The following is a 54,935-nucleotide window of genomic DNA, read 5'->3' as shown; positions in this document are numbered from 1 at the left end:
CTGGGGTCGGGCCGTCAGGTCAACCTCGCCGCGCTCCGCGGCAAGCCGATGGTCATCAACTTCTGGGCGCAGTGGTGTGCCCCGTGCCGGCTCGAGGCGCCGCACCTCAAGGAGTTCGCCGAGCGCGCGGGCGACAGGGTCCTCGTGCTGGGCGTCGACTTCGCCGACCCCGAACCGGGGCTCGCGCTCGAGTTCGCCCAGATGGCCGGATGGACCCATCCGCACCTCACCGACCCCCTGAAGCAGACGGCCGGGCCGCTCCGGTTCCAGGGGATCCCCGTCACGATCTACGTCGACGCCGAGGGTCGCATCCAGTACCGCTCGATCGGGGCCATCGCGTCGGCCGACCAGATGGTCCGGGACGCCGAGACGTTCCTGGGGGTGCGCGTGTGATCGCCCTCCCGCCGGTCCTGCAGGCCCTGGCCGCCCAACTGGCGGAGCCGGGCGGTGGCGCGCGTGTCGTGCGCGGCCGTCCCGGACGCGGTGGGCGCAAGGCCGCGGTCCTGATCCTGTTCGCGGGCCCTGAGGAGGCGACCGCGTCCGACCTCGAGCTCGTCATCATCGAGAAGTCCGCGCACCTGCGCAAGCACGCCGGCCAGTGCGCCTTCCCGGGGGGCGGCGTGGAGGCGTCCGACGCCTCGAGCGAGGAGGCCGCCCTGCGCGAGGCGCGCGAGGAGGTCGGTGTCGAATCCGACACGGTCGAGTTGCTGGGCGTCCTGCCCCCGGCACGCGTCGCCGTCACCGGTTACGACGTGACGCCCGTGATCGCCTGGTGGCGCGAACCCCACCCACTCCAGGTCGTGGACACGGTCGAGATCGGCGCGGTCCACACCGTGCGGGTCGGCGACCTCATCAACCCGGCCAACCGCGCCACGTGGCGCCTGCCCATGGGGTACGAGGGGCCTGCGTTCATCGTGGACGACCTGTTCATCTGGGGCTTCACCGGTCACCTCATCGACGGTCTGCTCGACCTGGCCGGGTGGGCCGAGCCGTGGGACGTCCGCGACAAGCGGTTGGTCCCCGAGCGGTTCCTGCACCGGGCCGGCCGGGACACGGGCCAGTAGGCTCTCACCGCGCGATGCGCCGGTAGGCCTCCGGACGCCGGTGGCTGGTGCCCCACACCTCGCGCTCGCGCCAGTCGCGGATGGCCTCCATGTCGAAGCGGAACGCGACCAGCTGCGGCAGCGCGCCGGCTTGGGCGATGAGCGGGTCCAGGGGGCGTCCGTCCGGGTCGAACACCACCGGGGTGTAAGCGGAGGACTGGCCCCACCCGTCACCGGGGTAGTTGGCGGACGCGATGGCCAGCATGTTCTCGAAGGCCCGGGCCTCCAGCTGGTGGGCCCGGACGGGGTTCCAGGCGGTGGCGTTCGGCACGAGGACCACCTCGGCCCCGGCGAGCATGAGCTCGCGGGCGCTCTCGGGGAACTCGCGGTCGAAGCACGTCATCACGCCCAGGCTGATCCCGTCGAAGACGCAGGTGTCGAAGCCCGTCCCGGGGGTCAGGTCGCGTTCGGCGTCGAACTTGAGCGTGTGCACCTTGTCGTGCCGCAACAGCACCTCGCCGCGACGTCCGATGACGAGGGTCGTGTTGGTGGGACCGCCGGGGTGCTCGGCCAGCAGCGTGATCGCGACGCCCACGCCCAGCTCGGCGGCGACCTCGCGGAACCCCTCCACCCAGGGCCCGTCCACCGGCGTCGCGTGCCTGACGTCGATGGGCAGGGCGTAGCCCGTGGACCACATCTCCGGGAACAGGACGAGGTCGGCCCCGGCGGCGGCCGCCTCGCGCACGATCCCTCGACCCAGCTTGAGGGTGGCGTCGAGGTCGTTGAGGGGCGCGAAGTACTGGGCTGCGGTCACCCGGAGGGTCGTGCGGGCACGCGGACGCGACCTGGACGTGGCGGCTCCCCTCACGAGCGGCGGACGGCTGAGCCGCCATTCTCCCACGGGAGAAGGCGGCCGTGACGGTAGTTCTTTCAGTCACGGAACGACAGAATGTCCGCATGACCGAATCACCGTGGTGGTCCCGTTCCGTCGTCTACCAGATCTACCCGCGCTCGTTCGCCGACACGAACGGCGATGGTCTCGGTGACCTTCGTGGCATCATCGACCACCTCGACCACGTGGGCGACCTGGGCGCCGACGTGCTGTGGTTGTCGCCGGTCTACGCCTCGCCGCAGGACGACAACGGGTACGACATCGCCGACTACCGCGCGATCGATCCGATGTTCGGCACCCTGGACGACTTCGACGCGCTGGTCACCGCGGTGCACGACCGCGGCATGAAGCTCGTCATGGACCTCGTCGTCAACCACACCTCGGACGAGCACGCGTGGTTCACCGAATCGCGGCGTCCGGGGTCGGACAAGCGCGACTGGTACATCTGGCGTCCGGCCCGCGACGGCTTCGAGCCGGGCGCGCCCGGCGCCGAGCCCACCAACTGGGGCTCCTTCTTCGGCGGCTCGGGCTGGCAGTGGGACGAGGAGTCCGGCGAGTACTACCTGCACCTGTTCAGCCGCAAGCAACCCGACCTCAACTGGGAGAACCCGGCGGTCCGTGAGGCCGTGTACGACATGATGAACTGGTGGGTCGACCGGGGCGTCGACGGCTTCCGGATGGACGTCATCAACCTCATCTCGAAGACCTACCCGCTGGCCGACGGCATCGTCGTGCCGGGCGACCCCTACAGCTTCGAGATCAACAAGGTGGCCAACGGGCCGCGCCTGGTGGAGTTCCTCGAGGAGATGAACCAGGCCGTCGGCATCTCCGCCCGGCAGTTGTTCACCGTGGGTGAGATGGTGGCCTGCGGCGTCGACCACGCCCGCGAGTACACGTCCCGGCACCACGACCGACTCGGCATGGTGTTCACGTTCGAGCACGTGACGGTCGACCAGTCCGGCTCGAAGCTCTCACCCAAGCCCCTGCACCTGCCGGACCTCAAGAAGAACCTCGCCCGCTGGCAGGCCGGTCTCGCCGACGAGGGGTGGAACTCCCTGTACTTCGAGAACCACGACCAGCCGCGGTCGGTGAGCCGTTGGGGCGACGACAGCCCCGAGTTCCGGGTGGCCTCGGCGAAGGCGCTGGCGACGATCCTCCACCTGCACCAGGGGACGCCGTACGTCTACCAGGGGCAGGAGATCGGCATGACGAACGCCGGCTTCACCCGTATCGAGCAGTACGCCGACGTCGAGGCGCTGGGGCAGTACGCGCAGGCGACCGCGGCGGGCATGCCGGCCGAGGTCGTCCTGGCCGGGCTCGGCCTGATGGGCCGTGACAACGCCCGGACGCCCATGCCGTGGACGCCCGACGGCGGCTTCACGACCGGGACGCCCTGGCTGCCCATGAACGCCAACACGGCCCAGGTCAACGTGGCGGACGCCGCGGCCGACCCGGACGGCGTCCTGGCCCACTACAAGGCCCTCATCGCCCTGCGCAAGGGGGACGCCGTCGTGCGCGACGGCGCGTTCGAACTGCTGCTGCCCGAGGACGAGCACCTGTGGGCCTTCACCCGGACCCTCGGTGAGGAGCGCCTGCTCGTCGTGGCGAACATGGCCTCACGGGCCAGCGGGGTGCCGGTCTCGGACCTGCCCTCGCTCGAGGACGCGGAACTCGTGTTGGCGTCGGTCCACCCGGGGACCGACGTGCACACCCTCGCCCCGTGGGAGGCGCGGGTCTACCGGCTCAGGGCCTGACGGCGGGAGTGGCTTCGCCGCGCACCGGACGCGGTGCGCCGGCGACGATCGCCTGGACGTTCGCGTTGCCCTGGTCGATCGCGCCCGTGACGGACTCGATCGTCCGGTTGGCCTCGTCCATGGTCCGCTCAGCGCCCTTCAGGGCGAACTTCCCCTTGCCGATCAGCACCAGGACGCCCGCGATGACCAGCAGCAACACCGCCATGGTCAGGAACCCCAGCACGAACGCCCAGATGATGGGCACGACGCCCTGGTAGAGCGCGCTGAGGGCGAGCCCCCCGCAGATGAAGAGCAACGTCGCGGCCTGCACGGCGAGGTAGCCCGCGGCTCCGAAAAGGCCGGCGCCGATGCCCGCGCTCTTCACCTGGGGCATCAGCTCGGCCTTCGCCAGCTCGATCTCACCCCGGACGATGGTCTGGACGTCGGCGGTGATGTCCTTGATGACCTCACCGATCCCCGGCTCTGCCATGGCCTGCTCCCCTTCGTCGATTACTGGTCATGCTAGCGGGCACGAGTGACCCGTCACAGGCGGATGCGCACCGCGTCCTCGGGGGGCTCGAGTCGCGAGGTGAACTCGGTGTGGTCCACGGAGGCGCGCCAGCACACGACTCGGTAGGGCAGCAGCAGGGGCTCGGGCACCCGGGCGGAGGACTCGTACAACCCACCCACGTCGGCCATCAGGCGGCTCAGTCGATCGCCCTCCAGGTCGGGGAACCGCTTGGCGACCATGCCGAGCAGGTCGACGCGGCTGATGGGCACCCAGAGGCGGTGGGCCCGCTCGACGACGTCGGTGAAGTGGGGGCAGGCGGTGAGGCGGTCGATGCTCTCGGTGCCGTACGCACCGGCCATGGCCTGAGGGTCCACGTCGCGGAGGAGGGCGGTCAACCGGCGCACCCACGGCACCGAGTCGTCGCGGACGGTGTAGCTCACGGCCAGGTGCCCGCCGGGGGCCAGGACGCGGGCGATGGAGGTCAGGGCGCCCGCCGACAGGGTGTGGAGGGACTGGTGCACGTGGACCGCCGCGAACACCATCGGGCTGAAGGGCAGGCGTTCGGGGGCGGCCACGGTCGGGAGCGCGCGCGGGGCGCGGTTGAGCAGGGTCCGGACGCCGGCGCGGCTGGTGTCGCAGGCGACCAGGGTGGCGCCCGAGCGGTCCAGGGCGGTGGCCAGCGGGGCGACGGAGCGCCCGAGCATCAGGATGCGCGGGGCTGACAGGGGCCGGCCGTCCGCACCGACCGGGGCCAGCCAGTCGAGGGCTGCCTGCGGGAACGCGGGCTGGCTGGTCGAGGTCATGCGCCGATGGTAGGCGAGCACCCCACAGCCCGCGCGTCAAGGGGGTGGGCGCGTTGTGGATGACGGTCCGGGGTTCTCCACACGGGGAGCCCCTCCCGACGGGATCGGCCGTCCACCGCCGACTGTCCCCGCATGGAGTCTGACGGTGATGTGGTGCTCGTGACCGCGGATGCCCGGGTGCGGGACGCGGTCGAATCGACAGCGGCCGCCCTGGCCCTGCGACCGGTGACCGTGGCGACGGCCGAGGCCGTGCTGCCCCGCTGGGTCGGTGCCCGGGTGGTGCTGGTCGGTGGAGACCTGGCCGCGGCGGTGGCGTCCGTGGCACCTCCCCCACGGTCCCGGGTCCACCTCGTGGGCTTCGACACGGCCGAGCTGGGGACCTGGTCGATGCCCTTGGGGGCCGAGGTGATCCCCCTCCCCCAGGGAGTCGCCTGGCTGGCCGGCGCCCTGGCGGCCGACGAACCGGACTCCCGGTGCGTGGCCGTGGTGGGGGGCTCCGGCGGAGCGGGGGCGTCCACGCTCGCGGCCGGCCTGGCGCTGGCGGCCGCCCGGCGGGGTCAGGGATGCGCGCTGGTCGACCTCGACCCCCTCGGCGGCGGGATCGACCTGCTGCTGGGTGCCGAACGGGTTCCCGGGTGGCGGTGGCCCCGGCTGCTCGGGGCCCGCGGCGAGGTGGGTGACGTCCGGGGCGTGTTGCCGGTCGTCGAGGGCGTGACGGTGCTGTCCATGGCGCGGGGCGAGGACACCGGCCTGAGCGCCGAGTCCGTGCACGCGGTCCTCGGGTCGTTGACACGCCACCACGACCTGGTCGTGGTCGACGGGGGCCGGGCGCCCGTGCCGGCCGCGCGCCAGGCCCTCCGCTCCGCCGACGCGACGCTCCTCGCCATCGGGTGCGGCGTCCGGGCCGTGGCGGCAGCCGCCCGCGTCCGGGCCGGGCTGGAGCCGACCGGGGTCGGCGTCGCGGCCCAGGTGGCTCGGGGTGGTCCGCCCGGTGCCGTCGTGGCGGACGCGCTGGGCCTGCCCCTGTGGGGCGAGGTGCCCCTCGACCGTCGTCTCGCGGCGGACGCCGAGGCGGGGGAGCCGCCGGGGCGTCCCGGATCGCGCTGGAACCGCTCGGTCGAGCGCCTGCTCGAATGCGTGTGGGCGGAGGCCGGACATGCCGATTGACCTGGACGAGGTACGGGCACGCCTCAGCGCACAGGGCCAGGCGCCGCGGCCTGCCGACGTCGCCGACGCCCTCACCTGGCTGGGCCACGTGGTCAGCGACGCGGCCGTGCTGGAGACCGTCGCGGCCCTGCGCAGGGATTCCCAGGGCGCGGGCCCGCTGGACGACCTGCTCAGGGTGCCGGGCGTGACCGACGTGCTCGTCAACGGGCCGGACGAGGTGTGGGTGGACCGGGGGGCCGGGCTGGAGCGCGCCGACGTCCACTTCGAGTCGGACGAGGCGGTGCGCAGGCTGGCCGTGCGGCTGGCCGCGTTGGTCGGACGACGCCTCGACGACGCCTCGCCGTTCGTCGACGCGCGCCTGCCGGACGGCACGCGCGTCCACGCGGTCCTGTCGTGCATCGCGGAACGCACGTGCATCTCGCTCCGCGTGCCGGCCCGCGTTCGCTTCACCTTGGACGAGTGGGTCGAGCGCGGGTCGCTCACGCCCGGCGGGGCGGACGTGTTGCGGGCGCTGGTCGCGGGGCGGGCGGCCCTGCTCGTCTCGGGCGGGACCGGCTCCGGGAAGACCACGCTGCTGGCCTCGCTCCTCGGCGAGGCGGGCCGGGAGGAGCGGCTCGTGATCGTGGAGGACTCCCGCGAGTTGAACCCCGACCACCCCCACGTCGTGCACCTCGAGGGGCGCACGGCCAACACCGAGCGCACGGGATCGGTGACCCTCACCGACCTCGTGCGCAACGCCCTGCGGATGCGGCCCGACCGGCTGGTCGTGGGGGAGGTGCGCGGGGCCGAACTCGCCGACCTGCTCGCGGCCCTCAACACCGGGCACGAGGGTGGGTGCGGCACGGTGCACGCCAACAGTGCGGCGTCCGTGCCAGCACGGCTCGAGGCGTTGGGGGCACTCGGTGGGCTCACGCGACCGGTGCTGCACGCGCAGGCGGCGGCCGGCCTGGACGCTGTTGTGCACGTGCGCCGGGATCGAGCGGGTCGCCGCTTCGTCGAGCAGGTGGCGGTCCTCACCGCCGGGGCGGAGGGTCTCGTCCAGGCCGTTCCGGCGGTGTCCTGGACGACCGCCGGGGTCGAGACCCGCGGCTCCGGGTGGGCCGCGTTGGGGAGATGGCTGTGATGGCGTGGGTGGCGGCGATCGCGCTGGCCTGTGCGGTGTGGTGGCTCGTGCCGGGGGGACGTGGCCTCGACCGCCTCGCGGCGGCACCCGCCGGGTCGCAGGACGCCTCACGGGTCGGCCACGAGGGGGTTGGGCACGAGGCGGCCGGGCACGAGGGTGCGGCGCGGCGCCGGTGGGGCTGGGTGGGGTTGGCGGCCGTCACGGGGCTGGTGTCGACCGCGGTGCTCGCCGGCCCCGGTGCGGCGGCGGTGGTCCTGGCGTGCCTGCAGGTGGCGGCCTGCGGCGTCGGATTGACGGCCCGCCGGGCGGGACGCCGCTCCCGGACCCGTGGGCGGACGGAGGTGGTCCACGCCGGTGAGTTGGTGGCCGGGCTGTTGCGGGTGGGGCGAGTCCCCACCGCCGCCTTGGTCGAGGCGGCCGAGGACGCCCCGGTCCTGCGGGAGGCCGCGGCCGAGCTGAGGGCGGGTGGCGAACCGGCCGCAGCGCTGCGTCGCTCGGCCCGGGCCGCGGGACGGGAGGGACTGCGCGACCTGGCCGCGGCGTGGGAGGTCTCGGTCCGGACGGGGGGCTCGCTCGTCGGTGCCGTGGACGCCGCGGCCTCCCGGTTGGCGGCCGAGGAGGACGTGGCGCGCGTCGTGGAGGCCGAGTTGGCGGCGGCACGACTGGGGGGACGGTTCATGGCGGTGCTCCCGTTGGTCGGACTGGGGCTCGGTTACGGGCTGGGCGGCGACCCGATCGTCTTCCTGACCGCCTCGGTCCTGGGCTGGGCGTGCCTGAACGTCGGGGTCGGCCTGGCCTGCGCCGGGGTGTGGTGGATCGACACCGTCGCCGAGCGCGCCGGTGGCCGCTGATGACCGGGGGCGGGTGGGGCCTCGTGGCCGCCGGGTGCGCGGCCCTGGCCGTGTGGTGGGGAGTCGCACCGCCGGGCCTGTCGCGTCTGGCGCCCGACAGGCTCGGCGAACGCCTCTTCCGGTGGTGGTACACCGTCGTCGAGCGGGTGCGCGTTGCCTGGGGGGCGCGCGGGCGGGAGGCCCGGAACCAGGCGCTGAGGGCGTCCGTCCCCCAGGTGTGCGACCTCCTCGCCGTCTGCCTCGACGCGGGCCGGCCGCCCCGGACGGCCCTGCGCGTCGTCTCGACCGTCGTCGAGGGGCCGGTGGCCGAGGAATTGGCCGGCGTGCTGGCCCGGATCGACCTCGGCGTCGACGAGGCCGAGGCGTGGGGTTCGCTCACGACGGTGGCCGGCTACCGGGAGGTGGGGCGCGACCTGGCGCGGTCCGTGCGCTCGGGGCTCGGTTTGTCCGCACTCCTGCGGCAGCACGCGGCCGACGCGCGGGCCGACCGAGCCGCCCGGGCTCTGGCGCGTGCGCGGGCCTCGGGCGTGCAGAGTGTGGTGCCGCTCATGGTGTGCTTCCTCCCCGCGTTCGTGCTGCTCGGCGTCGTGCCCCTCTTCGGCGCCCTCGTGGGCAGCCTGCTCGGCTGAGCCGGGCGCAGGGTTCATCCACAGGCCCGTGGCCGGTCCGGGAGTTCTCCACAGGCGGCTGAAGTCGTTGACCGGCACGTCGCCTCTCCGCCGATCGTCTGGGTGCCGCAGCTGGGCGGCAGAGAAATGAAAGGGAAACCATGTCCGACACCTCCACCGCCACCCTCGAGCCCACCTCCTTGCGCGAGCGCGGCATGACGACCGTCGAGTACGCCCTCGGCGTGGTCGTGGTCATCGTCCTGATCGGCGTCATCGTCGCCGCTCTCCAGACCGGCACCTTCACCGACCTGCTCAACGAGCTGATCAAGGCGATCATGAACTGGATCACCAAGGGGTTCGACGTGCCGATCCCGAGCTTCTTCGCCAAGCCGTGACGGGAGGGGAGAGGGGTCGTGGGGTCGGGCGCAGCGCGTCCGGCCCCACGGGCCCGCGCGGGCAGCGGGGCATGGTCACGGTGGAGACGGCCTTCACGACCCTCTTCCTCGCGGCGGCGCTGGCCGTCGTGCTGCTCCTCGGCGCCGCCGTCCTCGTGCTGGGGCAGTGCCAGGTCACGGCCAACGAGGTGGCCCGGCAGGCGGCTCGGGGGGACGCCGAGGCGTCCGCCCGCGCACGGGCCGACGCCCCGCCGGGGGCGCTGGTGACCAGCCGCCGCGAAGCCGGCGCGATGGTGGTCGAGGTGCGCTGGGAGGCACCGCTGGGATTCGCCACCTGGCCGCTCGTCGCCCGGGCCACCGTGCTGGAGGAGGGGTGAGGCGCCGGCGGGGCGAGCGCGGGGCGTCCCTGCTGCTGTCCTCGGTGGTCGTGCTCGGGCTGGTGGTGGTCGCGGCGCTCCTGCTGCTGGCGGGGGCCGTGCGCGCCGAGGGCGAGCGCGTCCGGGGCGCGGCCGACCTCGCGGCGCTGGCGGGTGCCCGGGCCCAGGACCGCGCCGCCGACGCCTGCGCCGCGGCGCGCTCCGCGGCCGAGCTCAACGACGTGGACGTGGTCGGCTGCCGCGTCGCCGGCGACGAGGTCGAGTTCGTGGTCTCGGTCGAGGTGCGCTCGACGTTCCGGGTCGGGCCCGTGCTTCAGTGGCTGTCCTCCCGCGCGCACGCCGGCATGGTGACGGGAGCCCCCGAGTGAGCCCCCTCCGCCCGGTCCTGTCCCACCAGGAGCGCGAGCAGGCCCGCGGCGCCGCGCTTGTCGAGCGGCTGGTTGCCGTTGCCGCACTTCGGCGACACGACGCAGGCGGGGCAGCCCTCCTCGCAGGGGCAGGTCAGCAGCCGGGCGAGCGTCGCCGTCCACCACGGCTCGGCCAGATCGAAGCCGCGGTCGGCGATGCCCGAGCCACCGGGCAGTCCGTCGTGCACGAACACCGTGAGCCGGCCGGTGTCGGGGTGCAGGACGGTGGACAGGCCGCCGATGTCCCACCGGTCCGACGGCACGAAGGCGGGCAGCAGGCCGATGGCGCAGTGCTCCGCCGCGTGCACCGCGCCGGCCAGGTCGAGGGCCGTGATCGGTCCCGGGACGAGTTCGTCCAGTGCCGCGAGCACCCGGTCCGGGAGCGTCCACCACGTCGCGCGGGTGACCATGCGGCGCTCGGGGAAGTCCAGCGGCGTGCAGTCCCACACGTCGCCCGTCTCGGAGTCGCGCCGCAGGTACGAGACGACCTGGTTCGACAGCTCGATGGTGCCGACGTGCACCTCGCCGAGGCCGAGCGGTCGCGAGGCCGAGGTGGCCACGATCCGGACGCCAGCCGTGGACTGCGCCTGGGTGAACCACAGCGGGTCGGCCCGGTGGACGACGGCCACCCGGTCGTCGAGGTCGAGCTCGTCGACGAACCACGTCTCGCCCTGGTGGACGTACACGGACTCGGGGTGCAGGGTCCGGTCGGCAGCGGACGGATCCACCTGCCCGATCACGCGTCCGGTCGCGCCGTCGACCACCTCGACGGCCTTGCCCTGCAGCGACCGCAGGTCGATCGAGTCGACCGCCCGGGCGGCGTGCGTCCAGAACCACCCCATCGGACGCCTACGCAGGGCTCCCTGCGCCGTGAGCCGCTCGGCGAGGCTCACGGTCGTGGGCCCGAACCAGCGGGCGTCGTCCTCGGTCAGGGGGCGTTCCTGGGCGGCGGCGCACAGGTGGGGCCCCAACACGAAGGCGTTGTCGACCGGCACGACCGTCCGCTCGACCGGCCGGTCGAACACCAGTTCGGGGTGCTCGACGAGGTAGGCGTCGAGGGGATCCTCCCGCGCTGCGAGGACGGCGATCGCGTCGCGCCCGGCGCGTCCGGCCCGGCCGACCTGCTGCCAGAAGGCCGCCAGGGTGCCGGGGAACCCGGCCGTCACCACGGCGTCCATGCCGGCGATGTCGATGCCCAGCTCGAGCGCGTTGGTGGAGGCCACCCCGCGCAGCCGCCCGTTCGACAGGGCGGCCTCGAGCTCGCGGCGGTCCTCGGCGAGGTAGCCCCCGCGGTAGGCGGCGATCGCTCCGGTGGACAGCTCGCGGGCCCGGAGGGCCACGAGCTCGGCCTGGATGCGGGACGTCGTGAAGGCGATGGCCTGCCCGTCGCGGGTGAAGGCCGCGAGCAGCTTGGCGGTGGTCTCGGTGAGGGTCGGGGTGGGTTGCAGGAGGACGACGTCGAGGGCCGGTGCGGGGGAGGCGTCGTCGGTCACGGGCACCACGTGGTCGGCGCCGATCAGGGCGGCGGCCACGGCGTCCGGTTCGCTGATGGTGGCCGACGCGCAGACGAACACGGGGTCGGCCCCGTAGTGGTGCGCGAGCCGTCGCAGGCGGCGCAGGACCGCCGACACGTGCGCCCCGAACACGCCCTTGTAGCGGTGGGCCTCGTCCACGACCACGTGGGTCAGCCCGCCGAGCAGCCGGGCGTACCGGGTGTGGTTGGGCAGGATCGAGCGGTGCAGCATGTCGGGGTTCGTGAGCACGAAGGAGGCGAACTCCCGGGCGAACCGGCGCTCGTCGGGGTCGGAGTCGCCGTCCAGGGCACTCACGCGCCACCCCGGCAGGTCGAGCCCGGCGGCCGAACGCACCTGGTCGTGCGCCAACGCCTTCGTCGGGGCGAGGTAGAGGGCCGTCGGACGGGCCGCGAGGCGCAACCCGGACGCCGTGCCCCGGGCCCGCGCCGGGCGGGTGCCCGGGGGGACGTGGCCGTCCAGGCCCGCCGCGAGCACCGGGAGCAGGAAGGCGAGCGACTTGCCGGACGCCGTCCCCGTCGCGATCGCGACATGGTGACCGTCGAAAGCAGCCTGGGCGGCGGCCACCTGGTGCGCCCAGGGCCGGTCGATGCCGCGCGCGGCGAAGGCGGCCCGCACCGGGGCCGACACCCAGGCGGGCCAGTCGACCACCCGGCCCGGACGCGCCGGTCGGTGGTGGACGTGGGCGACCTTCTCCTCGGTCGCGAGCCAGTCGGGGAGGGCCACTCAGACCTCCTCGCGGGTGACCCCGCCCGCGCAGACCGTGGCGCGGACGGGCATCGCGCGCAGGTGGGCTGCGGTCGCGGCGGGATCGTCGGATTCCCACACCGGGTCGGCACCGAGCACGACCAGGTCGCCCGGACCCCCGGGGACGATCCGCCTGCCGTCGACCGAGGCCGCCAGCGCCTCGCGAGGGGTGAGCGACTCCTCGGGGTGCCAGCCCGGACGCCCGTCGCCGGAGCGGTGCACGGCCGTGGCGATCGCCAGCCAGGGGTCGGGTGGGGACACCGGGGCGTCCGACCCGAGCGCGAGGGTGGCGCCCGACCGCAGCAGGGACCGGGTCAGGAACAGCCGGTCGGTGCGGTCGGCCCACAGCACGCCGGCCGGGTCGCGGTCGGCGACGAGGTGGTGCGGTTGCATGCTCGCGGTGAGCCGGAGTCGTGCGAAGCCGGGGACGTCCTCGCGGCGCAGGAGCTGCGCGTGCTCCACCGAGCCGGACGCCCCCGTCGCGGCGAAGGCCTCCAGGACCTCCTGGTTCGCCCGGTCGCCGATCGCGTGGGCGGCGACCGACAGCCCGGCGGCCACGGCGCGGGAGAAGAGGGCGTGGAGTTGCCCGGTCGTCTGGTTGGGGGTGCCATACGGGTGCGGGTCGCCGGGGGTGGCGTCGCAGTAGGGGGCGCAGCACCACGCGGTGCGGGTGCCCATCGAGCCGTCCGCGATGACCTTCAGGGGGCCCATGGTCACGAGCCCCTCCCCACCGGGCAGGGGGTCGCCCGTGCGCCAGCCCCGGGCGACCACGTCGTCCAGTTGGTGCGGGTAGACGCCCGCCCGGACGCGCAGGGACCGCACTCCACGCCCGACCCGGACCGGCCACGCCCGGAACGGCGCGTCGAACTCCAGGTCGACGATCCCCACCAGGCCGCGGGCGGCGAACCCGGCGGCGACCGCGTCCTCCTGCTCAGGGGTCGGCGCCACGCCGGGCAGGTCGTCGAGGCGTCCGAACACGGCGAACCACTCGTTCTCCACCAGCGGACCCTCGCGCGGCGGCAGCCCGAAGGCGTCCAGCGCCGCGGAGTTCAACCAGCCGTTGTGGGCGTCCCCCGCGATCACCACGACGGGCCGACTGCCGCCCACGGCGTCCAGCTCGGCGACGGTGCCGACGCGCGACCACGGCGCGGAGCGGTACCCGAACCCGACCACCGCGCGGCCGTCGTCGGGGCGTCCGGCCAAGGCGTCGGCCATGCGCGCGCAGACCTCCTCGGGACCGCGCGAACCGGCGACATCGACCCAGGTCGAGGCGCGCACGTACTGGGCGAAGTGCACGTGGGCGTCCCACAGCCCGGGGATGAGCCACGCACCCGCGGCGTCCACCACCCGTTCGCCCCGGGCCACGAGGCCGGGCCCGACCTCGGCGATCACGCCGTCGCGAACGCGGACGTCCGCAAGCGTCGCCTCGCCCTCGCCCAACGCGACGACCCGGCCACCCCGGACCAGCACCGACTCACCCATTCCTCGCCACCTCCTCCCGGCTCTCCAGCCTACGGCGGCGCCCTGACAGTCCGGCATGACGGTCCGGCATGACAGTCCGGCATGACAGGCTGGGACCCATGCTCAGCCGTACCGATGCCGCAGCCCTCGCCGACCGCCTGCGCGAAGCCGCCTACACCTTCGCCGACACCACCGACCGGCTCGGCCCCGAGGCGACGGACGCGCTGGCCCGCAACACCACCTTCGCCGCGCGCGACGCCCTCGGCGACGCGGACGACGCGCAGGCGTCGCTGGTCCGGCTGTTCCTGCTGCACGACACCCTCACACCGGACGCCGCGGGCGCGGCCCTCGGCGACCTCGCGCCGCTCGAGGACGCCGGGATCGTGACCTCCACGGCGGACGGGGTGCGTGCCGCCCTGGAGATCCGCCCCTACGCGGCGGCGGGCGCGGGCGTGGACTTCGACGGCTGGATCACCGGTGACCTCATCCCGATCCTGGACGGGCGCCTCGGGCGGTCCCGGCCCGACTTCGTGCTGGGGGCCTCCCCGGCCTCGACGACGTTGGCACAGATGACGATCCGCCGACCCGTCGCACGAGCGCTCGACCTCGGGACGGGTTGTGGGGTCCAGAGCCTGCTGCTCGCCGGGCACGCCGACCACGTGGTCGCGACGGACCTCAACCCCCGCGCGGTCGCGATGGCGCGCCTCACCGCCGGGTTGAACGGGCTCGAGCTCGACGTCCGCGAGGGATCGCTCTACGAGCCGGTGGCCGACGAGTCGTTCGACCTGATCGTGACCAACCCCCCGTACGTGATGAGCCCGCCCATCGGGGAACGCCTGGTCTACCGCGAGGGGCTGTTCAGCGCCGATGACCTCGTCCGGAGGGTCGTCGTCGAGGGCGCCGACCGACTCGCACCCGGCGGAACCCTGCAGGTGCTGGGCAACTGGGCGAGCACCGCCGAGGAGCCGTGGGAGGAGCGGGTGCGCGGCTGGATCGAGCCGACCGGTTGCGACGCCCTCGTGCTCCAACGCGAATTCCTGGACCCGTACGAGTACATCGAGCTGTGGCTCAACGACGCCGGATGGATCGGCACCGACGAGTACGCACCGCGCTACCGGCAGTGGCTCGAGTACTTCGACTCCCTCGGCATCACGGGCGTCGGCATGGGGTGGATGATGCTGCACAAGGCGGGACGCCCCACCCCCGACGTCGTGGTGGAGGAGTGGCCGCACGCGGTCCATCAGCCACTGGGGGAGGCCTTCGCCGCCCACCAGTCCGGCGTGGCCGCCGCCGACGTCCCGGACGAGGCCCTGCTCGCCACGGCCTGGCGCCTCGACGACCGCATCGACGTCGAGACGCTCGGCCGCCCCGGTGCGGAGGATCCCGAGCACATCGTGTACCGCCAGCGGTACGGCTTCGGTCGGGCGGTCGAGGTCGACACCGCGCTCGGTGCCGTCCTGGGTGCCTGCGACGGTGACCTCACCGCGGGTCAGCTCATCGCCGCCGTCGCCAACATCCTGGAGGTCGGGGAGTCATCTTTGGCCGAGGACCTCACCCCGCGACTCCGCGAGCTGGTCCGCCAGGGTTACCTGCTCAGTTGAGCGGGCTGCTGCCCAGCGTGACCGCCTCCGTGTGCCGGACGCCCCGGGCGTCGGTCCACGCCAGGTCGACCGACTGGCCGGGCTCCAGGCTCGCCAGCACCGACGCGAGTTCGTCGTGCGTGGTCACGGCCCTGCCGTCGATGCCGGTGATGAGCGATCCCTCGGTGACGCCCGCGGCTGCCGCCGGTCCGTCCACCACGACGGATCCGACGACGAGACCCGAGGCACCCACCACACCCACCCCGAGGTGGGCGCGCGGGCCGACCTGGACCGAGCCGTCCTCCTGCCCCGACCGGATCCGCTCGACCACCGCGAGGGCGTCCTCGATCGGGACCGCGTAGCTCGCGGTGGTCACCGGAGCCCCCGCGGCACCGCCCCGGACGCCGCCCGGCGTGCGGGTCACCCGCTGCGAGCCGGCGGTGGTCATGCCGAGCACCTCGCCCTCGGCGTCCACCATCGCACCGCCCGAGTCGCCAGGGACTGCGGCGGCCGTCGTCTCGATGACGCCCTGCAGCGTCTCGGACCCTCCGGTCTCCTTGCCCACCGTGACGTCCTGGGACAGCGCGGTCACCCGACCCTCGGCCTTCACCAGTTCCCCGCCGCCCGACGCGTTGCCGATCGCGGTGACGGCGTCCCCCACGGACACCGGGTCCCGGTCGGGGGTGATCGTGGCCAGGGCCGAGGCGTCCGCCAACTGCAGCAGCGCGACGTCGGCGCTCGCGTCGTGGCCGACGACGGTCCCGGTGTAGGTGCGCCCGGTCGACGGGACCTCGACCAGGACCTCGGTGGAGCCCTCCACCACGTGGTAGTTCGTCAGGACCTGGCCGTCCGCCGTGAGCACCATGCCCGACCCCGCCGCCTCGCCGCCCGGCGTGGACGTCGTGATCAGCACGACCCCGGTGGTGGGGTCGAGCGGGGCGCGGAAGTCCTCCACCACGGTGGGGACGGTGGCGATGAGGGCCACGTTCGCGGCCAGCGTGGTGGCGATGAGGAGCGGCTTGTTCATGACCCCAGTCGAGCCCGCGATCCTGTGGGTCCGCTGTGGGTTGCCCCAAGCCCGGGTGTGAGTCAGTTCAGCGGGTTCGCGGCGACCGTGATGTCGGCCGACCGCTCGCGCCCGGCCGTCGTCTCCCACGTGATGGTGGTCGTCGAGCCCGGCTCGATCGTGTCGAGCACGTCGGACAGTTCGGAGCGCGTCGCGACGCGCTCGCCGTCCAGGGAGAGGATGAGGTCACCGGCCTTGAGGCCCGTGCGGATGGCGGGGGAGTCCTCGAGCACGCTGCGAACGCGCACCCCGGACGAGTCGTCCTGCTCGGCGATGATGCCCAGGTACGCCTTCGGGCCGATCACGACCGTGCCCGACTCGTCGCCCCGATTGATCTTGTCGACGACGGCCATCGCCTCCTCGATCGGGACGGCGTAGACCTGCTTCTCCTCGTCGGTGTTGCCCTCCGAGGGACTGCTGCCGGCCGTGGTCATGCCGAGCACCTCGCCCTCCGCGTCGAACATGGGGCCACCGGAGTCGCCGGGCCACGCGGGCGCGTTGGTCTCGATCAGGCCGTTCAGGCGCTGGGGCGGGTCGTTCTCGTTGGCGCCGCGGACGTTGATGGAGCGCCCCAGGGCGAGGATGTTGCCACGGTGCGCCGTGACGAACCCCTGGCCGTTGGCGTTGCCGGCGGCCACCACAATGTCGCCGACCCGCACGTCGTCGGCGTCGAGGGTGACCGGTTCCACGTTGCTGGCGGCGTCGAGCTGGAGCAGGGCGACATCCTTCGTGGCGTCGCGTCCGACCATCGTCGCGGTGTAGCGGCGCCCGCTGCTGGCGATGGTCACCGTGATCGACTCCGTCGAGCGGACCACGTGATAGTTCGTCAGGATCTGGCCGTCCTCGCTCAACACCATGCCCGTGCCTGCCACACCCTCGTTGGGTGTCTGCCCCGAGATGAGCACGACGCCGCGCCTCACGTCCTCGGTCACCACGACCGGGCCCACCGACTGCTCCGGGAGGGGGCGAGCGGATGCTGGGGGCGTCGCGGACGGGGAGGCGTCCTCACCGGGCGTGGCCTGGGGGACCGGCGCGAGGGTGGACTGCGGGGGTGCCGGCTCCAGGCGTTCCGCCCAGGTGGTGGTGGCCCCGACCACGGCGAAGGCCGTGCCGAACTGCGACACCATGGCGAGCACCACTCCGAGCATCACCAGCACCAGTGAGGGCGGACGCGACACCGGACGGGGGCGCGGAGGAGGCCAGGGGGCAGTCACGGATGCAGTCTAGGAGACGGTCAAGGCAACCCGGCAGCGTCCATGTTGTCGGGAGGCGCTACCATCCCGACTAGTCCAAGGGCGTACCCTCGGGCATTCCAGCAATCCCAGAGAGCAGATCGTGGCCACAGACACCAAGCGCCGACTCGTGATCGTCGAGTCCCCCGGCAAGGTGCGCAGCATTGCCCAGTACCTCGGCGAGGGGTACGTCGTCGAGGCGTCGATCGGCCACGTCCGCGACCTGCCCACCGGTGCCGCCGAGGTGCCGGCGAAGTACAAGGGTGAGAAGTGGGCGCGCACCGGCGTCAACATCGACAACGACTTCGAGCCGCTGTACGTGGTGCAGGCCGACAAGAAGGCCACGATCCGCAAGCTGAAGGATGCGCTGAAGGGCGTCGACGAGCTCTACCTCGCAACCGATGGTGATCGCGAGGGCGAGGCCATCGCATGGCACCTGTTGCAGGAGCTCAAGCCCACGGTGCCGGTCAAGCGCATGGAGTTCCACGAGATCACTCCGGAGGCCATCCGGGCCGCGGTCGCCGAGCCGCGGGCGCTCGACACCGACCTGGTCGACGCGCAGGAGACCCGACGGATCCTCGACCGCCTCTACGGCTACGAGGTCAGCCCCGTGCTGTGGAAGAAGGTCATGCCACGCCTGTCCGCGGGCCGCGTGCAGTCGGTCGCGACGCGCCTGGTCGTCGACAAGGAGCGCGAGCGCATGGCCTTCCGCTCGGCGAGCTACGCCGATCTCGAGGTCACCCTGGACGCCCAGGGCCACGAGCCCGACGCCTTCACCGCGCGTGTCGCGACCGCGGCCGGGCTCAAGGTCGCGTCGGGTCGCGACTTCGATTCCGGCGGCAAGCTGACCGCCAGGAACACCCTCCACCTCGACCTCGTCGGCGCCCGGGCGCTGGCGGACGCCCTCACCGGCGGTTCGGTCGTCGTCGATGCCGTGGAGGCCAAGCCGTACACGCGGCGTCCGTACCCGCCGTTCCGCACCACGACGCTGCAGCAGGACGCGGGACGCAAGCTCGGCTTCACGGCCCAGCGCACCATGTCGGTCGCCCAGTCGCTGTACGAGGGCGGATTCATCACCTACATGCGTACGGACTCGGTGACCCTGTCGGCCTCCGCGATCGCGTCGGCCCGTCACCAGGTCAAGGAGCTGTACGGCGCCAATTACGTGCCCGACAAGCCGCGCACCTACTCGTCCAAGGTGAAGAACGCCCAGGAGGCGCACGAGGCGATCCGGCCGGCGGGCGACCACTTCCGGACGCCGCAGGCGACGGGCCTGCGCGGCGACGAGTTCCGTCTGTACGACCTCATCTGGAAGCGCACCGTCGCCTCGCAGATGAAGGACGCCGAGGGCCAGACCGTCACCATCAGCATGACCGCCACGCCGGCGTCCGCCGTCGAGGTCGCGGACGCCACCACCGGTGAGCTGCGGCAGCTCGACCGCGCCGGGCTCACGGCGTCCGGCCGGACGATCACGTTCCCCGGGTTCCTCAAGGCGTACGTCGAGGCCCACGACGAGGGTGAGGCGGACGACGCGACCGCGAACCTGCCCGCCGTGAAGGCCGGCGAGACCCTGGCCGTCGCCGGGGTCGAGGCCGAGGAGCACGCCACGCGTCCGCCGGCCCGCTACACGGAGCCGTCGCTCGTCGCCAAGCTCGAGGAGCTCGAGATCGGCCGGCCGTCGACGTACGCGTCCATCATCCGGACGATCACCGCGCGCGACTACGTGTTCAAGAAGGGGTCGGCGCTCGTGCCGACCTGGCTCGCGTTCGCCGTCACGCGCCTGTTGGAGGAGCACTTCGGCGACCTCGTGGACTACCAGTTCACCGCCGGCATGGAGGACATCCTCGACGAGATCGCCAAGGGCAACGCCGATCGGGTCCAGACGCTGAAGAACTTCTACTTCGGCGGCGACGGCCGCGAGGGGCTCGAGTCGCTGGTCAACGACCTGGGCGAGATCGACGCCCGCGCCCTGTCGACCTTCTACCCCGTCGGCGGGGACGACTCGGACGTCGTCGTCCGCGTGGGCCGCTACGGCACCTATGTTGAGGACGCCGAGGGCAACCGCGCGAACGTCGAGGAGGACCTGCCCCCGGACGAGCTGACGCTGGACAAGGCCCGGGAGCTGCTCGCCACGCCCGCCGGCATGGAGCGCGAGCTCGGCGTGGACGAGGCGACCGGCAACCCGGTCGTCGCCAAGAACGGACGGTTCGGGCCCTACGTCACCGAGGTGCTGCCCGAGGGGTCGCCGAAGTCGGCGAAGCCGCGGACGGCGTCCCTGTTCAAGGAGATGTCGCTGGAGACCGTGACCCTGGAGCAGGCGCTGCAGCTCATGAGCCTGCCGCGCGTCGTGGGCCAGATCGACGGCGAGGACGTCACCGCCCAGAACGGCCGCTACGGGCCCTACCTCAAGAAGGGCACCGACTCGCGCTCCCTGGAGAACGAGGACCAGCTCTTCACGGTCACGCTGGAGGAGGCCACCGCGATCTTCGCGCAGCCGAAGACCCGCGGGCGCGGTCGTGCCGCCGCTGCACCGTTGAAGGAACTCGGCGCGGACCCGGTGTCCGGCAAGCCGATCGTCGTGAAGGACGGTCGGTTCGGGCCGTACGTCACCGACGGCGAGACCAACGCGACCCTGCGCAAGGGGGATTCGATCGAGGAGGTCACCCCCGAGCGGGCCGCCGAACTGCTCGCCGAGAAGCGCGCCAAGGGGCCCGCCCCGAAGAAGACCGCCACGCGTCGGACGACCACGACCACGCGCAAGGCGCCCGCGAAGAAGGCAGCAGCACCCAAGAAGTGAGCGGAGGGGTGCTGTGATCGACTTCATCGTCACGGTGGTCGAGGAGAACTTCGCGCTCATCCACGACTACTTCAAGAAGGACGAGCCGGCCGTCGAGTCGGACCTCGGCGAGCGCGCGGTCGTGAACGCCTGATCCTTTCAACACGCCACAGCCGAGGGGCGCCCTGCCAGCCGCGGGGCACCCCTTGCGTTGTGCGGGACGCCTCGCGCGCACCGCCGGCCCTCTCGGCGGCGTGCCGGAGGGCTGGGGTGTGATGGTTGGGGATCTCGACTGGGAGGCGCCCCTCAGGCCATGAGGGCGTACGCCAGCGCCAGCGGTGGCTGTGCAGGTCCTGGATCGGGGCGAGCAGCATCGGGCGGCGTGCCCGGTGCCATGTCCGGTTCCGCCCAGTCAGGTGGTTCTCGCCGCCACCAAGCGTGCTCGCTGGGTTCGGGCCGGCCGATCCGGATGGTTCCGGCTGGGGTGACCGCGAAGGTCCACCCGTGTGGTGAGGTCCATATGAGCAGGCCCGGCACGGGTTGCTCGCAGCCCCACCCGCCGTGGGTCTTCATGCGGTGCGTGAAGCTCGACAGCGGCGCCATGGCGTCCGGGTGCGTTTGCCCGGCACCGGGCCCAAGCTCGTGGTCGAACGGGATCGTGTGATCGGACTGGCACGAGGCCGCGCTGCGGCTGCCGTGGGGGAAGGCGTCCACGCCCCACCGCTCGTTCAGCACGCGTCGCATGCTGTCGTGCATCTGGTACGAATCACGGGCCGACAACCGACGCGCGTCCAGGACGGGGCGGACCACCACGCGGCAGCCGGCCAGCACATCGCCGAGCCGCTCGGTCAGGATGGCTCCCCAGCCGGCGACCGTGGCCGCGTCATCCAGCACCAGGTCGCCATCGGCGGCGGTCGCGTCCACGCGCACGACCAGCTCGGCCGGCCGCGGCAACTCCGACTGCCCCAAGGCGTTGCGGGCGAGGATGCCGACCGCGGCGGCCCGCCGTGCGTCCATGCTCACATCGGAGTCGAGGGTCTTCGCGATGGCGGACAGGGCGTGGTCGAACGCGACACCGTCGCCGGCGTCCAAACGGCCCCACAGGTCAACGTGACCATCGCGGATCTCCCCGACCCCGACACGCACGTCTCTCGCGGCGCTGGCGGCACGTTCAGCCGCCAGGGCCGGGTCGGCGAGCAGGATCCAGCGGTCGATCTGTCCGCGCACCCGCGACCACGGCTGCAGCCGCAGCGCGACGGCACAATGACCATCCACGAGCAGGCACGCGGCGGCGTCCAGGCCGGCCGTCACGCAGGCGTCGGCGACGCGGGCGGCCTCGTGGAAACGGATGTCGCCAGCGCACACGGCAGCCCACAAGGTGGGATGGCGGTGGCGCACGTTCAACACCGCGGCGATCCTGCCCATCGCGCTCGCCCGCGACACGCCCAGGACCGCGCCCAACTCGCCCGCCAGAAACTCGCCGAGGTGCGGGGTGCCATCGGCACCGCCGGAGACCCATCGTTCCGCCCCGGCCACGACGACCGACTCGTCGACCCGGTGGAGATCACAGGCGGCAGCGATGCCGAGCACCTGGGCGACCTCGCCGGCGATCACCATGCGCAGGCCCTCGTCGATCACCCCCAAGGCGTCGGCCACGCCGTCCAGCTGCAATGAATTATTCATACAAGCACTCTATTGACCCGCCCCGACAATTCATGAACGTAGGGACGCCTCACTGTTTGTGTCAGGAGATCGGTGACAGTTCTGTGTCAGGACATCGGTGACAATTCTGCGCCAGGACACCACCGACAATGTCTCCACGAACGCGCGCGCAGTACCGTGCCGACAACGCCACGAGAAGGGACTGCCATGAACGAGCCGTGCGACCACGTCGAGGGAGCGGATCCGGCACCGACGCCGTCCGCCAACGGCTGCGAGGACTGCCTGAGGACCGGCGACAGCTGGGTGCACCTGCGCCTCTGCCTCGAGTGCGGGCACGTCGGGTGTTGCGACAACTCGCCGAACAGGCACGCCACGGCGCACTTCCACGCGACGTCGCACCCGCTCATCCGCTCCTTCGAACCGGGCGAGGACTGGTGGTGGTGCTACGTCGACGAGGCCGCCTTCCAGGTTCCCGGCGCCCCGGCGGCGCCGTCCTACACCTGACGGACCAGCAGGGCCGGGATGACGTGCTCGGTCAGCATCGGTGAGAGTGAGGCGTCCGAGTCGTAGTCGAACCCGTCGTCGATGGGTAGCCACCGCAACTCCTCGATCTCAGCGGACGCCTCCGGTCGCCCCGGCAGCGGCGCGGTGAACACATCGGACGCGATGACCAGCCCGGGCTCGTTGGCGGCACCGGCCGTCCAGTGCCCCAGCAACGACACCGACGTGGCCTCGAGGGTGAGCGACACCTCCTCGGCCACCTCGCGCACGATCGCGGCCAGGTGGGTCTCACCCGGCTCCACCTTGCCCCCGGGCAGCATGAACCGCTCCGTGCCCTGCTTCCGTACCAGCAAGAGGTCCCCGCGCGTGTTGCGCAGGGTGATCGACACCACGAAGAAGTCGGGCTGGGGGCTGGGACGCACGCTCACGGCGTCCATCCAATCACTCCCTCGCACGCGGCCGGCTCGAGCGGGTTGAGGGATGGCCATCGTGATGAGGCGCCAGCCGTGCCCCAGCACGCACGGCCCACGCTGCGCGCCTCAGGAACAAGCAAGAAGGGGCCGGCCCCGTCGGGCCGGCCCCTCAGCTGGAGAAGATCAGGCGTTCTCGGCGCCCATCCCGGGGGCGACGAGGTCGTCCCGGCCGGCCAGGACGGCCTGCTCGACGCGGGAGCCGATGCCCTCGTCGACCGACTTCCAGTACCAGAACGCCCGCTCGAGGACCTCGCGGCGCCGGATGCCCGACAGCGCACCGGTCAGGGTCTCGACGAGGCGGTCACGGGCCGCATCGTCGAACACCTCGCGGACCATCGTGCCGGCCTGGCCGAAGTCGTCGTCCTCGGCGTGCAGCGCGTACGCCTGGCGGACCATCTCGCCGTCGGCCTCCCAGCCCTCGGCGATGGTGCCCTGCCAGTCGCTGTACCCACGGCCCAACGAGTTCGGGGCGTACACGGGGGCGCCGCCGGAGTGGTGGTACGCCTGGTTGCCGTCGAACATCCACTGGTTCACGGCCTCGAATCCGCCCTCGACGCCCTGGGGCTGGTTCACCGGGAGCTGGTGGAAGTTCGGGCCGATGCGGTAGCGCTGGGCGTCCGCGTAGGCGAACACGCGACCGAGGAGCATCTTGTCGGGGGAGACCCCCATGCCCGGAACCATGTTCGACGGCGCGAAGGCCGCCTGCTCGATCTGGGCGAAGAAGTTGTCCGGGTTCTTGTTGAGTTCCAGGACGCCGACCTCGTGCAGCGGGTAGTCGGCGTGCGGCCAGACCTTGGTGAGGTCGAACGGGTTGAACCGGTAGGTCTTGGCCTCCTCGTACGGCATGACCTGGACCGACAGCGTCCACTTCGGGAAATCGCCGCGCTCGATGGCGTCCCAGAGGTCGCGACGGTGGAACTCGGCGTCCTCACCGGCCAGGCGCGTGGCCTCCTCGCTGGAGAGGAACTCCATGCCCTGCTGCGTGTGGTAATGGAACTTCACCCAGAAGCGCTCGCCGGACGCGTTGACCCACTGGTAGGTGTGGGAGCCGTAGCCGTTCATGTTGCGCCACGTCCTGGGCAGGCCGCGATCACCCATGAGATAGGTGACCTGGTGGGCCGACTCGGGGGACAGGGTCCAGAAGTCCCACTGCATGTCGGCGTCGCGGAGGCCGTTGCTGGCGAGGCGCTTCTGCGAACGGATGAAGTGGGGGAACTTCATCGGGTCGCGGAGGAAGAAGATCGGCGTGTTGTTGCCGACGATGTCGAGGTTGCCCTCGGTCGTGTAGTGGCGCAGCGAGAAGCCGCGGACGTCGCGCCAGGTGTCGGGCGAGCCCAGCTCGCCGGCGACGGTGGAGAAGCGCAGGAGGGTCTTGGTCCGGGTGCCGGGCTGGAAGACGGCGGCCTTCGTCCACTGCGACACGTCCTGCGTCACCGTGAACGTGCCGAAGGCGCCGGCGCCCTTGGCGTGGGGGCGCCGCTCGACGACGTTCTCGCGGTTGAAGTGCGCGAGCGTCTCGACGAGGTGGACGTCGTGGAGGAGCAGGGGGCCGTCGGATCCGATGCTCAGGGAGTGGGCGTCGCTCTCAACCGGCGCGCCGCCGCTGGTGCGGGAGTGGTTCATCGTTGATTCCTTCCGTTCACAGTCGTCGTGGTCTGTCCCCGACAAGGTTCTCAGAGGAGAACACTTTTGGCAGCCCCTCCATTCCAGCCCCCCTCACCTGCCTCCACCTAGGATGAGCACCGTGCAGGGGATCTTCGTGGTGTTCGAGGGCGGCGACGGCGTCGGCAAGTCGACCCAGGCGGCCCTGCTGGCCGACTGGCTCACCGAGCAGGGGCGCGAGGTGGTCCGCACCTTCGAGCCCGGTGACGGCCCGGTCAACGCCCAGATCCGCCAGATCCTGCTGAGCCGTACCACCGAGAACCTCGCCCCCCGCGCGGAGGCCCTGCTGTTCGCGGCGGACAAGGCCCAACACGTCCACTCCATCGTCCGGCCCGCCCTCGAGCGGGGCGCGGTCGTCGTGTGCGACCGCTACGTCGACTCCACGCTCGCCTACCAGGGCGCCGGCCGCGTCCTCGACGTGCACGAGGTGGAGCGCATCAACTGGTGGGGCACGGACGACCTGCGTCCCGACCTCACGGTGCTCCTCGATCTCGCTCCCGAGACCGGGCTGGGAGCCATCGACGAGCACGACCGGATGGAGTCTGCCGGCGCGGCGTTCCACGAACGGGTCCGCGCGGGCTTCCTCGAACTCGCCGAACGACAGCCCGAGCGCTACCTCGTGCTGCCGGCCCGTCAGTCCGTCCAGACCATCGCCGCGCACGTGCGCGAGCGGGTGGCCGCGCTGCTCGACCGGGGCGAGGGCGAGGCCGAGGTCGGACGCCGCGGGCTCCTCTCCGCCCTCTTCGACCCCGAGCGGGAGCCCGGGACCGACGAAGTGTCAGCCGGACGCGACAGGCTGGGGGAGTGACCACCTCACCACCCGTCGGCTCCGGAGTCTGGGCCGACCTCGTCGGACAGGACCGCGCCGTCGAGGTGCTGCGCCGAGCGGTCACGGGGGAGCGGCACGCGATGACGCACGCCTGGCTCATCACCGGCCCGCCCGGTTCCGGCCGCTCGAACGCAGCGCGCGCCTTCGCCGCCGCCCTCCAGTGCAAGCAAGGGGGCTGTGGGGAGTGCAACGCCTGCCGGACGGCGCTGTCGGGGGCCCACCCCGACGTCACCCTCGTCCGCACCGAGCAGTTGTCCATCGGCGTCGACGAGGTGCGCGACCTGGTCCGGCGTGCCGCGATGTCGCCCACGCTCGGCGGTCGCCAAGTATTGGTGGTGGAGGACGCCGACCGCGTCACCGAGCGCGGGGCGGATGCCCTGCTCAAGGCGATCGAGGAGCCCGCGCCGCGCACCGTCTGGCTGCTCTGCGCCCCCACGCCCGAGGACGTGATCATCACCATCCGGTCCCGCAGCCGCCGGGTCGAACTCGCCACGCCCAGCGAGTCGGCGATCACCCAGTTGCTCGAGCAGCGCGACGGCGTCCCGAGCGAGATGGCGGCGCACGCCGCCCGGGTGGCCCAAGGGCACATCGGGCGGGCCCGTGCGATCGCCCGCAACGAGGACGCGCGTCGCCGGCGCAGCGAGATCCTGCACATCCCGGCCCAGTTGACCACGCTCGGCGCCTGCCTCCAGGCGGCCGCCAACCTGGTCGCCGCGGCGTCCGAGGAGGCGACCTCGGCGACCGAGGTGCTGGATGCGAAGGAGCGCACCGAACTCTCCGAGGCGCTCGGCATGACCACCAAGGGCGCGCGCCCGCGGTATGCCCAGGCGGCCCTCCGTGACCTGGAGGAGCAGCAGAAGGCGCGGGCCAAGCGCCTTCAGCGAGACGCGCTGGACCGCGTCCTGACCGAATTGACCGGCTACTACCGCGACGTCTTCGCCCTGCAGACGAAGGCGACCCAGCGGCTCATCAACGCCGACCTCGCCGTCGACCTCACCACCGTCGCGCGCCGGACCCACCCCGAGCAGACGATCGCGAAGCTCGACGCGATCCTGGCGTGCCGCGAGGCCCTCGAGACCAATGTGGCCCCCCTGCTGGCCATGGAGTCACTGATGATCAGCCTCCACGCGGCGTGAGTGTCGCTCCCGGGCTTCGGGGAGCGCCTTTGGGAGCATGGACATGGACGTACGCCCCTGCAGCAAAGGACTTCCCATGGCCGAGAACCGCAACAACGGAGTCGACGACCAGTCGTCGCGCACGGACCGGGATGCCGAACCCAAGCGTGCCCGCGCCGAGCAGCGCGCGGACGCCACCGCCCCCGTGACCGAGGGGGAGCGCGTCAGCGACCAGCCGCTGTTCCGCGAGGAGCATGACGAGCGGGCGGACGCGGCCCGCGCGCAGGCGGACGCCGAGCGCGAGCGTCTCATCGCCGAGCGCGCGGCCCGTCGCGAGGCCCGCCTGGCGGCGCTTGCCCCGACTCCCGAACCCGCGCCGCAGCCGCACGGCGTCCCGTCGCGCGCGGTGACCAACGCCGCCCAGCCGACCACCACCCCGGGCGGGGCCGTCGCTGCCGCCGAGGTGCCGACGCGTACCGAGACCGTGACCGTCGTCCAGCGCATCACCGACAAGTTCGCCGGTGCCCTGGGCCTGTTCCTGCTCCGCCTCGCGGTGGCTGCGATCGTGGGCATCCGGGGGCTGTACCACCTGCTCAACCTGCCGGCCACGACCGAGCAGATCCAGGGCACGATCCTGCCTTACCCGAGCGTCCTGGCCATCGTGCTGGGGGCGGGCGAGGTCGCCATCGCCATCGCCCTCGTCTTCGGCCTCCTGACCCGCCTGGCGGGCGTCGGGCTGATGATCGTGGCGGGGGCGACGCTGGCGTTCGTGCTGTGGGGTCCGTGGAGTCCCTTCGTCCCCGGGCATGCCGGGTTCACCGGTGAGCTGGAGGTGCTGCTCGTCGCCGCTGGTGCCCTGTTCCTGCTGGTCGGGGCGGGCGGATGGTCGGTGGACCGTGGCTTCCGCTCGCGGCGCTCGGAGACTCCGGCCGCCTGATCTTCTCAGTTTCACGCTGCGGGCCCGAGGTTGCTAGAGTGTGGCGTCGGTCCTCGCGGCCGCGCCACCTTAGCTCAGTTGGTAGAGCAACGCACTCGTAATGCGTAGGTCACCAGTTCGAATCTGGTAGGTGGCTCTCTCATGCCCGCGGAAGGGAAGCATGGCGACGCCCGACTTCATCCTGGAGCTGCGCCGGCACATCGGAACCACCCCCCTGTGGCTCTCCGGCGCCACCGCAGGGATCCATCGCACCGGCCCGGACGGCACGCCCGAGTGGCTGTTCGTCCGCCGGGCCGACACCGGCGAGTGGTCCATCGTGACCGGCATCGTCGATCCGGGCGAGCACCCGGCCGAGGCAGCCGCCCGAGAGGCCTGGGAGGAGGCGGACGTCGTCGTCGAGGTGGAGCGCCTCGTCTGGCAGGACGTCTCCCCGATGGTCACCTACGACAACGGCGACCGGTCGCAATACATCAACCACACGTTCCGTTGCCGCTGGGTCTCCGGCGAGCCGTACCCCGCCGACGGTGAGAACACCGAGGCGGCGTTCTTCCCCGAGGGCGGGTTCCCGGCGTTGCCGGAGGGCCACGTACGGGCGATGGGCGTCCTCTTGGCGAACGCCCCGGAGTGCGGTCTGGGTCCCCTACCAACGGCCGCTACGGCTGAGGTCATCATGCGAGACGAACATCTCACGTGATGAGATGCGCCGCATAATCTTTGGGTGAACGCAGAATCTCGCACCCTGTCACGTGAGGATCGCAGCGCCACCCTGGCCGTGACGATCTTCCCCCTGCTCGTCCTCGCCGCGGCCTTCTTCGGGTTCTTCAACGCCCTCGTGGCCCGCCAGCTCGGCCCGCACGTCAACACGTTGTTGATGATCATCATGTTCGGGATGGGCCTGACGCTCACCATCCCCGACTTCCGGCTGGTGCTGACGCGCCCCTGGCCGATCCTCATCGGGGTGGTCGCGCAGTACGTCATCATGCCCCTCGTGGGCGTCCTGGTGGCCTGGTTGCTCCAGCTGCCGCCGGAGTTGGCGGCCGGCGTCATCCTCGTCGGCTGTGCCCCGGGTGGGACCTCGTCGAACGTCGTCACGTACCTGTCGAAGGCCGACACGGCGCTCTCGGTGACGATGACCTCGGTGTCGACGCTCCTCGCCCCGATCCTGACGCCGACCCTCACGTTGCTGCTGGCCGGCCGGTACATGCCGATCGACGGCGGGGCGATGGCCCTGAGCATCCTGCAGATCGTCCTGATCCCGGTCGTCGGGGGGCTGGTCGTCCGCCTCCTGCTCCCGAAGGTGATCGAGCCCCTCCTCCCGGTCATGCCGTGGCTGTCCGTGGTCGCGATCTCGGGCGTCGTGGCGGCGGTCGTGGGCGGCTCGGCCGCCAAGGTCGTCTCCGCCGGCCTCATCGTGTTGGTGGCCGTCGTGCTGCACAACGGATTCGGCTACCTGCTCGGCTACCTCGCCGGCCGGGTGTTCTGCCAGCCCGAGCGCGTCGCGCGGACGATGTCCATCGAGGTCGGCATGCAGAACTCCGGCCTCGCCGCCGGCTTGGCCGCGCAGTTCCTCAACCCGGCGGCCGCCCTGCCCGGTGCGATCTTCTCCATCTGGCACAACCTCTCCGGCGCGCTGTTGGCGATGTTCTACCGGCGCTCCGCCGACCGTCACGACCGCGAGCGCACCGAGGTGGTCGCCGCGACGGCCTGAGCTCAGCGCAGCGCGTACGCGCGGAACAACACCGCGTGGGGCACACCCAGCGCCTGCCCGCCCACCCGCAGCATCTCGGGGATCATGTCCCCGGGGTCCGGGTGCTGGGGCAGGTCCGCGAGGTAGGCCTGGTGGGCCGCCAGGGAGGCGACGGAGGCCTCGACGTCGGCGTCCGACACCTCGACGCCGTGGGTGGGCTGAGCGGCTCCGGTGACCAGCAACCACGCCGGTCCCCACTTCGGCAGGTGCTCGTCGGCCGCCAACTCGGGGAACACCCAGGTGTTGTCGGCGTCCCGGCAGGCGTCCAGGGTCGCCAGACCAACAGCTCGGTGATCGGCCTGGTTGAGCCCCCACGGCACCTCGACCTCCCAGGTGCCGGTGACGACGGCGTCCGGTCGGAACCGCCGGATCTCGCGGGCGATGTCCCTGCGCAGGCCCAGGTTCGGCACGAGCATCCCGTCGGGGTGGTGGAGGATCGTCAGGTCGGCCACGCCCACGAGGTCGCACGCCTCGCGCTGCTCGCGGGCACGAACCGCCCGGGCGACCTCGGGCTTCGCCTTCATGCCCGCCTCGCCGCCGGTCAGCAGCAGGTAGGCGACCTCGACGCCCCGCCGCGTCCAGTGGCGGACGGCCGCCGAGGCTCCGTACTCCATGTCGTCGGGGTGGGCCACCACGCAGAGCACACGGGTGAAGTCCTCAGGAAGCCGCTCGAGCGTGGGCACGTCCATGGGGAGAGGCTACGCGGCCCTCGCCCTCGAGCGCTCCACCGCCGCACGAAGCCCGGCGACGTCGACCCAGCGCCCGAACACGGGGCCGTCCCCCTCGAGGTGGCGTCCGTCGGCGAGCGTCAGCTCGACGGGGTCGAAGCCCAGCGCGTCCAACAGGGCGGCGACGGCCCCGCGCGCCTCGACGTCATCGGACGCCGCGGCCACGGCCCGGCGCTCGGGATGGCCCGCGGGACGGGCGTCCGTCTCCATGTCGTGGTAGCCGAGGTGGTTGAGGGACTTCACCAGCCGCATCTGGGGGTTGAGCGACTGCACCCAAGCGCTGCTGGAGGGGGCCTGCGCGACGCCGCGCAACTCGCCATCGACGGGGTACCAGTGGTTCATGGCGTCGACGACGACCTTGCCGGAGAGGCTCGTCAGATCGACGGTGTGGATCTTCGACAGAGGGACGGCCAGCACGACGATGTCGGCTCCCGCGACGACCTCGGCCTCGGGCAGCAGGTGCGCGCCCGGCAGCATGGTCTCGACGATCAAGCCCTGCAGGGGGCGGGTGGGGCTGGCGGAGACCAGGACGTCCCACCCCGCCTGGAGGGCCAGGCGTCCGAGCGCCGTCCCCACCTTGCCGGCCCCGATGATCCCCAGTCGCTTCTCCACGACTGTGCCAACGGTTCGGGCCCCTCCGGCATTCCCGTCCCCCGGGTCATCCCTGAGAGGGACTACGGCGGGGGGCGCTTGTCGGCGGCGGGGGTTACGGTTGAGGTGACCCCGAAACTAGGAGCTTCCATGCGTCGGCTCTGCCGAATCGTCTCCGTCCTCATCGCCACCCTGGCCTTGTCGCTTGGCCTCGTGCCGGTGGCCCACGCCGAGGACGACACCCCCCGCGAATGGCGGATCACCCGTTACGACGTGCAGGTCGCGGCCGCGGCCGACGGGACGAACCAGGTCCGCATCGAGTTCGACTTCCACTTCGGTGGCACCGCCGGCCACGGGCCCATCCTGTACTACCCGCTGCAGCAGCGCGTCGAGGGCGACCCGGACGTCTGGCGGATGGTCGACATGACGATCGGCGAGGTGTCCAGTCCCTCGGGTGCGCCCGCTGACACCCAGGTGTCCAGGGAGGACGGGAACCTGATCGTCCGGATCGGACGTGAGAACACCGAGGTGCGCGACACCCAGACCTACGTCGTCAACTACACCGCGCGGGGCCTGATCGCGCCCCGGCACGCGACGAGCGGCCTGGACGAGTTCAACTGGAACGTCATCGGCACCGGCTGGGTGGTGCCCATCGACCAGGTGACCGCGCGGATCACCGGCCCCGTCGGGGTCACGCGGGTCGCCTGCTTCTCCGGCAGCGCCTACGACCAGCCCTGCGAGGCCACCTCCGACGGCGCCGTCGCCCAGTTCTCGGCAGCAGACCTGCGACCGGGGGAGGGCGTCCAAATCGTCGCCGGCTTCCCGGCCGGCACGTTCGTCGGCGCCGAGCCGCGCTTCACCAAGCGCTACCACGTCGGCAACGTGGTTCCGGTGAATCCGCTCAGCGTGGGGCTCACGGCTGCGCTGACCATCCTGGGCATCGGGGTGGTCGTGCTCAAGGCGCGTCGGTGGTCCCGCGACGAGGTGTACCTGGGCCTGACCCCGGGTGTCCGACCGGCGCCGGGCGAGGAGGCCCGGGTCGCGTTGACCAACCAGAAGGCTCCCGTGACCGTCCAGTTCACGCCGCCCAAGGGGGCAGCCGTCGGTGAGGTTGGCGTCCTGCTCGACACGCGCGCCGACAACGTCGACGTGACCGCCACGATCCTCGACCTGGCCGCACGCGGCCACTACCAGATCGTGGAGGACGGCAAGCACTGGCGCTTCCAGCGGCGGGCGACGCACGACCCCTTGACCCGTGCCGAGAAGCACATCGTCGACACGCTCTTCAAGAGCGGCAACACGGTCTCCACCAAGGATCTGAAGGACAAGCGCTACCACCAGCTGCTGCCCGGAGCCCGCACGCGCCTGATGGACCGCGTGGTCAAGGAGCTCCACTGGTTCAAGGGCAGCCCGCAGGTCGCCCAGGGGCTCGCCCTCGTCGGCGCCGTCCTCCTGATCCTCGCGGGCATCGCGATCGGGGCCGTGCTGGGCTTCGCGTTCGGCCTCGGGTTGGTCGGCCTCGCCCCGGTGATCGCCGGCCTCGTGTTGGCCCCACTGGCGTTCAAGGCCGGACGCCGTACCGCTGAGGGCTCCGCGGTCCTGGCCCAGGCCAAGGGCTTCGAGCTGTACCTCCGCACCGCCGAGGCCGACCAGATCAAGTTCGAGGAGGGCATCGACGTGTTCTCCCGCTACCTGCCCTGGGCGACGATCTTCGGCGTGGCCGAGCGCTGGTCCAAGTTGTTCGAGCAGTTGGCCGCCGAGGGGCGCTACACCCCGACCGACTGGTACGTGGGCCACAGCCTCTACCAGGGCGCCTACTTCTCCGCGGCCATGAACAACCTCACCCATGAGCTGAGTTCCTCGATGCAGCAGGCGATGGCCTCGCAGCAGGCCGCGACCGCGGGCTCGTCCGGCGGATCGGGCTTCTCCGGCGGCGGCGGCTTCGGTGGAGGTGGCGGCGGGGGCTGGTGACGTTCCCGGGCGGATGACCTCAATGGCCCAGGCCACAGAACGATGGCCGCCGCTCTCACTGCAGCGGGCTTCGTCCCGAACCAAGCACCCTGACGTTCCTCCACGGGGCACGAGCGCCGCGGCGCTGCGCGCGGGGATCTCCGCAGGAACGGTGGAACGATTTCACCGGGCCCGGGGTTACATTGGAGCGATGAGGTCCCCACGTGATTGGGCACTTGAGGCGGAAGAGCATCCTCGGCTCCCGCCCGGCACGGAGGAACGTGTCTCGGGCTATGGCGTCATGGGACAGCCGTTCGCATCCGGGCACGTGCTCGGGCTGCGTCGCTGGACGGCGTCCTCGGTCGGCGAGCAGTTCACCTCCATCTGGCATCGGGACCCCGACGGCATCTGGCACTTCTACGAGTCCGCCCAACCCACCTTCGCGTGTTCGCGCTGGTTCGGTCACGGTGTGCAGGAGTCCGTCGTCGTCGACATCGATGTCACGTGGGAGGCACCGTACGCCCTGCGCGTGACCTCACCGGGACTCCTGGACTGGTCGCTGACACTCGACAGTTCCCCCATGACCCGAGTGATGAGTGGCGTTGGCGGGGTGTTGCCTCTGGGCGCTTGGCGGTCTGCAACGATGCTGAGGGCGATGGGAGCCGTCGCCTCGTCGACGTTGGGTGTCGGGAAGGTGAGCATGACGGGGCTGACGTCGAATGGCCTCCCGTTCGACGCGAACCCGCAACGCATCTGGCGGGTGGTCGATGCGGCGGCGACGATCAACGGGCAGGACGCGGGGCGTCCCGCGCCGCTGGGCGAACAGGCGCACCTCGGCGATTTCTGGATTCCGCAGCGCGGGATCTTCGCCATGGGACGTGTTTTCGTCGGATCTGAGCGGGCTTCCTGACCCCGGGCGCATCCCCCGTTCGTCGTGCCGGGAGCGTGCCGCGCTCGGGCCCCGGAGTTACAGTGGCGCATGTCCGCCACCCGCATCCACAACTTCTCGATTTCACTCGACGGGTTCGCCACCGGGGAACCACAGTCCCTCGACGCGCCGTTCGGGCACGCCGGTGAACGCCTCCACGAATGGATGTTCGCCACCCGTTTCTGGGACCCCAGCGGCCGCGCCGGTGTCGACAACGCGTTCGCCGAGCGGCACACCCCGGGCATCGGTGCCGAGATCATGGGGGCCAACAAGTTCGGACCCCCGGGCTGGCAGGACGATGCCGCCTGGATGGGCTGGTGGGGCAGCAACCCGCCGTTCCACACCCCCACCTTCGTGCTCACGCACCGCCCCCGACCGTCCCAGGAGATGGCGGGCGGCACCACGTTCCACTTCATCGCCCAATCGCCTGTCGAGGCACTCGCGACCGCGCGCGCCGCAGCCGAGGGGAGGGATGTTCGAATCGGCGGTGGCGCGACCGTGGTCAACGCTTTCCTGGCCGCCGGCCTCGTCGACCACATGCACGTGGTTCAGGTACCCCTGCTTCTCGGCCGCGGCGTCCGACTGTGGGACGGACTCGAGGGACTCGAGAACCAGTACGACGTGGAGGCGGTTTCCTCCCCCAGCGGTGTCACGCACCTGACGTTCACCCGCAAGGCGGGCGACGCCATGACGGGGCAGCGTCACCTTCAGTGAGCCTGTCCTGGGCCTCCACGATCTGGGCGCCGCGGTGCAAGATGTCGTGATGGGCGGCCGGGAGTTCGATGTCGTGTTGTTGGGGGCGAGCGGGTTCGTCGGCTCGTTGGTGGCCGGTCACCTGGCGGTGGCGGCGGGTCCCGAGGTCCGGGTGGCGCTGGCGGGCCGGTCCCGGGCCAGGTTGGAGGCGTTGCGCAGTCAGCTGCCCGGGCCCGCCCATGCCTGGGACCTGATCACGGTCGACGCGACTGACAGCGCGGGCCTGCGCGGATTGGCTTCCCGAACGAAGGTGCTGGCCACCACGGTGGGGCCGTACGACCGCGACGGTCGCCAAGTCGTCAGGGCCGCGGCCGAGGAGGGCACGCACTACGCGGACCTGACCGGAGAGTTGGGGTTCGTGCGATGGACCTTGGACGAGGTCGACCCGATCGCCCGCCGGTCGGGGGCGCGGATCGTCCACTCATGCGGCTTCGATTCGATCCCCTCGGACCTCGGGGTGCTGTCGGTGGCTGAGCGCGCAGCGCTCGACGGGCAGGGGACCCTGGAGGAGACCACGCTGCGGGTGGTCGGGATGAGGGGCGGCCTTTCGGGCGGAACCATCGATTCGGCCCGCCAGCAGGTGATCAGGGCCCGGGCGGATCCAGCCCTCCGCAGGTTGTTGGCGGACCCCTTTGCGCTGAGCCCACGTCCCGGCCAAGAGCCGGCCGCACCCCCCGGCCGCAAGGTGCTGGTCCCCATCGAGCGGGATGAGTCCGGCCATTGGCTGGGCCCGTTCGTCATGGCCGGCTACAACACCCGCGTGGTCCGCCTGTCGAACGCGCTGTCCGAGTGGGCCTACGGACGGGGAGTCCGGTACCGGGAAGTGGTCGACTTCGGCGCAGGCCCCCGGGCGCTGGTCCGGGCCGTCGCGACGGCGGTGGCCCTGGCCGGCGCTGCTGGCGGGCTGGCCTGGGCACCGACCAGAGCCGTGCTGGACCTGATCCTGCCCAAGCCCGGGGAGGGGCCAACCGCGGAACAGCGTGCCGCCGGACACTTCCGGATGGAGATCACCGCCAGCACCAGCACCGGAGCCCGCTACCGCGGCACAGTGGCCGCCGGCCAGGACCCGGGGTACGGCGCCACCGCGATCATGCTGGGCCAGAGCGCCCTGTGCCTGGCCCTCGACCAAGCCCGTCTCCCACCGCGCACCGGCGTCCTCACCCCCGCCACCGCCATGGGGAGCGTGCTGGCAAGCCGCCTGCGGACCCACGGGTTGACCTTCGACGTCGCTCGCATCGACAGGTCAACCCACCTGTATCGGACTGAGTCCGGAAGTCCGTAGGATCGAGCGTGTTGTTCTCCACACGGGACCTCCTGATCGGCACTGCCACCGCCTCACTCCAGGTCGAGGGCGGTGACCGCAACAACAACTGGTACGACTGGTCCCAGCTCCCCGGCACCATCGCGGACGGGTCGACCCCCCTGCGGGCCACCGACCACTGGAACCGGTGGCGCTCCGACACCGACCTGATGGCGTCCCTCGGCCTGCAGACCTACCGCCTCTCGGTCGAGTGGTCGCGCATCGAGCCCCGGCCGGGCGAGGTCGACCGAGCGGCCCTCGACCGGTACCGCGAGGAGGTCGCCGCCGTCCGTGCGGCGGGGATGGCCCCGCTGGTGACGCTGCACCACTTCAGCCACCCGTCGTGGTTCCAAGGACTCGGGGCGTTCACCAACCCGCACTCCGTGGACCGGTTCCTGCGCCTCGTCGACGTCGTCGTGGACGCCCTGGGCGACCTCGTCACCGACTGGGTCACCATCAACGAGCCGAACGTGTACGCGACGCAGGCGTACCTGTTCGGCGCGGCGCCGCCCGCGACCCGCGACTGGCGGGCACTCCGGCTGACGCTGCGACACCTGGCGATCGCCCACTGCCGGGCGTACCGCCTCATCCACTCCAAGCAGCCGGACGCCAACGTGGGGTTCGCGCACCACGTCCGGGTCTTCGCGCCGCTCAACCCGCGCAACCCCCGGCACCGTGCGGCGTCAGCCCTGGATCGCGCCCTCTTCCAGGACCTGCTCGCCGACGCCCTGCTCGGCGGGCGCTTCACCCGCCTGCTCGGACGAGCCCCCGGCGACATCACGCCCGGGCGGTACTTCGACTACCTCGGCATCAACTACTACGCGCGCAGCGCGGTGACGGGCCCGGCGGACGGCACCTTCCCCGGCGCGCCGGTCAACGACTTGGGCTGGGAGGTGTACCCGCAGGGGCTCGTCGAGGTGGCACGCGACCTGCACGAGCGGTACCCGGCGCCCATCTGGCTGACGGAGAACGGGACGGCGGACGCTGCCGACGCCTTCCGCAGCCGGTTCATCTTCGAGCACCTGCGAGCCATGGCGTCGAGCGGGCTTCCGTTCGAGCGCTATTACCACTGGTGCTTCGTCGACAACTGGGAGTGGCGCGAGGGCGAGGGGCCGCGGTTCGGCATCGTCGCGCTCGACTACGAGACGCAGGAGCGGACGGTGCGGAAGTCGGGCAGGTTCCTGGCCGCGGTGATCCGCGACGGGGGAGTCACACCTGCCGTCCACGAGGAGTTCGTCGCGGGGCAGGAGTATCCACGGCTGGGGTGAGGTGGCATGGTGGACGACATGTGCCGCAACATCCGCCCGCTGTTCAACTTCGAGCCGCCCGCCTACCCCGACGAGGTGCATGAGGCAGCGCTGCAGTACATCCGCAAGATCAGCGGCATGAACAAGCCGTCGATCGCCAACCAGGCCGCCTTCGACGCCGCCGTCGCCGAGGTCGAGGTGGCCACCCAGAAGCTGATCTTCTCGCTGTCGACAACGGCCCCGCCCAAGGACCGGGAGGCCGAGCGCGCCAAGGCCCGTGCCCGTGGCGAGGCCCGCTTCGGTGCTGCCTGACCTGTCCCGCCGCTCGCTCGGCATCGCGCCCGACCTGCTCGGTTGCGTACTCCGCGTGGGCGAGGTGGCCGTCCGCATCGTCGAGGTCGAGGCGTACGAAGGGGCCGACGACCCGGCGTCCCACGCCTGGCAGGGGTCGACCGCGCGCAACGCGTCCATGTTCGAGGCGGGCGGACGCATCTACGTCTACACCATGCACGGCCACGCCTGCCTGAACATCGTCTGCGGACCCGAGGGCGTGGCCTCGGCGGTCCTCGTCCGGGCGGCAGAGGTCGTGGACGGGCTGGAGGTCGCGCGCGCACGGCGTCCGGGGGTGCGTGACACGTGGTTGGCCCGCGGTCCCGGGAACCTGTGCCGCGCGCTGGGTGTCACGCGGGCCGACGACGGGACGGTCTTCGGCACCGACGGCCTCGCATTGGGGCCCGGACGGGCACCCGACGAGGTCGCCTCCGGCCCCCGCGTCAACGTCTCCCGCGCCTGGGAGTGGCCGTGGCGCTTCTGGGACGCCTCCTCGACGTCGGTCTCCGTCTACAAGCCCCACCCCAACGCCCGCGGGGGCGGTTCGGCCTGAGCCGCTGCCCGACGTCGGCCGGCTCGCCGCGTGATGGTGATCGTCCACTCGCCGGACCCGGGGTCGGCCGGCTCAGCGTGCCCGGCGCGTCACCCCTGCGCCGAGTGGACGCTGACCATCACGGGCTCTGCGGGAACCCCTGCGGGAACCACTGCGGATCGGCGCGGGGCCCCGGCCGGGGCGCCTAGACTGACCCATGGCGAAGGTGGTCTCGTGTGCCGCGTGCGGCACGAAGAACAGGGTGCCGGCGGTCGCGAAGGGACTCCCGCGGTGTGCGTCGTGCAAGCAGGCGCTGCCGTGGCTCGTCGGGGCGCTGGACTCGGACTTCGACGCGGTGGTGGACACGAACCTGCTCGTCGTCCTCGACCTGTGGGCCCCCTGGTGCGGACCGTGCCGGATGATCGCGCCGGTGCTGGAGAAGATCTCCGCCGAGTACGCCGGGCGCGTCAAGGTGGTCAAGGTCAACGTCGACGACAACCCGGCCGTGTCGGCCCGGTTCGGGGTGCAGAGCATCCCGCTGGTCGTCCTGCTGAAGGACGGCACGACCGTCGACACGCTGCTCGGGGCCCAGTCGCCCCAGGCCTACCGCCAGCGCATCGACGCCGCGTTGCGCTGAACCCTCAGGGGCGCCACTCGGCGGGCGGGTCCTCCCCAACGCGTCCATCGACCGCCTCACGCAGCAGGTCCGCGTGGCCGGTGTGGCGCGCGTACTCCTCGAGCAGGTCGTAGAGGCTGCGACGCAGGGTCACCCGCACTCCCCAGCGATCGCCCATGGCGACCGGCTGGTCCAGGCCACCGGACGCCAACGCCTCGGCCACGCGCGCCCGGGACCGCTCGACCATGTCGTCGTACAGCGCGTACAACTGCTCGGGGGAGTCGTCGCCCGCGGACACGAGGGCCCACTCGTGGGCGTCCTGGCGCGCGAACGGCTCCCACGGCTGCGAGCCGTCGAGATCCCAGGTGGCCTTCACGGTTTCGCACGCGGCGAGGTGCTTGAGCAGCCCGCCCAAGGTGAGGTCGGACGAGGCCAGACGGAAGCCGAGGCCCGCGGCGTCCAGCCCGTCAGCCTTCCAACGGAAGGTCCAGCGCTGGCGGTCCAGCGCGCCGAGGAGGTGTTCGGCCTCAGTTCCCGCCAGGGGCGGTTCCCACGGGGGGTCGGTGGGGGTTGTCATGGCCCAAGGGTACGAGCCAGTCGTCCACCTCGGACACCCATCGTGCCTTGTCGGTCTCGGATGCGAACGAGGCGTTGATGGACGCCTTGGCCAGCTCGGCCAGCGCGGGGTCCGTCAGCCCGTGGACGTCGCGAGCCGTCCGGTACTGGTCGACGAGCCGCGACAGGAACAGGAGCGGGTCGTCCGCACCCAGCGCGACCCGGGCGCCGGCGTCCAGCAGGGTGGTCAGGGGGACGTCGGCCGGCGTCGGGTAGACGCCCAGGTGCACGTTGGACGCCGGACACACCTCGAAGACGATCCCGGCGTCGACCAGCCGCGCGAGCAGGTCCGGGTCCTCGACGGCGCGGACGCCGTGGCCGAGCCGGGTCGGCGCGAGGTGTTCGACGACCTCGGCGAGGTGCTCGGGGCCACGGAGCTCTCCGCCGTGGGGCACTCCCGGCAGGCCGGCGCGGCGCGCGATGCGGAAGGCGCCGTCCCACTCGGAGGTGTCGCCCTCCCACTCGTTGTTGTTCAGCCCGAACGCGCACACCTCACCGGGGCCCTGCCCCGCATGGCGGGCCGCCAGCCGGGCGAGCGTCCGCGCGTCGAACGGGTGCCGCGTGCGGGACGCCGCGACGACGATCCCCACCTGGACGCCGGTCGCGGCGGAGGCGATCCGGGCCTCGTCGAGGATGATCTCCAGCGCCGGCTGCAGACCGCCCACCGACGGCGCGTACGAGGTGGGGTCGACCTGGAGCTCGAGCCTCCGGGACCCCTCGGCGGCGTCCTCGGCGGCGGCGGACGACACGACGGTGCGCAGCGCGTCCTCGCCGGTCACGGCGGCGCGGGCGATGTCGTAGAGGCGCTGGAACCGGAACCAGCCGCGCTTGTCGGCCGGCACGTCGAGGGCGACCGAGTCCACGAGCTGGTCGGGGAGCTCGATGCCGCGTGCGTCCGCCAGCGACTGCAGGGAGGGAACGGACAGGGAACCCGTGAAGTGCAGGTGCAGGTGGGCCTTGGGCAGCGCCGCGAGGTTGTCCTTCGCAGCCACTGCCGAATGCATGCGTCGATGCTAGGTCACAATGGAGCAACGGCCGTCCTTCAAGGGGGGCTGCCCATTGACAGGGGATCGCTGAGTAATGGATTCTATCAATCGTTGACAACTTCAACTGGCTGCTCGTCGTGAGGGGCACCGCAGGCCCTCCCAGCAGTCGCCGCACTCGTGAAAGGTCCGTACGCATGGAGAACACGGCATCGAAGCCCCGCCGCCACCGAGGCGCCCTCGCCGTCCTCGCCGGCATCACCGCTGTCGTGCTCGCCGCGTGCAGTGGCGGGACCGGTGCACCCGCCAACACGGCCGCTCCCGGGAGCACGGGCGCGGCCCCGGCCCAGACCACCAAGCTCACCGTCGGCGTCATCCCGATCGTCGACACCGCTCCCTTCCGCCTCGGCGTGAGCAAGGGCTTCTTCAAGGAGAAGGGGCTCGAGATCACCGTGCAGGACGCCCAGGGTGGCGCCGCCATCGTCCCGGCCGTGATGTCGGGGTCCAACCAGATCGGCTTCTCCAACCTGTCGAGCCTGATCGTCGCCCAGTCGCGCAACCTGCCGATCCAGCTCGTGGCGGCCGGCGTGGCCACCACCGGTGACACGTCGGAGGACTTCGGCGGCGTCGTCGTCAAGGGCGACTCCCCGATCGCCTCCGCCAAGGACCTCGCGGGCAAGACCGTCGCGGTCAACACCCTCAAGAACATCGGTGAGGTCCTCGTCCGCTACGGCGTGGAGAAGGATGGCGGCGACCCCCAGAACATCAAGTTCGTCGAGATGGGCTTCCCCGACATGGCCGGCCAGCTCGCCGGCGGCAACGTGGACGCCGCGTGGACGGTCGAGCCCTACACCTCGATCATCAAGGGCCAGGGCGGCAAGGTCATCGACTACAACCTCGCCGGCTTCGACGAGAACCTGCAGATCGGTGGCTTCTTCACGACGAAGGAGTACGCGTCCACCAACGCGAACGTGGTCAAGGCCTTCGACGAGGCCCTGAAGCAGTCCAACGAGTACGCCACGGCGAACCCCGACGAGGTGCGCGCCTTCCTGTCGACCTACACCAAGCTCGACCCGGAGGTCCAGAAGGCCGTCGTCCTGCCGAAGTGGCCGACCTCCATCGATCAGGCCGCCCTCCAGAAGCTGGCCGACGAGGGCCTCAAGTACGGCATGACCGACAAGCCGGTCGACACCAAGGGCCTCCTCGGGTGACCTCGATGACGCTCTCGGAGCGGGACGCCGCGGCTGTTGCCGCGGAGTCCCGCGCTCGTCGTCGCCGAGCCCTGGAGGCGCCGATCCTCGGGGTGGCCGGGGTGTTGTTGGTGACGTTGCTGGTGGAGCTGGTGCCACGGCTGGGTCTGGTGGATGCCCGCTTCCTGCCCCCGGCCTCGACGATCTTCGGGGCGTTGTTCGGGGTGTTGGGTGAGTCGACGTTCTGGGCGGCGTTGGGCAACACGTTGATCACGTGGTTCCTGGGCTTGACGATCGCGATGGTGTTGGGTGTGGGCCTGGGCATGTTCATCGGGTCGTTCCAGGCGGTGCGTGAGTTCACGAGCTCGACGATCGAGTTCCTGCGGCCGATTCCGTCGGTGGCGTTGATCCCGCTGGTGGTGCTGGTGTTGGGGACGCAGCGTCCCTCGACGCTGGTGCTGGTGACCTACGCGGCGTTCTGGCAGGTGCTGGTGCAGGTGTTGTACGGGGTGGCGGATGTGGATCCGATCGCTCGGGACACCGCGCGTTCGTACCACTTCCGGTTCCTGTCGCAGGGTTATTGGGTGGTGTGGCCGACGGCGTTGCCGTACGTGGTGACGGGGTTCCGCCTGGCCGCGACGGTGGCGTTGATCCTGACGTTGACCGGTGAGTTGATCATCGGGACGCCGGGGTTGGGTCAGCAGATCGCGGTGGCGCAGTCCTCGGGTGCGGTGCCGTTGATGTATGCGTTGATCGTGGTCGCGGGCATCCTGGGTGTGCTGGTGAACGTGGTGGCTCGTTTCATCGAGTCGAAGGCGTTGTTCTGGCACCCGTCGATCCGGAAGGAGGGGGTGTCATGAGCGACCTGAGTGGGCGTGTCGTCACCCAGGGTGGGCGCATCGTCAAGGACCAGGGCCAGGGTGGGATCGGCGCACCGCCGGTGGCGCCGGGCTCGGTGGGCGCGGAGATCGAGGGTGCTGCCGCGCACACCCGGAAGGGCCGTCCGGTCCTGCGTTCGGTGGTGATGGCGGTGGCGTTGCCGGTGATCCTGATCGTCGGGTGGTGGTTCTGGTCGGCGGGCAGCAAGAGCCCGTTCTTCCCGTCGTTGGCCACCATCGTGGGTTCCTTCCCGGAGACGTGGGGCGAGGGCCGCCTGGTGAGTGACCTGGTCCCCAGCGTGATCCGCCTGGTGGCCGGTTACCTGCTGGCGCTGGTGGTCGGCATCGGGTTGGGCATGCTGATCGGGTCGAACCGTCGCCTGCGCCTGTTGTTCGAGCCGGTGCTGGAGTTCTTCCGGGCCATCCCGGCTCCGGTGTTGGTGCCGGTGTTGATGTTGTTCTTCGGGATCTTCGACACGATGAAGATCATCGTGATCGCCCTGGGTTGCCTGTGGCCGATCCTGTTGAACACCGTCGAGGGTGTGCGTGGTTTCGATTCGTTGTTGTTGGACACCTCGCGGGTGTACCGGCTGCGACCCGGCACGCGGGTGTTGGTGTTGTTGCGGGGTGCGTCGCCGCAGATCGCGGCCGGTGCTCGGCAGTCGTTGTCGGTGGGCATCATCTTGATGGTCATTTCGGAGATGTTCGCGGCCAACAATGGCCTGGGTTTCTCCATCGTCCAGTTCCAGCGGTCGTTCGCGATCCCGGAGATGTGGACCGGCATCATCGTCCTGGGCCTGTTGGGTGTGGCCCTGTCCCTGGTGTTCCGCTTGGTGGAGCACCGCGTCCTGGCTTGGTACGTCGGCCTGCGGCGCGCAACTCGAGGAGGTAACTGACATGGCGGATGCGCGTATCGCGACCGGTTCGGACCTGCTGGTCGTCAAGGACCTGCACAAGGTGTACGCGGGTGCCGGTGGGGGGACGGAGGCGATCCGGAACCTGACCTTCGACGTGAAGGCCGGCGAGCTCGTCTGCATCGTCGGCCCGTCGGGTGCGGGCAAGACGACCCTGCTGCGCTCCATCGCGGGCCTGTTGCCGCCGACGTCGGGCACCGTGTCGCTGGAGGGGCAGGCCGTGAACGGCCCGCCCAAGGGCATGGCGGTCGTGTTCCAGGAGTACGCGCGCTCGTTGTTCCCGTGGCTGACGGTCCGGGGCAACATCGAGTTGCCGCTGAAGGAGAAGGGCCTGCCCAAGGCGGAGCGCACCAAGCTGGTCGACGAGGCGATCGACGCGGTGGGCCTGTCCGACAGCCCCAACAAGTTCCCTTGGCAGCTCTCGGGCGGAATGCAGCAGCGCGTGGCGATCGCCCGGGCGGTCGCGTACGAGCCGCACCTGCTGTTGATGGACGAACCGTTCGCCGCGGTCGATGCGCAGACGCGTGCCGACCTGGAGGACCTGGTCCGGAACCTGTGGCACAAGTACGGGGTGACCCTGTTGTTCGTCACCCACGACATCGAGGAGTCGATCTACCTGGCCCAGCGGGTGCTCGTGCTGTCGGGGCGTCCGACCGTGATCATGGAGGACGTCAAGATCACCCTCCCCGACGAGCGTGACCAGATCACCACCCGCTCCGATCCCGAGTTCGCCCGCCTGCGTACCCACATCCACGAGTTGGTCCAGGCCGCCAAGCGGGGCTACCGCCCCGACGAGGCCCAGGTCTGAGCCGACCCAGGAGTCAGGCCGACCGGCGCGTCACGATGGATCCGAGCACACCCGAGAGGGCCATCAGCGAGGCCACGCAGACGACCGGCGGCGACCAGGAGCCCGTGAGGTCGTAGAGGGCGCCCGCGGCGAAGGGTGCGGTCCCGGCGATGACGTAGCCCGCGCCCTGCACCAGCGCCGAGGTGGCGGGCACGTCGGCCGGGTCGTCGCGGTGGCTGATCAGGGTGAGCACGATCGAGAAGCACGCCCCTTGGACGACCCCGGCGAGCAGGGTGCCCGCGATCGCGGCGGGCGCGTTGACGCCCAGCAGCAGGAGCGCTGTGGTGTAGAGGCCGATGGCCGTCACGAAGGTCCCGCGCAGGTGGCCCCGCTGCAGGAGCGGCCCGACGCCGAGGGCCCCGATGATGCCCAGGGCGCTGAGCAGGCCGACCAGCAGGCCGGCGGTGGCCGGGTCGACGCCGTGGTCCCGCAGGATCGTGGCCAACCACGTCAGGAGCGTGTAGAAGCCGGCCGACTGGGCCCCGAACATCACCGCGAGCAACCACGTCACCGGACGCCGTGCGACGCGGCCCATGCCGGTGGGTGGGGTGCGGACGCGGCTCGTCCCGTGGTCGTCGGCGAGGACGGCCCGCGCGGCCAGGGTCCAGCCGACGAGCGCCACCAGGGACGGGATGGCCCAGATGGCCAGCGCGCCCGTCCAACCCAGCCAGGTGTCGCGGGCCAGCGGTAGCGCGAGGGCGGACGCCACCGCGGCGCCCAGGTTCATCACGACGACGTTCATCGACGAGAGGGTGGGCACCCGGTCGGGGAAGCGTTCCCGCACGACGGAGGGCAGCACCACGTTCGCGACGGCGATGCCCGTGGCCGCCAGCGCCGTCCCGCCGAAGAAGGCCGCGGTCGTCCCGGCCGAGCGGATGAGGATCGCCGCCGTCAACACGACCAGCGCGCCGCCCAGGGTGCGCTCCGGTCCGAAGCGCGCCACCAGGAACGGGGTGAGCAGGGCCAGCAGCGAGAACCCGACCAGCGGGATGGTGCCCGACAGCCCGGCGACCGTCGGGGTCAGGCCCAGGTCCTCGCTGATGCCCGGCAGGATCGGCCCCACGCTGGAGAGCGGCGAGCGCATCACCATTCCGACGAGGACGAGCCCCACGACCAACCACACCAGGTGGGTCGACCGTCCCGACCCCGTCGCCACGCCGCTGTGCATGGGGCGCAGCCTACGGGGCGGCCGGGAGCGCCTGCCGCACGGCGTCCGCGACGGCGGCGGCGCCGCGCTCGGACAAGGTGATCGAGTAGTGGTTCACGCCGGGTACCTCGACGACGTGGACGCGCGGCTGGCGCGCCACCTGCTCGGCGACCCACCCGGCCGGGAACAGCCCGCCGGGTTCGTCGGCCATGCCGCGCTCCGCGCGCAGGAAGGTCGCGTCGACGGCGAGGTTCTTCAACGCGAGGATGGCGGCGTTGCCGGGCGTGACGAGGTCACGGGAGTCGGCCGCCATGGCCTCGTAGGAGGTGGCCGGGTGCAGGGCGCCGTCGTCCGACACGAGGTCGTAGTCGACGTAGGCCTGGACGTCGGGCGTCCAGTCGGCGAAGGCGGGGTGTGCGCGCCAGAAGTCGCGGTACTCCTCGGCGGAGGCGAAGGTCCGGGACAACCGGTCAACGGCAGGACCGAGCGTGCGCCGGAGCGACTCCTCCGGGTCGAGGCTCGGGTCGCCCTTGAGCGGCAGCCCCCCGTCGACGAGCACGAGGGCCGACACGAGCCCGGGGTGCTGGTGGGCGAGCGTCAGCACCGCGTAGCCGCCCATCGAGTGGCCGACGGCGACGCAGCGCTCGACGCCCAGTTCCGCGAGGAGCGCGGCCAGGTCGTCGGCGTGCCGGGACATGCCGTAGGGGCCGGTGAGTCCACGGGACCCGCCGCGTCCGCGCAGGTCGGGGGCGATGATGCGGACGTCGGGGAGTTCCCGGGCCAGCGGGGCCCACGCCTTGTGGGAGGACGTGATGCCATGCACCGCGAGGATGGTCGCGGTGACGTCGTCGGGCTCCCAGAGGCCGACGTGGAGGCCCTGGGCGGACTCGAACTCGCGGAACATGGTCACTCCTTCTCTTGTGGGGCGGCGTCCGGACGGAGGGCGCGGGTGATGAGGTCGAGGGTGTGCTCGAAGACGTCCTCGGGGATCGGTGGGGCGCCGTCCGGGCCCTCCTGCCACAGGATCCAGCGCATGCCGATGATCTCGCCGATGCCCATCAGGGCCCAGGCGGTCACCTCGGGGTCGAGCGGGGCGATCTCGCCCGCTTCGGACGCCGCGGCCAACGCCTTGCGGTACCCCTCGACGATGCGCCCGTAGTGGAGGTGCATGGCCTGGGGGGAGACGAACTCGGCCTGCCGGATGATCCGGTACAGCTGCGGCACCTCCGTGGTGAACTCGAAGAACGCCCGGAAGCCGGCCCGCTCGGCTGCCAGCCGGTCAGGGGAGTCCGCGATCGCCTGGGTCATCCGGTGCCGCATGCGCCGGTTGAGGTCCTCGACGAGCTCGTTGAACACGGCCAGCTTGCCGTCGAAGTAGAGGTAGAAGGTGCCCATGGCGACGCCGGCGCCCTCGGTGATGCGCACGATCGAGGCGTCGTGGTAGCCGACCTTGCCGAACTCCTTGAGCGCGGAGTCCAGGATCTTCTCCCGGGTGCGCTGCCCGCGGGCGGTGCGTGGTGCGGAACTCATCGGAGGGCCTCCTCGCGCAGGACGGATCGACTGACCTTCTCGAGGCTGGCCTCGGGGAGCGTCTCGGTGAAGTGGACGCGCGCGGGCACCTTGTACGCCGCCAGGTGGGTCCGGCAGTGCTCGAGCAGGGCCTGCTCGTCGACGGCCACGCCGCCGCGCCGGACGACGAACGCCGCACCGACCTCACCGCGACGGGCGTCCCGCACGCCGACGACGGCGGCACGGGCCACGCCCGGGTGGCGAAGCAGGACCTGCTCGACCTCGACCGGTGAGACGTTCTCGCCCCCGGTGATGTAGATGTCGTCGATGCGGTCCAGCACCCAGTGGAAGCCCTCGGCGTCCCGTCGGACGAGGTCGCCGGTGTGGAGCCAGCCGCCGCGCAGGGCGTGGGCGGTGGCGTCCGGGTCACCGAGGTAACCCGCGAACACGCTGGGGCCGCGCACGAGCAGCTCGCCGGTGGCCTCGCCCTCGAGGATGACGCCCGTCACGGGATCGGCGATCGCGCACGTCACGTGCGGGTACGGGACACCCGCGCTGCCGGCCTTCTCGACGGCGAGCTCCGCGGGCAGGCACAGGACGTTGGGGCCGGCCTCGGTCAATCCGTACCCCTGCGTGAGTCGGACGCCGCGGGCGTGCCACGTGCGCAGCAGCGGCAGCGGCATCGGGGCTCCGCCGACGACGAGCAGCCGCAGCGAGGAGAGGTCGGCGTCCGCGAACCGGCGCTGTTCGGCCATCATCAGGTAGTGCGTGGGGACGCCCATCATGGTCGTGACGCGCCGGTGCTCGATGAGGTGCAGGGCCCGCCGCGGGTCGAACGTGCGCTCGAGCACGACCGTCGCGCCGACCCACAGGGCCAGCAGCAGCTGGATGTTCCAGCCCCCCGCGTGGAACTGCGGCAGCACGGTCAGCACCACGTCGTCGGAGGTGAGGGGGACGGCCCGTCCGAACGTGAGGTTCGTCCAGTGGCAGTTGCCCTGGGTGAGCACGACCGCCTTGGGACGCCCCGTGCTCCCCGCTGTGAACAGGATGAGCAGCGGGTCGCCGTCGGACGCCCTGCGGGCCGGCTGGGCGGGGGTGCGGTGGTCCCGGAGGGGGAGCGCGGCGTCGAAGTCGGCGAAGTCGACGTGCGGGGCGGGATCGGTCAGCCTGGCCAGCGCCGAGGCCATGGTCTGGCCGTGCTCGGGCTCACTGACCACGAGCACCGGATCCGCGATGCGCAGTTGCTCGGCGAGCTCGTGCGGGGTCAGCCGCCACGACAGGGGCACCAAGGCCATTCCCAGTTCGGCGCAGGCGAAGAAGAGTGCCACCTGGTCGGCGCTGTTGCCGGTCAGGGTGGCGACCCGGTCGCCCGGCGCGTGGCCGGCCCGGCGCAGGGCGGCCGTGAAGCGGTCGATGCGCAGGGCGAGCATCGCGTAGGTGAGGGAGACCCCGCGGTCGTCGAGGGCCACCTTGTCGGGCGTCAGCCTGGCGCGGTCGGTGACCCACCGGCCGAGGGTGAGGTCGCCGGAGTTGCTCATGTGATGTCCTCGATCACCCGGCGAGGGCGGACCGTCCGGCGCCGGGTGAGGCGCTCCACGGCACTGGTGAGCCCGCCGGGCAGGAACAGGACCACCAAGATGAACAGCGTACCGAGGAGGAACATCGGCTCGCTCAGCGGGATGCGTAACAGCGGCGGCAGGCCGGCGATGGCCGGCGAGTTGGCCAGCGCGGCCAGGCGCTGGTCCAGCAGGGTGTAGACGACGGCGCCCAGGATGGCGCCCCAGCGCTTGCCGACGCCGCCCAGGACGACCATGACGAGCAGGCTGAGCGTGAAGTCGACGCCGCTCGCGGTGTGGCTGGCGCCGGACTGCAGGAGCAGGAACACGATGCCCACGAAGGTGGCCAGCGTGCCGGCGACGGCGAACGCGATCAGCTTGACGAGGTAGGGCCGTCCGCCCAGCACCTTGATGCGCGTCTCGTTCTCGCGGACGGCGGCCACCGAGTGGCCCAGGCGGGAGTTCTCGACCCAGACGGTGATGAGGTAGACCACGATCAGGACGACCAGGGCGACCCAGTACAGGTTGCGCGTGTTGACCACGCCGACGAGGAAGTCCGGCACGTTGGTGGTGCGCAGGGTCAGGCCCTCGTCGCCGCCGGTCAGGTTGCCCGGGTTGCGGCGCACCAGCACGTTGGCCGCCTGGGCGAACGCCATGGTCACCATCGCGAAGCTGATGCCGGAGACGCGGAGGCTGATGGCGCCCAGGACGTTCGCGACGACGATCCCGATCACGATGACCAGCAGCGCGGCCGGGATGAGCGGCAGGTCGGTGTGCCGCAGCACGAGCGCGAGGCCGTACACGCCGACGGCGAAGTACAGGGCGTGCCCGAAGCTGAGCAGGCCGGCGACGCCGAACAGCAGGTGGTACGTGAGCGCCAGCGCGACCATCAGCATGGTGAACGCCATGAGGTGCATGGAGCCGGCGGTGTAGGTCGGGCCGGGCAGGATGCCCAGACCCGGGATGTTGAGCAGCGGCAGGAACACCAGCAGCACCAGGACGGCGCCGCCGATGAGGTAACCGCGGTGGGCGCCGAGGAAGGACTCAGGGCGGGCGAGCGTCGAGGCCATCACCGGGCCGCCTTTCCGAGCAGGCCCTGCGGGCGGACGAGGAGCACCACGGCGAGCAGCAGGACCACGACGAGGTCTCCGACGCCGAGGTAGAAGTTGGCGAACTGCTGCAGCACGGCGACCAGCACGGACGCGATCGCGGCGCCGGTCAGGGAGCCCATGCCGCCGATGACGGTGACGATGAACGCGAAGATCAGCAGGCTGCCGCCGATCAGGGGGGAGACGTAGCCGTAGTAGTGGGAGGCCAGGACGCCGCCGATGCCGGCCGCGACGCCGCCGATGGTGAACACGACCGTGAACGCCTTGCGGACGTCGATGCCCAGCGCGGTGACCATCGCCCGGTTCTCCACGCCGGCACGGATGATGAGGCCGTAGCGCGTCTTGTTCAGGAACAGGACCAGGCCGCCGAGCACCAGCAGCGCGGCCAGGATCGAGACGAAGCGGTCGTTCGGGATCGGCGCGCCGACGACCATCGTGGTCTCACGCATCCAGCCGCCCGCCTCGAGGTAGATCGGGTCCGGTCCCCAGATGCCCTCGAACAGGGCGACCGTCGCCAGCGAGAGGCCGACGGTGACCAGCACCTGTTCGATGTGCCGCTTGTACAGCGGGCGGATGAGCAACAGCTCGGTCAGCGCGGCGAAGACGGCGCCCACGATCGCGCCGACCGCGAGCGAGGCGAACAGGCCGCCCCAGGTGGAGATGCCGACGCGGCGTCCGACCTCGAAGCCGGCGAAGGCCGACAGGGTCAGGAAGCTGCCGTGGGCGAAGTTGAGGACGCCCATCAGTCCGTAGATCAGGCTCAACCCGGACGCGACGAGGAAGTACAGCGCGCCGAGGCCGAGGCCGGTGATGAGGAGCAGGACGAAGGTGCTCACGCGTGTCCCCCCGGTCGGTCGTGGTCATGGGCCTGCGTCGAGACGCCGAGGAGGCGCTGGATGCGATCGGGGTCGTCGAGGAGTTCCGCCGCCGGGCCGGTGTGGACGACCCGGCCGGCGTCAATCACGACGACGCGGTCGGCCAAGCGCTTGATGACCTTCAGGTTCTGCTCCACCAGCAGGATCGGCGCGGACGCCGACGCCTCGGCCAGGGCCTCGCCGACCTCATTCACGATCTTGGGCGCCAGCCCCTTGGTGGGCTCGTCGACCATCAGCAGGCGATTGTCGTTGATGAGCGCGCGGGCGAGGGAGACCATCTGCTGCTGGCCGCCCGACAGCGTGCCGGCGCGCTGCTTCGCGCGCTTGACGAGCTCGGGGAACAGGGCGTGGACGAACTCCCACCGGGGGTTGGGCTGACGGACGGCCAGCTCCAGGTTCTCCTGCACGGTGAGCATCGTGAAGACCTCACGGTCCTCGGGCACGTAGCCGATGCCCGCCTGCACGACCTTGTGCGTGGGCTCGTGCTCGATCCGCCGGCCGTCGAAGGTCACCTCGCCGGTGCGGTCGTAGAGGCCCAGGATGCCCTTCAGCGTGGACGACTTGCCCACGCCGTTGCGGCCCAGCACGGCGGTGACGCCGGTCGCGGGCACGTCGAACGTGACCGACTCGACGACCTGCTGTCCGGCGACCGTGGCGCGCAGGTTCCTGACCGACAGCAGGGGTGCGCCCGCGGCGTCCGGTGTGGCGCTCATGCCACGTCGCCCAGGTAGGCCGACTGGACGGTCGGGTTGGCCATGATCGTCTCCGGGGTGTCGATGGCGAGCAGTTCGCCCTGGTGCATGACGGCGACGCGCGAGACCAGTCCGAGGACCACCTCGAGGTGGTGCTCGACGATCATCACAGTCTTGCCGGTGGTGTTGAGGTCGCGGATGACCTCGGTGAGGCCGGGGACGTCGGCGTGGGCGACGCCGGCCATGGGCTCGTCCAGCAGGATGACCGACGGGTCCTGCGCGAGCAGCACCGCGATCTCGAGCTTGCGCTTGTCGCCGTGGGAGAGGTCGCCGGCGTGGGCCCCCCGGCCGTCGAGGCCGACGCGGTCCAGGTGCTCGTCCGCCTCGAGGGACGCCGCGTCCGTGCGGCGGGGGAAGCGAAGGATGGAGAGGTTGCCGCCCATCCGGGACTGGGCGGCCAACCGGACGTTCTCGTGGACGGACAGCTGCGGGAACAGGCTGGAGGTCTGGAACGTGCGCCCCAGCCCGGCGCGGGCACGCGCCGCGATGGAGGCATGGGTCACGTCCGTTCCATTCAGGAGCACCTGTCCGGTGGTGGCGGGGTTGATGCCCGAGATCAGGTTGAACAGTGAGGTCTTGCCCGCACCGTTCGGCCCGATCACGCCCACCATCTCGCCGGGGGACACCGTGAAGGAGACGTCCTTCACGATGCGCGCCCCACCCACCTGCCAGCCGAGGCCCCGGGCCTCGATGGCCGGCACCGCAGTCGTCGCGTCGGTCACTGCTGTCAGCCGATCTTCTTCTCGGGCGGCGCCACGGTGGCGGCGTCGACCTTGTTGATGAGTTCCGGCTTCCACGACTCGCCGTCCTTGACGAGCTTCACCTGGTACATCTCCTGCAGCAGGGCGTGGTCGGACGCGCGGACCTCGGTCTTGCCCTTGGGGCCGTCGAACGACCAACCCTCGAGCGCCTTGATCATCTCGTCGACGTCGTCACCGCCGCCCTCCTCGACCGCGCGGACGATCATCTGCGCGGCGACGAAGCCGTCCGGGGTGAAGAGGTCGGCCTTGCCGCCGGCCTTCTCGACGCCCTCGATCATCTTCTTCTCGACGTCGTTGCCCGAGGCGCCCGGGAAGTAGTGGTTGAGGAAGGTGATCTTGTCGGACGCCGCACCGTACGCACCGTAGGTGGCCCGGTCGCCGAGGCCGGTGGACACCGTGGTGGAGTCCAGGACGCCCTGTTGGGCGACGGCCTGCCACATGGCGCCCGACGTCGCGCCGGCCCAGGCCACGAAGACCAGGTCGGGCTTGGCGTCGACGAGCTGGCGGGCGAACGGGGTGAACTCGGTGACGTCCTCGGGGACGAGCACCTCGCTCACGGTGGCGCCCTTCGCGCCGAGGACGGCCTTGACGGCCGCGACGTTGCCCTGGCCGAACGCGTTGTTCTGGGCGAAGACGGTCACCTTCGCGCCGTTCGGGATGCCGTCGGCGGCGGTCGCGACGTCCTGCAGCGACTGGCGGCCGGAGCGGAACGTGTACTTGTTCAGGCCGGTGAGCGCGTCGGTCGCGGCGGGGCCGGAGATGTACAGGACCTTGTTCTGCTCGGCCTGCTCGGCGAGCTTCAGGGCCACGCCGGAGACGACGGTGCCGCCGATGATCTTGGTGCCGTTGCCGATGGCGTCCTTGGCCGCGGCGACGGCCTTGTCTGCGTTGCCGGCATCGTCGGTGTAGGTGATCTCGAGCTTGCGGCCGTCGACGGCACCCGTGCCGTCGGTGGCGTAGTCGAGGCCGGCCTGGAAGCCCTGGTAGAACGTCTCGCCGTAGGCGGCCAGAGGTCCGGTCTTGGAGTAGATGATGTCGACCTTCACCGGGGTGGTGTTGGCGGCGCTCCCGGCTGACCCGCTCGCGCCGGGGGCGGGGGCGTTGCCCGGCGCGGCGGCGTTGGGGGCGCACGCGCTGAGCGTCAGGGCCAGCGCGGCGGCGCCGGCGACGAGGAACTTCGTTGTCCGCATGGGGATCCCTTCGCGACGGTTCAAAGCTGAATACTGATTCAGGTATCGCCCATGGTGGTTCTCGACGGGGGGCCGGTCAAGTGCCGTGACCGACTCGTTATGTATGGGGTCGCATCCGTGGGGGGATCTGCACCTCCCTGTCCGGGCGCGCTGAGGGGGCTGGACGGGGGCCCGGACGCACCTCGCTCCCCGAACGTGCCGTCGCTGGTGGTTCAATCCCTCAGCAGGGGCATGTTCGGGGAGCGAGGTGGTGAAGGGTCGGGCGGTGAAGGGTCGGGCAGTGAAGGGTCGGGTCGGTCTCAGACGATCTGGATGAGCCCCAGTTCACCATCGGCGGACGAATCCGCCACGGTCTCGAGGATCCAGTCCAGGGCGGCCTGGGTGTCCGTGCGATACGCGAAGTCGACCCCACGGCAGTAGGCGTTGAGGCCGAAGGACGTGACGCCCACGATGAGGTTGGACTCGTACCCGCCGAGGAAGATCGGGCCACCCGAGTCACCCGAGCACGTGCCGCCTCGGCCCTTGCCGTTGCCGATGGTCTGGACGTTGAACCCGCCGTTGTTGTTGCTCACGAGGTTCGTCACGGTGCCCAGCGCCATCAGTCGGCTCCGGAAGGACTCGACCTTCACCGGGCTGCTGTAGGACAACCCGTACCCGCTGGCGGTGATGGTGAGGTCCTGGCGCCCACGCCGCGTGGCCAGGGGATCGAGGGTCCCGGCGTCAGCCAGTTGGCCGTACTCCGGCATCGCGATCGCCTGGTCGAGGATGACGAGCCCCAGGTCGCCCGTGTTCGGGAAGCCCGCGAAGTCGTCGAAGCCGAGGTTGTACAGCTCGTCGGAGGTGGCGCACAGGGTGCCCAGGGTGTCGCCGGCGCAGGTGTCCGGGTACCCGGAGACCGGGTCGAGTTGGGTCTCGGGGTCGTAGTTGGCGCCGGCGTCCTGCTGGAACCACACCCTGGCCGTGTCGGCTCCGTCGGTGCAGTGTCCCGCGGTCAGCAGGACGCTCGGGGAGAGGAGGGAGCCTGAGCAGCGGTGCAGGAACTCGCCCTCTTCGTCATAGAAGGCGATCAGGCCCACATAGGGGTGTTCGTTGTCATCCACGTAGTTGCCGGTGATGGCGTGCGCCGGCGCCACGGACGTGCCCAGCAGCGCCACGGTGGCGAGCAGGGCGAGCAGCAGTCTTCGCATCGGATCCTCCTGATTCGGCTCTGGCTTGCGGTGGGACGACACTAAGCGCGCCGGGCGGTCCCGGGCAATGGTTCGGGACCACGTTCAGCCGCGGACCACCCCGCCGTTCCCACCTAGGTGTACCGAGCCAAGAGGTTGGTGACAGCGCGTCGGTATTGACGTGAGGGAGGACCCCCGGGTGGGGTGTGGCTTGTCGAAGGTCACATCTCACACCCGGAGGTCCTCGTGTCCCACCGTAACGCCCGCCTCAACTTTCATGGCCGCAAGCTGCTGGTCGATCGGGTCCGATACCAGCACTGGCCGGTCGCCCATGCAGCGAAGGCGATGGGGATTTCACGTCAGTGTGCTCACCGCTGGCTGGCACGCTGGGACGCCGAGGGCGAGGCCGGTCTGCATGACCGGTCCAGCCGTCCTCACGCGTGCCCGACCGCGACACCAGCCACGGTGGAGGACCTGGTGGTGGCCGCCCGTCAGGAGCACCGACGCGGCCCTGACTGGATCGCGGCCGAACTCGGGCTCGCGCCGCGGACCGTGACCCGGATCCTGCACCGACGGGGCATGCCGCCCCTGACCTGCCTGGACCCGATGACCGGCCAGGTGATCCGCACCTCGAAGCAGACCGCGGTCCGCTACGAACGCGAACGTCCCGGCGAACTGGTGCACGTGGATGTCAAGAAGCTGGGCAAGATCCCCGACGGTGGCGGCTGGCGGGCCCACGGACGCTCCGACACCATCGTCGCCAAGAACAAGCGGCCCAAGATCGGCTACGACTACGTCCACTCGATGGTCGATGACCACTCCCGCCTGGCCTACAGCGAGATCCACGACGATGAACGCGTCGACACCTGCGCCGGCTTCCTGCTGCGAGCCGCGGCCTACTTCGCCACCCACGGCATCACCAGCATCGAGCGAGTGATGACCGACAACGCGTTCGCCTACCGACATGGTCGAGCGTTCATCGACGCGGTCGAGACCATTGGCGCGAAGCAGAAGTTCATCAAACCCCACTGCCCCTGGCAGAACGGCAAGGTCGAACGCTTCAACCGCACCCTGACCACCGAGTGGGCCTACCGCCACGTGTTCACCAGCAACCAGGCCCGCCGCGACGCCCTTGACCCCTGGCTGGAGACCTACAACACTCAAAGACGCCACAGCGCACTCGGAGGACTACCCCCGACCAGCCGCCTGTCATGAACGTCGTGGCCCAGTACACCTAG

At 71.4% G+C, this 54,935-nt stretch carries 55 protein-coding genes and 1 tRNA gene (1 of these 56 running past the window's edge); 32 read left to right on the top strand and 24 right to left on the bottom strand.

Annotated features, from left to right (window positions below; genetic code table 11):
* Together AC5YDV_RS08195 and AC5YDV_RS08190 are read left to right on the top strand one after the other, a co-directional pair.
* Nucleotides 1–393, top strand: partial view of a TlpA family protein disulfide reductase gene (locus AC5YDV_RS08195; protein ID WP_496182791.1) — the 3' portion only. 207 nt of this gene lie to the left of the window's left edge; only the last 393 of its 600 coding nucleotides appear in the window; its start codon lies off the left edge, out of view; the stop codon is at nucleotides 391–393.
* Complete coding sequence (locus AC5YDV_RS08190; protein ID WP_496182725.1) at nucleotides 390–1,064, top strand: NUDIX hydrolase; 675 nt, start codon at nucleotides 390–392, stop codon at nucleotides 1,062–1,064. Before AC5YDV_RS08195 ends, AC5YDV_RS08190 begins: the two co-directional genes overlap by 4 nt.
* A gap of 4 nt (nucleotides 1,065–1,068) precedes the next feature.
* On the opposite strand, the gene AC5YDV_RS08185 is transcribed toward AC5YDV_RS08190, so the two are convergent.
* Nucleotides 1,069–1,857: a carbon-nitrogen hydrolase family protein gene (locus AC5YDV_RS08185; RefSeq protein ID WP_496182724.1), complete on the bottom strand. Its 789-nt coding sequence runs from the start codon at nucleotides 1,855–1,857 to the stop codon at nucleotides 1,069–1,071.
* Between the two features lie 143 nt (nucleotides 1,858–2,000).
* On the opposite strand from AC5YDV_RS08185, the gene AC5YDV_RS08180 reads away from it, so the two are divergent.
* The gene (locus AC5YDV_RS08180; protein ID WP_496182723.1) at nucleotides 2,001–3,689 is read left to right on the top strand and encodes a glycoside hydrolase family 13 protein; all 1,689 of its coding nucleotides are present in this window, start codon (nucleotides 2,001–2,003) and stop codon (nucleotides 3,687–3,689) included.
* Here the strand turns inward: AC5YDV_RS08180 and AC5YDV_RS08175 are convergent.
* Entirely contained in the window at nucleotides 3,679–4,158 is a 480-nt protein-coding gene (locus tag AC5YDV_RS08175) for a phage holin family protein (RefSeq protein WP_496182722.1), read from the bottom strand. The genes AC5YDV_RS08180 and AC5YDV_RS08175 overlap by 11 nt on opposite strands.
* Before the next feature lie 53 nt (nucleotides 4,159–4,211).
* Nucleotides 4,212–4,982: a class I SAM-dependent methyltransferase gene (locus AC5YDV_RS08170; RefSeq protein WP_496182721.1), complete on the bottom strand. Its 771-nt coding sequence runs from the start codon at nucleotides 4,980–4,982 to the stop codon at nucleotides 4,212–4,214.
* A gap of 132 nt (nucleotides 4,983–5,114) precedes the next feature.
* Here AC5YDV_RS08170 and ssd point away from each other — a divergent pair, with 132 nt between their 5' ends.
* The 7 genes from ssd to AC5YDV_RS08135 all read left to right on the top strand — a co-directional run bounded on the left by ssd (nucleotide 5,115) and on the right by AC5YDV_RS08135 (nucleotide 9,871).
* The gene (gene ssd, locus AC5YDV_RS08165) at nucleotides 5,115–6,149 is read left to right on the top strand and encodes a septum site-determining protein Ssd (protein WP_496182720.1); all 1,035 of its coding nucleotides are present in this window, start codon (nucleotides 5,115–5,117) and stop codon (nucleotides 6,147–6,149) included.
* Nucleotides 6,139–7,272, top strand: a complete 1,134-nt coding sequence (locus AC5YDV_RS08160; protein ID WP_496182719.1) for a TadA family conjugal transfer-associated ATPase — start codon at nucleotides 6,139–6,141, stop codon at nucleotides 7,270–7,272. The genes ssd and AC5YDV_RS08160 overlap by 11 nt, the downstream gene beginning before the upstream one ends.
* Nucleotides 7,272–8,123, top strand: coding sequence for a type II secretion system F family protein (locus tag AC5YDV_RS08155; RefSeq protein ID WP_496192465.1), 852 nt, complete (start codon nucleotides 7,272–7,274; stop codon nucleotides 8,121–8,123). Before AC5YDV_RS08160 ends, AC5YDV_RS08155 begins: the two co-directional genes overlap by 1 nt.
* Complete coding sequence (locus tag AC5YDV_RS08150; protein ID WP_496182717.1) at nucleotides 8,123–8,752, top strand: type II secretion system F family protein; 630 nt, start codon at nucleotides 8,123–8,125, stop codon at nucleotides 8,750–8,752. The genes AC5YDV_RS08155 and AC5YDV_RS08150 overlap by 1 nt, the downstream gene beginning before the upstream one ends.
* Nucleotides 8,753–8,892: 140 nt before the next feature.
* Nucleotides 8,893–9,126, top strand: a complete 234-nt coding sequence (locus tag AC5YDV_RS08145) for a DUF4244 domain-containing protein (protein WP_496182716.1) — start codon at nucleotides 8,893–8,895, stop codon at nucleotides 9,124–9,126.
* A gap of 71 nt (nucleotides 9,127–9,197) precedes the next feature.
* Nucleotides 9,198–9,503 carry a TadE family type IV pilus minor pilin gene (locus AC5YDV_RS08140; protein WP_496182715.1) on the top strand — a complete coding sequence of 102 codons (306 nt, stop codon included), beginning with the start codon at nucleotides 9,198–9,200 and terminating at the stop codon, nucleotides 9,501–9,503.
* Nucleotides 9,500–9,871, top strand: coding sequence for an Rv3654c family TadE-like protein (locus AC5YDV_RS08135; protein ID WP_496182714.1), 372 nt, complete (start codon nucleotides 9,500–9,502; stop codon nucleotides 9,869–9,871). Before AC5YDV_RS08140 ends, AC5YDV_RS08135 begins: the two co-directional genes overlap by 4 nt.
* Here the strand turns inward: AC5YDV_RS08135 and AC5YDV_RS08130 are convergent.
* Nucleotides 9,817–12,168, bottom strand: coding sequence for a DEAD/DEAH box helicase (locus AC5YDV_RS08130; RefSeq protein ID WP_496182713.1), 2,352 nt, complete (start codon nucleotides 12,166–12,168; stop codon nucleotides 9,817–9,819). The two genes, AC5YDV_RS08135 and AC5YDV_RS08130, sit on opposite strands and share 55 nt — an antisense overlap.
* Complete coding sequence (locus tag AC5YDV_RS08125) at nucleotides 12,169–13,671, bottom strand: amidohydrolase (protein WP_496182712.1); 1,503 nt, start codon at nucleotides 13,669–13,671, stop codon at nucleotides 12,169–12,171.
* A gap of 98 nt (nucleotides 13,672–13,769) precedes the next feature.
* On the opposite strand from AC5YDV_RS08125, the gene AC5YDV_RS08120 reads away from it, so the two are divergent.
* Nucleotides 13,770–15,251 carry a methyltransferase gene (locus tag AC5YDV_RS08120; RefSeq protein WP_496182711.1) on the top strand — a complete coding sequence of 494 codons (1,482 nt, stop codon included), beginning with the start codon at nucleotides 13,770–13,772 and terminating at the stop codon, nucleotides 15,249–15,251.
* Here the strand turns inward: AC5YDV_RS08120 and AC5YDV_RS08115 are convergent.
* Entirely contained in the window at nucleotides 15,244–16,257 is a 1,014-nt protein-coding gene (locus AC5YDV_RS08115) for a S1C family serine protease (protein WP_496182710.1), read from the bottom strand. The two genes, AC5YDV_RS08120 and AC5YDV_RS08115, sit on opposite strands and share 8 nt — an antisense overlap.
* 62 nt (nucleotides 16,258–16,319) lie before the next feature.
* Complete coding sequence (locus tag AC5YDV_RS08110; RefSeq protein WP_496182709.1) at nucleotides 16,320–17,510, bottom strand: S1C family serine protease; 1,191 nt, start codon at nucleotides 17,508–17,510, stop codon at nucleotides 16,320–16,322.
* Nucleotides 17,511–17,631: 121 nt separating this feature from the next.
* Here AC5YDV_RS08110 and topA point away from each other — a divergent pair, with 121 nt between their 5' ends.
* Complete coding sequence (topA, locus tag AC5YDV_RS08105; RefSeq protein WP_496182708.1) at nucleotides 17,632–20,325, top strand: type I DNA topoisomerase; 2,694 nt, start codon at nucleotides 17,632–17,634, stop codon at nucleotides 20,323–20,325.
* A 285-nt stretch (nucleotides 20,326–20,610) separates the two neighbouring features.
* On the opposite strand, the gene AC5YDV_RS08100 is transcribed toward topA, so the two are convergent.
* Nucleotides 20,611–21,987: a DUF222 domain-containing protein gene (locus AC5YDV_RS08100; RefSeq protein WP_496182707.1), complete on the bottom strand. Its 1,377-nt coding sequence runs from the start codon at nucleotides 21,985–21,987 to the stop codon at nucleotides 20,611–20,613.
* Between the two features lie 186 nt (nucleotides 21,988–22,173).
* Here AC5YDV_RS08100 and AC5YDV_RS08095 point away from each other — a divergent pair, with 186 nt between their 5' ends.
* A complete protein-coding gene (locus tag AC5YDV_RS08095) occupies nucleotides 22,174–22,470 on the top strand; it encodes a ubiquitin carboxyl-terminal hydrolase 14 (RefSeq protein ID WP_496182706.1) in 297 nt (98 codons plus the stop codon).
* Here the strand turns inward: AC5YDV_RS08095 and AC5YDV_RS08090 are convergent.
* Together AC5YDV_RS08090 and AC5YDV_RS08085 are read right to left on the bottom strand one after the other, a co-directional pair.
* Nucleotides 22,461–22,895, bottom strand: coding sequence for an NUDIX hydrolase (locus tag AC5YDV_RS08090; RefSeq protein WP_496192464.1), 435 nt, complete (start codon nucleotides 22,893–22,895; stop codon nucleotides 22,461–22,463). The two genes, AC5YDV_RS08095 and AC5YDV_RS08090, sit on opposite strands and share 10 nt — an antisense overlap.
* A 168-nt stretch (nucleotides 22,896–23,063) precedes the next feature.
* Entirely contained in the window at nucleotides 23,064–24,563 is a 1,500-nt protein-coding gene (locus AC5YDV_RS08085) for a catalase (protein ID WP_496182704.1), read from the bottom strand.
* A 121-nt stretch (nucleotides 24,564–24,684) separates the two neighbouring features.
* Here AC5YDV_RS08085 and tmk point away from each other — a divergent pair, with 121 nt between their 5' ends.
* The 6 genes from tmk (at nucleotide 24,685) to AC5YDV_RS08055 (ending at nucleotide 29,191) form a co-directional block, all read left to right on the top strand.
* Entirely contained in the window at nucleotides 24,685–25,410 is a 726-nt protein-coding gene (gene tmk, locus AC5YDV_RS08080; protein ID WP_496182703.1) for a dTMP kinase, read from the top strand.
* Entirely contained in the window at nucleotides 25,407–26,567 is a 1,161-nt protein-coding gene (locus AC5YDV_RS08075) for a DNA polymerase III subunit delta' (RefSeq protein WP_496182702.1), read from the top strand. Before tmk ends, AC5YDV_RS08075 begins: the two co-directional genes overlap by 4 nt.
* Before the next feature lie 76 nt (nucleotides 26,568–26,643).
* Nucleotides 26,644–27,483, top strand: a complete 840-nt coding sequence (locus AC5YDV_RS08070) for a DoxX family protein (RefSeq protein ID WP_496182701.1) — start codon at nucleotides 26,644–26,646, stop codon at nucleotides 27,481–27,483.
* Nucleotides 27,484–27,546: 63 nt separating this feature from the next.
* Nucleotides 27,547–27,619, top strand: a tRNA-Thr gene (locus AC5YDV_RS08065).
* Between the two features lie 24 nt (nucleotides 27,620–27,643).
* Complete coding sequence (locus AC5YDV_RS08060) at nucleotides 27,644–28,177, top strand: NUDIX domain-containing protein (RefSeq protein ID WP_496182700.1); 534 nt, start codon at nucleotides 27,644–27,646, stop codon at nucleotides 28,175–28,177.
* A 24-nt stretch (nucleotides 28,178–28,201) separates the two neighbouring features.
* Nucleotides 28,202–29,191 (top strand): bile acid:sodium symporter family protein, encoded by a 990-nt coding sequence (locus AC5YDV_RS08055; protein ID WP_496182699.1) that lies wholly within the window; start codon nucleotides 28,202–28,204, stop codon nucleotides 29,189–29,191.
* A gap of 2 nt (nucleotides 29,192–29,193) precedes the next feature.
* Here AC5YDV_RS08055 and AC5YDV_RS08050 read toward each other — a convergent pair whose 3' ends face one another.
* On the bottom strand, nucleotides 29,194–29,919 hold the full coding sequence (locus tag AC5YDV_RS08050; protein ID WP_496182698.1) for a PIG-L deacetylase family protein: 726 nt from the start codon (nucleotides 29,917–29,919) through the stop codon (nucleotides 29,194–29,196).
* A gap of 9 nt (nucleotides 29,920–29,928) precedes the next feature.
* The gene (locus tag AC5YDV_RS08045; protein ID WP_496182697.1) at nucleotides 29,929–30,570 is read right to left on the bottom strand and encodes an NADPH-dependent F420 reductase; all 642 of its coding nucleotides are present in this window, start codon (nucleotides 30,568–30,570) and stop codon (nucleotides 29,929–29,931) included.
* A gap of 129 nt (nucleotides 30,571–30,699) precedes the next feature.
* Here AC5YDV_RS08045 and AC5YDV_RS08040 point away from each other — a divergent pair, with 129 nt between their 5' ends.
* The 8 genes from AC5YDV_RS08040 to trxA all read left to right on the top strand — a co-directional run bounded on the left by AC5YDV_RS08040 (nucleotide 30,700) and on the right by trxA (nucleotide 38,226).
* Nucleotides 30,700–32,520 carry a DUF2207 domain-containing protein gene (locus tag AC5YDV_RS08040; protein ID WP_496182696.1) on the top strand — a complete coding sequence of 607 codons (1,821 nt, stop codon included), beginning with the start codon at nucleotides 30,700–30,702 and terminating at the stop codon, nucleotides 32,518–32,520.
* A gap of 280 nt (nucleotides 32,521–32,800) precedes the next feature.
* Nucleotides 32,801–33,409, top strand: a complete 609-nt coding sequence (locus tag AC5YDV_RS08035) for a hypothetical protein (RefSeq protein ID WP_496182695.1) — start codon at nucleotides 32,801–32,803, stop codon at nucleotides 33,407–33,409.
* A gap of 69 nt (nucleotides 33,410–33,478) precedes the next feature.
* Entirely contained in the window at nucleotides 33,479–34,141 is a 663-nt protein-coding gene (locus AC5YDV_RS08030) for a dihydrofolate reductase family protein (RefSeq protein WP_496182694.1), read from the top strand.
* A gap of 49 nt (nucleotides 34,142–34,190) precedes the next feature.
* Nucleotides 34,191–35,462 carry a saccharopine dehydrogenase family protein gene (locus AC5YDV_RS08025; RefSeq protein ID WP_496182693.1) on the top strand — a complete coding sequence of 424 codons (1,272 nt, stop codon included), beginning with the start codon at nucleotides 34,191–34,193 and terminating at the stop codon, nucleotides 35,460–35,462.
* A gap of 8 nt (nucleotides 35,463–35,470) precedes the next feature.
* Nucleotides 35,471–36,748, top strand: coding sequence for a glycoside hydrolase family 1 protein (locus tag AC5YDV_RS08020; RefSeq protein WP_496182692.1), 1,278 nt, complete (start codon nucleotides 35,471–35,473; stop codon nucleotides 36,746–36,748).
* A gap of 6 nt (nucleotides 36,749–36,754) precedes the next feature.
* A complete protein-coding gene (locus AC5YDV_RS08015) occupies nucleotides 36,755–37,039 on the top strand; it encodes a DUF2277 domain-containing protein (RefSeq protein WP_496182691.1) in 285 nt (94 codons plus the stop codon).
* Nucleotides 37,011–37,610 (top strand): DNA-3-methyladenine glycosylase, encoded by a 600-nt coding sequence (locus AC5YDV_RS08010; RefSeq protein ID WP_496182690.1) that lies wholly within the window; start codon nucleotides 37,011–37,013, stop codon nucleotides 37,608–37,610. The genes AC5YDV_RS08015 and AC5YDV_RS08010 overlap by 29 nt, the downstream gene beginning before the upstream one ends.
* A 196-nt stretch (nucleotides 37,611–37,806) precedes the next feature.
* Nucleotides 37,807–38,226, top strand: coding sequence for a thioredoxin (gene trxA / locus AC5YDV_RS08005; RefSeq protein ID WP_496182689.1), 420 nt, complete (start codon nucleotides 37,807–37,809; stop codon nucleotides 38,224–38,226).
* Nucleotides 38,227–38,230: 4 nt separating this feature from the next.
* On the opposite strand, the gene AC5YDV_RS08000 is transcribed toward trxA, so the two are convergent.
* Nucleotides 38,231–38,782, bottom strand: coding sequence for a mycothiol transferase (locus tag AC5YDV_RS08000; RefSeq protein WP_496182688.1), 552 nt, complete (start codon nucleotides 38,780–38,782; stop codon nucleotides 38,231–38,233).
* The gene (locus AC5YDV_RS07995; protein WP_496182687.1) at nucleotides 38,733–39,824 is read right to left on the bottom strand and encodes an adenosine deaminase; all 1,092 of its coding nucleotides are present in this window, start codon (nucleotides 39,822–39,824) and stop codon (nucleotides 38,733–38,735) included. Before AC5YDV_RS07995 ends, AC5YDV_RS08000 begins: the two co-directional genes overlap by 50 nt.
* 176 nt (nucleotides 39,825–40,000) lie before the next feature.
* On the opposite strand from AC5YDV_RS07995, the gene AC5YDV_RS07990 reads away from it, so the two are divergent.
* Genes AC5YDV_RS07990 through AC5YDV_RS07975 form a run of 4 tightly spaced genes read left to right on the top strand, consistent with a single transcriptional unit; the run spans nucleotide 40,001 to nucleotide 43,593 of the window.
* Complete coding sequence (locus AC5YDV_RS07990; RefSeq protein WP_496182686.1) at nucleotides 40,001–41,014, top strand: ABC transporter substrate-binding protein; 1,014 nt, start codon at nucleotides 40,001–40,003, stop codon at nucleotides 41,012–41,014.
* A gap of 5 nt (nucleotides 41,015–41,019) precedes the next feature.
* A complete protein-coding gene (locus AC5YDV_RS07985) occupies nucleotides 41,020–41,853 on the top strand; it encodes an ABC transporter permease (protein ID WP_496182685.1) in 834 nt (277 codons plus the stop codon).
* Nucleotides 41,850–42,767 (top strand): ABC transporter permease, encoded by a 918-nt coding sequence (locus AC5YDV_RS07980; RefSeq protein WP_496182684.1) that lies wholly within the window; start codon nucleotides 41,850–41,852, stop codon nucleotides 42,765–42,767. The genes AC5YDV_RS07985 and AC5YDV_RS07980 overlap by 4 nt, the downstream gene beginning before the upstream one ends.
* Before the next feature lies 1 nt (nucleotide 42,768).
* Nucleotides 42,769–43,593: an ABC transporter ATP-binding protein gene (locus AC5YDV_RS07975; RefSeq protein ID WP_496182683.1), complete on the top strand. Its 825-nt coding sequence runs from the start codon at nucleotides 42,769–42,771 to the stop codon at nucleotides 43,591–43,593.
* A gap of 13 nt (nucleotides 43,594–43,606) precedes the next feature.
* On the opposite strand, the gene AC5YDV_RS07970 is transcribed toward AC5YDV_RS07975, so the two are convergent.
* The 10 genes from AC5YDV_RS07970 to AC5YDV_RS07925 all read right to left on the bottom strand — a co-directional run bounded on the left by AC5YDV_RS07970 (nucleotide 43,607) and on the right by AC5YDV_RS07925 (nucleotide 53,718).
* Nucleotides 43,607–44,800 (bottom strand): MFS transporter, encoded by a 1,194-nt coding sequence (locus AC5YDV_RS07970; RefSeq protein WP_496182682.1) that lies wholly within the window; start codon nucleotides 44,798–44,800, stop codon nucleotides 43,607–43,609.
* A 10-nt stretch (nucleotides 44,801–44,810) separates the two neighbouring features.
* A complete protein-coding gene (locus tag AC5YDV_RS07965; protein WP_496182681.1) occupies nucleotides 44,811–45,683 on the bottom strand; it encodes an alpha/beta hydrolase in 873 nt (290 codons plus the stop codon).
* Between the two features lie 2 nt (nucleotides 45,684–45,685).
* Nucleotides 45,686–46,309: a TetR/AcrR family transcriptional regulator gene (locus AC5YDV_RS07960; RefSeq protein WP_496182680.1), complete on the bottom strand. Its 624-nt coding sequence runs from the start codon at nucleotides 46,307–46,309 to the stop codon at nucleotides 45,686–45,688.
* The gene (locus AC5YDV_RS07955) at nucleotides 46,306–47,826 is read right to left on the bottom strand and encodes a class I adenylate-forming enzyme family protein (protein ID WP_496182679.1); all 1,521 of its coding nucleotides are present in this window, start codon (nucleotides 47,824–47,826) and stop codon (nucleotides 46,306–46,308) included. The genes AC5YDV_RS07960 and AC5YDV_RS07955 overlap by 4 nt, the downstream gene beginning before the upstream one ends.
* Nucleotides 47,823–48,914, bottom strand: a complete 1,092-nt coding sequence (locus AC5YDV_RS07950) for a branched-chain amino acid ABC transporter permease (protein WP_496182678.1) — start codon at nucleotides 48,912–48,914, stop codon at nucleotides 47,823–47,825. The genes AC5YDV_RS07955 and AC5YDV_RS07950 overlap by 4 nt, the downstream gene beginning before the upstream one ends.
* Nucleotides 48,914–49,789, bottom strand: coding sequence for a branched-chain amino acid ABC transporter permease (locus AC5YDV_RS07945; RefSeq protein ID WP_496182677.1), 876 nt, complete (start codon nucleotides 49,787–49,789; stop codon nucleotides 48,914–48,916). The genes AC5YDV_RS07950 and AC5YDV_RS07945 overlap by 1 nt, the downstream gene beginning before the upstream one ends.
* Nucleotides 49,786–50,541 (bottom strand): ABC transporter ATP-binding protein, encoded by a 756-nt coding sequence (locus AC5YDV_RS07940; RefSeq protein WP_496182676.1) that lies wholly within the window; start codon nucleotides 50,539–50,541, stop codon nucleotides 49,786–49,788. Before AC5YDV_RS07940 ends, AC5YDV_RS07945 begins: the two co-directional genes overlap by 4 nt.
* Entirely contained in the window at nucleotides 50,538–51,302 is a 765-nt protein-coding gene (locus AC5YDV_RS07935; protein ID WP_496182675.1) for an ABC transporter ATP-binding protein, read from the bottom strand. Before AC5YDV_RS07935 ends, AC5YDV_RS07940 begins: the two co-directional genes overlap by 4 nt.
* A 5-nt stretch (nucleotides 51,303–51,307) precedes the next feature.
* Nucleotides 51,308–52,531 carry a substrate-binding domain-containing protein gene (locus tag AC5YDV_RS07930; RefSeq protein WP_496182674.1) on the bottom strand — a complete coding sequence of 408 codons (1,224 nt, stop codon included), beginning with the start codon at nucleotides 52,529–52,531 and terminating at the stop codon, nucleotides 51,308–51,310.
* 299 nt (nucleotides 52,532–52,830) lie between these two features.
* The gene (locus AC5YDV_RS07925) at nucleotides 52,831–53,718 is read right to left on the bottom strand and encodes a trypsin-like serine protease (RefSeq protein WP_496182673.1); all 888 of its coding nucleotides are present in this window, start codon (nucleotides 53,716–53,718) and stop codon (nucleotides 52,831–52,833) included.
* 225 nt (nucleotides 53,719–53,943) lie between these two features.
* Here AC5YDV_RS07925 and AC5YDV_RS07920 point away from each other — a divergent pair, with 225 nt between their 5' ends.
* Nucleotides 53,944–54,912 (top strand): IS481 family transposase, encoded by a 969-nt coding sequence (locus AC5YDV_RS07920; RefSeq protein ID WP_496181913.1) that lies wholly within the window; start codon nucleotides 53,944–53,946, stop codon nucleotides 54,910–54,912.
* Nucleotides 54,913–54,935 lie beyond the last annotated feature (23 nt).

The sequence above is a fragment of the Propioniciclava sp. LT432 genome, from assembly GCF_059515965.1.
This window is presented reverse-complemented; position numbering and strand designations above follow the sequence as displayed.

What these genes read in the sequence shown, in the direction of transcription:
- AC5YDV_RS08030 (WP_496182694.1), top strand. Translation starts at nt 33,479, where the DNA reads ATGTCCGCCACCCGCATCCACAACTTCTCGATTTCACTCGACGGGTTC.
- AC5YDV_RS07960 (WP_496182680.1), bottom strand. Translation starts at nt 46,309, where the DNA reads ATGAGTTCCGCACCACGCACCGCCCGCGGGCAGCGCACCCGGGAGAAG.
- AC5YDV_RS07995 (WP_496182687.1), bottom strand. Translation starts at nt 39,824, where the DNA reads ATGCATTCGGCAGTGGCTGCGAAGGACAACCTCGCGGCGCTGCCCAAG.
- AC5YDV_RS07955 (WP_496182679.1), bottom strand. Translation starts at nt 47,826, where the DNA reads ATGAGCAACTCCGGCGACCTCACCCTCGGCCGGTGGGTCACCGACCGC.
- AC5YDV_RS07985 (WP_496182685.1), top strand. Translation starts at nt 41,020, where the DNA reads ATGACGCTCTCGGAGCGGGACGCCGCGGCTGTTGCCGCGGAGTCCCGC.
- AC5YDV_RS07970 (WP_496182682.1), bottom strand. Translation starts at nt 44,800, where the DNA reads ATGCACAGCGGCGTGGCGACGGGGTCGGGACGGTCGACCCACCTGGTG.
- AC5YDV_RS08120 (WP_496182711.1), top strand. Translation starts at nt 13,770, where the DNA reads ATGCTCAGCCGTACCGATGCCGCAGCCCTCGCCGACCGCCTGCGCGAA.
- AC5YDV_RS07990 (WP_496182686.1), top strand. Translation starts at nt 40,001, where the DNA reads ATGGAGAACACGGCATCGAAGCCCCGCCGCCACCGAGGCGCCCTCGCC.
- AC5YDV_RS08000 (WP_496182688.1), bottom strand. Translation starts at nt 38,782, where the DNA reads ATGACAACCCCCACCGACCCCCCGTGGGAACCGCCCCTGGCGGGAACT.
- AC5YDV_RS07925 (WP_496182673.1), bottom strand. Translation starts at nt 53,718, where the DNA reads ATGCGAAGACTGCTGCTCGCCCTGCTCGCCACCGTGGCGCTGCTGGGC.
- AC5YDV_RS08095 (WP_496182706.1), top strand. Translation starts at nt 22,174, where the DNA reads ATGAACGAGCCGTGCGACCACGTCGAGGGAGCGGATCCGGCACCGACG.
- AC5YDV_RS08050 (WP_496182698.1), bottom strand. Translation starts at nt 29,919, where the DNA reads ATGGACGTGCCCACGCTCGAGCGGCTTCCTGAGGACTTCACCCGTGTG.
- AC5YDV_RS08025 (WP_496182693.1), top strand. Translation starts at nt 34,191, where the DNA reads ATGGGCGGCCGGGAGTTCGATGTCGTGTTGTTGGGGGCGAGCGGGTTC.
- AC5YDV_RS08140 (WP_496182715.1), top strand. Translation starts at nt 9,198, where the DNA reads ATGGTCACGGTGGAGACGGCCTTCACGACCCTCTTCCTCGCGGCGGCG.
- AC5YDV_RS08040 (WP_496182696.1), top strand. Translation starts at nt 30,700, where the DNA reads ATGCGTCGGCTCTGCCGAATCGTCTCCGTCCTCATCGCCACCCTGGCC.
- AC5YDV_RS07965 (WP_496182681.1), bottom strand. Translation starts at nt 45,683, where the DNA reads ATGTTCCGCGAGTTCGAGTCCGCCCAGGGCCTCCACGTCGGCCTCTGG.
- AC5YDV_RS08085 (WP_496182704.1), bottom strand. Translation starts at nt 24,563, where the DNA reads ATGAACCACTCCCGCACCAGCGGCGGCGCGCCGGTTGAGAGCGACGCC.
- AC5YDV_RS07940 (WP_496182676.1), bottom strand. Translation starts at nt 50,541, where the DNA reads ATGAGCGCCACACCGGACGCCGCGGGCGCACCCCTGCTGTCGGTCAGG.
- AC5YDV_RS08070 (WP_496182701.1), top strand. Translation starts at nt 26,644, where the DNA reads ATGGCCGAGAACCGCAACAACGGAGTCGACGACCAGTCGTCGCGCACG.
- AC5YDV_RS08115 (WP_496182710.1), bottom strand. Translation starts at nt 16,257, where the DNA reads ATGAACAAGCCGCTCCTCATCGCCACCACGCTGGCCGCGAACGTGGCC.
- AC5YDV_RS08155 (WP_496192465.1), top strand. Translation starts at nt 7,272, where the DNA reads ATGGCGTGGGTGGCGGCGATCGCGCTGGCCTGTGCGGTGTGGTGGCTC.
- AC5YDV_RS08150 (WP_496182717.1), top strand. Translation starts at nt 8,123, where the DNA reads ATGACCGGGGGCGGGTGGGGCCTCGTGGCCGCCGGGTGCGCGGCCCTG.
- AC5YDV_RS07980 (WP_496182684.1), top strand. Translation starts at nt 41,850, where the DNA reads ATGAGCGACCTGAGTGGGCGTGTCGTCACCCAGGGTGGGCGCATCGTC.
- AC5YDV_RS08100 (WP_496182707.1), bottom strand. Translation starts at nt 21,987, where the DNA reads ATGAATAATTCATTGCAGCTGGACGGCGTGGCCGACGCCTTGGGGGTG.
- AC5YDV_RS08015 (WP_496182691.1), top strand. Translation starts at nt 36,755, where the DNA reads ATGGTGGACGACATGTGCCGCAACATCCGCCCGCTGTTCAACTTCGAG.
- ssd (WP_496182720.1), top strand. Translation starts at nt 5,115, where the DNA reads ATGGAGTCTGACGGTGATGTGGTGCTCGTGACCGCGGATGCCCGGGTG.
- AC5YDV_RS08170 (WP_496182721.1), bottom strand. Translation starts at nt 4,982, where the DNA reads ATGACCTCGACCAGCCAGCCCGCGTTCCCGCAGGCAGCCCTCGACTGG.
- AC5YDV_RS08060 (WP_496182700.1), top strand. Translation starts at nt 27,644, where the DNA reads ATGGCGACGCCCGACTTCATCCTGGAGCTGCGCCGGCACATCGGAACC.
- AC5YDV_RS07975 (WP_496182683.1), top strand. Translation starts at nt 42,769, where the DNA reads ATGGCGGATGCGCGTATCGCGACCGGTTCGGACCTGCTGGTCGTCAAG.
- AC5YDV_RS08160 (WP_496182719.1), top strand. Translation starts at nt 6,139, where the DNA reads ATGCCGATTGACCTGGACGAGGTACGGGCACGCCTCAGCGCACAGGGC.
- AC5YDV_RS08175 (WP_496182722.1), bottom strand. Translation starts at nt 4,158, where the DNA reads ATGGCAGAGCCGGGGATCGGTGAGGTCATCAAGGACATCACCGCCGAC.
- trxA (WP_496182689.1), top strand. Translation starts at nt 37,807, where the DNA reads ATGGCGAAGGTGGTCTCGTGTGCCGCGTGCGGCACGAAGAACAGGGTG.
- AC5YDV_RS07950 (WP_496182678.1), bottom strand. Translation starts at nt 48,914, where the DNA reads ATGGCCTCGACGCTCGCCCGCCCTGAGTCCTTCCTCGGCGCCCACCGC.
- AC5YDV_RS08125 (WP_496182712.1), bottom strand. Translation starts at nt 13,671, where the DNA reads ATGGGTGAGTCGGTGCTGGTCCGGGGTGGCCGGGTCGTCGCGTTGGGC.
- AC5YDV_RS07930 (WP_496182674.1), bottom strand. Translation starts at nt 52,531, where the DNA reads ATGCGGACAACGAAGTTCCTCGTCGCCGGCGCCGCCGCGCTGGCCCTG.
- AC5YDV_RS08180 (WP_496182723.1), top strand. Translation starts at nt 2,001, where the DNA reads ATGACCGAATCACCGTGGTGGTCCCGTTCCGTCGTCTACCAGATCTAC.
- AC5YDV_RS08035 (WP_496182695.1), top strand. Translation starts at nt 32,801, where the DNA reads ATGGGACAGCCGTTCGCATCCGGGCACGTGCTCGGGCTGCGTCGCTGG.
- AC5YDV_RS08145 (WP_496182716.1), top strand. Translation starts at nt 8,893, where the DNA reads ATGTCCGACACCTCCACCGCCACCCTCGAGCCCACCTCCTTGCGCGAG.